Source organism: Streptobacillus ratti, from assembly GCF_001891165.1.
GTDB lineage: Bacteria > Fusobacteriota > Fusobacteriia > Fusobacteriales > Leptotrichiaceae > Streptobacillus > Streptobacillus ratti.
Genome location: NZ_LKKW01000001.1, coordinates 57672 through 115342 on the forward strand (window position 1 = coordinate 57672; position 57671 = coordinate 115342).

A 57671-nucleotide genomic window follows, 5' to 3' on the forward strand; every position below is an offset into this window, starting at 1 on the left:
AATATCAAATATAATAGTAATACTACTGTTTTATTTAATAATACCTGTAATATTAATATTATTATTTATTAGATCATATAATGAAATATATAATCTTTCAAATTGGTTGATAAAAAATTCTAGTACTTTTAGAAATATTGGGTTTGAATTATCAGAAAGATATGGGTTTCTTGAAAGAGTATTGCCGTCAGTTGCGGTAATACCAATTAAGAATTTAATAGCAATGTTACTTAGTAAATTAACTAATTTAGGATTTATAATTGCTAACTATGTTTTATCTTTAACGTTAAAATTACCGGCATTGTTTATACATGTTATAATAACTGTTACAGCAACATTTTTAATGGCTGGAGATATAAAAATAGTTCATAATTTTTTTGAACAACAGTTTCCAAAAAGTTGGTTAGAAAAAGTTAAGCAAATTAAAGTTAATGTAGTTGAAGTAGCTTATCAATATTTAAAAGCACAATTAATATTAATATCATTATGTTTTACAGAACTAATAGTTGGATTAAGTATAATAAATATATTTGTTAGTTCTATAAATTATGTTTTTTTAATATCAACACTTATAGCGTTATTTGATGCTTTACCAATATTTGGTGCTGGAGGAATTTTAGTGCCATGGACAGTTTATTGTCTTGTAACTGGTAATTATTTCTTAGGTTTATCAATTCTATTTTTATATCTATTTATTGCTGGAATGCGTATGACATTAGAACCACGTATTTTAAGTAAAAACTTAAGTATAAATCCACTTTTATCATTGATTTCATTATTTATTGGTTTTAAAATGTTTGGAGTAGTTGGATTCTTATTTGGTCCGATAATTTTAACTATTGTTATAATATTATTTAAAGAAGAAATTAATAAAGGATTTTTTAAGATACTTGCTGGAGAATATGTTGAATAATTATATATAAATATACATATCAAATGATATGTATATTTTAATAAAGGAGAAAAATGAAAAAGAAAATTATAATACCATTAGTATTTTTATTACCTTTAACTTATTCTATTGTAGATTTGAAATTTAATAAAAAAGAAGTTAAAGAAAAAGTAATAACTATAGATAAAGGTGATACAATAAAAAAAATATATGCTAAATTTAATTTCAGATATAATATATTTGATAGAATTTATTTGAAATTTAATCCCAATTTATCTAACATTAAAGAAGGGAAATATAAATTTGAAGATAAAAATATATCTAAATATATGTTATTAAAAGTACTACAAAATCCATATGTAGATAATGTTGTTTTGACTATACCAGAGGGCTTTACTCAAGAAAAAGTTCTTGCTAGAATTGAAAAATTAGGTCTTGCAACAAGACAAGAAATGATAGAAGCTTTTAATAATGTTGATTTTCCATACTATCATGAAAAAGATAATTTTGATGGATATCTATATCCAGAAACATATTTAATTCAGAAAGGTACAAAACCATTAGAGATAGCAAAAACTATATTAGGTGAGTTTAAAAAACATTTTCCGTCAAAAAATTATCCAGATAAAAAGAAATTTTATGATGATATTAAATTAGCTTCTATAGTGGAATTTGAAACAGGAGAGTTTGAACACAAGGCAAAAGTTGCAGGTGTTTTCAAAAAAAGGTTAAGGATAAATATGTTACTTCAATCTGATGCTACATTAAAATATGAATTAGGTAGAATGGCATATAGAAAAGAATTGATGGAAAGTAAATCATTATACAATACATACAAACATAAAGGATTGCCACCTACACCAATATGTAATCCATCAAAAGAAACAATAATAGAAACAATTAATGCAAAAGAAGATAAATATTTATTTTTCTTTATGAATGGAAAAGATACTTATTATTCAGAAACTCATGAAGAACATTTAAGAAAGAGAAGATCATTAAAATGAAAAAATTAAGATTAATATTTTTACTTTTACTTATATTTTCATGTTCAAATATAGAAAAAGTAGATTATAAAATAATAAAAGACAATGATGTTGTAGTTACTAAAGAAAAAACATTAAGTGATGATATAAGAGTAAAATTAACTAATTTAGAAACTAAAACCCTATATTTTGAATTAGATGATAATATGTTAATAAATGAAGAATATCCACAAGATTTAAAGTTTACTTTAGAAGCAATAGATAATAAAATATATATGAATGGAAAAATATATGATGAAATTAAAATTACAAATAAGAATGGTATAATGAAAATTGATAAATATGCTTTTTATGGAGATATGTATATTAAGGCTATTGATTCTAAGTTGGTATTAATAAATACTTTAAATATGGAAAAGTACTTAATAGGTGTAATTCCTTATGAAATGCCAGCTTCTTTTCCATTAGAAGCTTTGAAAGCTCAAACTGTAATTGCAAGAAGTTATGCTTCCAGAAATATTTTGAGAAATAGAAAAGAATTTGATGTTTATGATAGTGTTTCATCACAGGTTTATAAAGGTATATCAAATAAAAATATTGAAAATGTAAAAAAAGCTATTGAAGAAACAAACGGAGAAGTAATAGTCCATAATAATAAAATAATAGATGCAGTTTTTCATTCATATAGTGGAGGATATACTGCAAGTGGTAAAGAAGTATGGGGAAATGATGTTCCTTATTTACAAGCTATTGAAGATAATTATTCTAAAGATGTACATTCATCTGTACTTACATGGGAATATATGATAGATAATAAGACTATTATGGATAAAATAGGATTTAAAATATTTGATTTTGATATTTATTATACTGATAGTAATAGAGTTTCAAAATTAATATTATATAATGAAGATAAAAGTAAGGAAATGTCTTATACGGGTAATAATTTTAGAAAAGAATTTTCACTTTCTAAAATAAAATCTACTTCATTTACATTAGATATTAGAGATGATGGAATAAATATTATCGGTTCAGGATATGGACATGGTGTAGGGTTTTCGCAGTGGAGTTCAAGATCCATGGCTGTAGATTATAAAATGTCATATATAGATATTATTAAATTTTTCTATAAGGATGTGGAAGTAGTAAAGAAAGGAAAATAAAATGTTTAGAAATTTTATTGAGGAAAATAATTTAATTAACAAAAATGATAAAATTTTAATAGCTTTTTCTGCTGGACCAGATTCAGTATTCCTTTTAGAAAAATTATTAGAAATAAAAGAAGAATACAATTTAGAATTACATTTAGGATATGTAAATCATAATTTTAGAGATGATGTGCATAAGGATATAGAGTTAGTAAAAAATATTGCAAATAAATACAATTTAAAATATTCTATTTTAGATATTAAATTAGAAAAATTTAGTGAAGAAAAAGCAAGGGAATTAAGATATTCAGTTTTAAAAGATTTAAAAGAAAAAATAAAATTTACAAAAATTGCAACAGGTCATAATAAAACCGATAATGCTGAAACCATTATTTTTAGAATAATAAGAGGGACAGGACTAAACGGTCTATCAGGAATAAAAGTTAAAAGAGATGATATTATTAGACCAATATTATATATTTCAAAAAATGATATACTTAAACAAGTATATAATGAATATATAATAGATAAAACAAATCTTGAAAATAACTATAGTAGAAATAAAATTAGAAATTTAGTTTTTCCTGTATTAGAAGAAATTAATTCTAAATATGTAGATAATATAGTTAAAATTCATAAGAATGTTATAAATACAAATGATGAGAAATATGAATATATTTTGAATAGTTTAAATGAGAAAAATATAAGTTTAAATACAAAAAAAATTGAACAAATATATAGTATTTTAGACAAAAAAGAAACTAAAATTATAGATTTAGGAAATGAATATATTTGGTATAAGTCATATGATAATAATAAAATATTAAAAAAAATTGATTTAGAAAAAAAGTCTGAAAATACTATACTTACCTTAAATAATGAAATCGAATTTAATGGATTTAAAGTAGGTTATGTCGATGCAACTAGGCTTGAAAAAATATCAAATAAAATGTATAATGTACTTAGTTTAGATACTTTTGATGAATATTCTACATTTGTTGTTAGAACAAGAATAAATGGAGATAAATTAGACAATAAAAAGTTGAAAAAATTATTTATAGATAATAAAATTGATAAAATAGAAAGAGATAAAATGCCCATAGTCGTATATGAAAATATAGTAGTATTGGCAGGTGATTTTTTTAAAACAAGAGAAAAAGGATCTATAAATAAATATTACGTATATATTAGGAGAAATGATGGAAGATAAAAATATTAAAGATGATGATGTTCTTGATGACAAAAAAGAAAATCAAGAAGATGTTCAAAATAAAGAAGAAAATAATGAAGAAGAAACACCTAAAAAAATAAAGAAAAAGGTGTATATTTCTGATGATGAAAATGCAGAAGAAATTAAAAAAAGAATAGAAAGTTTAAAAAGTAAAAATAATAATATTACTTTTAGAGTTAAACCACCTATATTCTTTTTATTAATACTAGTAATAATTTCTACAGTTTTTTATTTTTATGGGAATAAAACTCCTTTATTTGAAGAAAGACGTGAAATTAGTTATACACAATTTGTAACTAAAGTTAAACAGGGAGATATTACTGAAATTAGAGAAAGCCAAGAAAAATTAACTGGTATAAAAAAAGTTGCTGGAAAGGTAGAAGTTTTTGAAACTAATAAACTGACTGATAGATTGGGTCAAGATACTTACCTTATGGAAATTTCAAAAGAAAAGAATGTTAATATTGTTGTATTAGGGACACCAGTATCTACGATAATAATACGTGCTATCTTTAGTTTTGCTCCATTATTTATACTACTATTACTTTTCTACTTTATTAATAAGAGAATGATGGGTTCTTCTGGTGGAGGAATAGGTAATCCGTTTAATATTGGAAAAGGTAAAGGGAAGATAAGCGAAAGACCAAATGTTAAATTTTCTGATGTTGCAGGATTAACAGAAGAAAAAGAAGAGTTAAAGGAAATAGTAGAATTTTTAAAAAATCCAGCAAGATTTGAGAAAGCTGGAGCAAGAGTTCCTAAAGGTGTTTTATTATTAGGTGAACCAGGTACAGGTAAAACATTACTTGCAAAAGCTGTTGCTGGTGAATCTGAAGCAGCCTTTTTCCCTATTTCAGGTTCTGAATTTATAGAACTTTATGTTGGTGTTGGAGCTTCACGTGTTAGAGAATTATTTAAAGATGCTAAAAAAGAATCTCCTGCTATCATATTTATAGATGAAATAGATGCTGTTGGTAGAAGAAGAGGACAAAATAAAAATGGTGGTGGAGGTAATGAAGAAAGAGAACAAACTCTAAACCAATTATTAGTTGAAATGGATGGATTTGATACAGACCAAAGAATTATTGTAATGGCAGCTACAAATAGATCAGATGTTTTAGATCCAGCTCTATTAAGAGGTGGAAGATTTGATAGAAGAATTGAGGTTTCAAGACCTGATGTTAAAGGGAGAACTGAAATACTTAAAGTTCATAGTAGAAATAAGAAATTAGCATCTGATGTAAAATTAGAAGATATAGCTAAAATTACTCCAGGATTTGTAGGGGCTGATTTAGAAAATCTATTAAATGAAGCAGCTATTCTTGCAGCAAGAAGAAATAGTGATGAAGTTACTATGGAAGACTTAGATGAAGCAGTAGATAAAGTAGGAATGGGATTAGGACAGAAAAGTAAAATAATCTCAAAAAGAGATAAGGATATGTTAGCATATCATGAAGGTGGACATGCCTTAGCTGCGACTTTAATACCGGGTGCAAATAAAGTACATAAGGTTACAATAATACCACGTGGAGATGCTGGAGGATATATGATGCCTTTACCTGAAGAAACTTTAGGTAAAACTAGAAAACAAATACTTGCTGAAATAAATGTATTATTTGCTGGAAGAGCTGGAGAAGAATTAATGATGGATGATATTGCAACTGGTGCATATTCAGACATTAAAAGAGCGACTGAACTTGCAAAATTACTAATTTCTAGTGTTGGTATGAGTGAACTTGGACCAATAAATTACGAACATTCAGATAATGGATTTGTATTAAGCTCAGATTTAAGTAATGAAACAGCTAGAGAAATAGATTTAGAAGTTAGAAAATTATTGAAATTTAAATATGAAGAAACATTAAATTTATTGAAAGCTAATAAAGATACATTAGAAAATATAGCTACATTGTTAAAAGAAAAAGAAACTGTTACTGGTTCTGAAATTAGAGCATTGGTTTCAGGTTTATCAGTAAATGAAGTATTAGAACTTGATGATGAACAGTTAGAAAAATATTATTAATATATAATGTAATGCCTTGACAAAGTTATAAAAATTTTGTAAAATGGATTGTATTAATACAAAATTACATGTAATGACATAATTACAATTAAATTATGTAGAAAGGAGCTCAAAATGGCAGTACCTAAGAAAAGAACATCAAAAGCAAAAAGAAATATGAGAAGAGCACATGATTCAATAAATGCTCCACAATTTGTTGTTGAAGCAAATGGTAGTGTAAGAAGACCTCACAGATTAAATCTTGAAACAGGTGAATATAGAGGAAGAAGAGTACTAAAAGCGTCAGCAGAAGAAATAGTTGAATAGATAAAAATTAATAAAAAAAGTTATTTTTAAACTATATAAGAACAACAGTCTAATTTTAAAGGACTGTTTTTTTATTTTCTTAAAAAATATAATTTAAAATATTGCAATTTTTGTTGTATTTTCAAATATTTTAGCCATTTTCTATATATTCACAAAACATGTAAAATGTGATATAATTTAAAATTATAGAGTATGATGAGGGGTAATGTTATGAATAAGAAATATGAAGTATTAGAGTATCATAAAATACTTAATAATTTAATAGATAAATCAAAATTAGAATCAACTAAAGAAAAATTTATAGATTTAAAAATGTTTAAAGAAAAAAGTGAATTAGATAAAGAATTTTCCATATTACAAGATTTGATTGATTTTTATAAATTCGATGATGGGTTTGATTTAAGTCAATTATCAAATATAGGCAGATTTTTAAAATTAATATCAATATTTGGTAATTATTTAGAGGCTGATGAATTACATGAATTAAGAAAAAATTTAATAGTTTATAGAATATCTAAATCAAGAGCTAAAAATGTGAGAGATAAATATAAGCAAATATGGAATATATTTAAAGATTTAAATGATTTAAAGGATATTGAGAATTTTATAAACGAAGTAGTAGATGATAACGGTAATATAAAAGATGATGCTAGTTTAACTTTAATTGATATTAGAAAACAAAAAAATATTATTTTCAACAATATAAAAGAAAAATTTGAAACATTAATAAATAATAAAGATACGCAAAGAGCAGTGCAAGATAAAATTATTACTAAAAGAAATGAAAGATATGTTATTGCTATAAAAACAGATTTTAAAGGATTAGTAAGAGGTATAGAACATGACAGATCATCAACGGGTTCTACATCATTTATAGAACCTTTAAATGTAGTATCATTAAATAATAAATTAAGGGAATATGAGGCAAGAGAGAAAGAAGAAGTAAGGAAAATACTTTTAAGATTAACAGAGATACTTAGAGGTAGATTAGAAGATTTACAAATTACTCAGAGTGTATTAGAAAGAATTGATTTTTTAAATTCTAAGGTTGAGTATGCTTTAGAAACAAAATCTAATATTCCTAAAATAGTTAATCATACTAAAATATATTTAGAAGATGCAAGGCATCCTTTTATAGATAAGGATAAAGTAATACCATTAACTTTTGATTTAGATGAAAATGATAAAGTTATGTTAATTACTGGTCCAAATACAGGTGGTAAAACAGTAACATTAAAGGTTGCAGGACTGTTTACTTTAATGGCATTATCTGGTTTAGCGATACCAGCGAGTGAAAAATCTATAATAGGTATGTTTGATAATGTTTTATCTGATATAGGAGATGAGCAAAGTATAGAACAGAACCTATCATCTTTTTCTTCTCATGTTAAATCAATTTCAGATATATTAAATGAAGCAACTTCAAAATCTTTAATATTATTAGATGAATTAGGTTCAGGGACAGATCCAAGTGAGGGGTCAGCATTTGCAATGGCGATAATTGATCATATTCTTGAAAGAAAAATAAAAGCACTTATAACAACACATTATAGTGAAGTTAAGGCTCACGCATATACACATGATAAAATAAAATCAGCATCTATGGAGTTTAACCCTGAAACTTTATCTCCAACATACAGATTGTTAGTAGGTATACCTGGTGAATCAAATGCTTTAATAATAGCATCAAAATATGGTATAGCTAAAGAAATTATTGAAAATGCTAAATCATATATTAGTGAAGATAATAGAAAAGTTGAAAAAATGTTAGCTTCAATAAAAGAAAAAAATGATAATCTTGAATTAATGAATCTTGAGGTTGAAAAACTTAAACAAGAACTTGCTGAAGTTAAAAATGATTATGAAAATAAGTTAGCTGAGTTTGAAAAAGAGAAAAATAATATTTTAAAAGATACATATAAAAAAGCTGATAACTATATTAAAGATATGCAAAATAAGGCAAAGGCTTTAGTTGATAAAATTAATTCAGATAATGTAAAAAAAGAAGAGGCTAAAACATTACAAAAAAATATAAATATGATAAGACAATATATAGAAGATAGTAAAAAAGAAAATATTGTTGAAAAGAAACATATAAAATCTAATTTAAAATTTGAAATAAATGAAGAAGTTTTAGTAAAAACATTAAATCAAGTTGGAAAAGTACTTAGAATTATTCCAGAAAAAGAATCTTTACAAGTTCAAGCAGGTATTTTAAAAATAACTGTTGCCTTTGAAGATGTTACTAAGATACCTAAGAAAAAAAATAATCGTTTAACTAATGTAGTTAATGCAAAAGTTACTCATGTTAAAGGTGAAATTGATGTTAGAGGTAAAATGGCAGAAGAAGCAATAGAAGAAATAGAAATATATTTTAATAGAGCTATTTTAAATGGATTTACTACTGTTGCAATTATACATGGAAAAGGGACTATGGTTCTTAGAAAGAAAATACATGAATACCTTAAAAAATCTGTTTATGTTTCAGAATTTAAAGATGGTCATCCTAGTGAGGGTGGACTTGGTATTACTATAGTAACACTGAAATAGAGGAGAAAAAATGAAGATATATAATAGTTTAAATAATAAATTAGAAAAATTTATACCTATTAATAATAGCAAAGTTGGAATATATGTATGTGGACCAACAGTATATAACTATATACATTTTGGAAATTCAAGACCTGTTATAGTTTTTGATACACTTGCAAGACATTTTATAAATCAAGGTTATGAAGTTTCATTTGTTCAAAATTTTACAGATATAGATGATAAAATAATTAATAAAAGTATAGAAGAAAATATTACATTTGAAGAAATTTCAAAAAAATATATAGATGCTTTTATGGAAGATATTTCTAAATTAAATATACTTGATATAGTAAAAAGACCAAAAGTAAGTGAATATATACCTGAAATTATAAAAATGATAGAGGGACTTATTGATAAGGGATATGCGTATATTTCAGATGGTGATGTTTTATTTAGAGTTAATAAATATTCAGAATATGGTAAATTATCTAATCAAAGATTAGAAGATTTATCGGTGGGTGTAAGAATTGATAAAGATGATAAAAAAGAAAATCCTCTTGATTTTGTATTGTGGAAAAAGAAAAAAGAAAATGAGCCTTACTGGGATTCACCTTTTTCTAAGGGTAGACCGGGTTGGCATATTGAATGTTCGGCAATGAGCAGAGAATTTTTAGGAGATAATTTTGATATACATGCTGGAGGAATAGATTTATTATTTCCACATCATGAAAATGAAAGTGCACAAAGTGTTTGCTTCTGTAATGAAAAATCTTCTTTTGCAAACTATTGGATGCACAATGGATTTTTAGAAATAAATGGTGAAAAAATGAGTAAATCTTTAGGAAATTTTATTACATTAAGAGAAGTTTTAAATAATTATTCAGGAGATGTAATTAGATTTTTCATGTTATCAACACATTATAGAAAACCTATAAATTATTCTATAGAAAATTTAGAAATATCTAAAAAGACTTTAAATTCAATAATAGATAGTATTGATAGATATAAGAAAGTAGTAGTTGATAATAATTCAAATGATGAGATAAAAAAAGAAATAATTGAGTTTGAATCAGCTTTTAATTCAGCATTAAATGATGATTTAAATACTCCTTTAGCAATATCTTGTATACATGATTTAATTAAAAAAACTAATAGACATTTAAATTCATCAGTATTTAAAGAAATTACATTAGTAATTGAAGTTTTAGAAAAATATATAATTAATATTTTGGGGATAAAAATGGAAAAAGATAAAAATGATGTGCTAAGTGAAAATTTAATAGAATTATTAAATAAAATTAGAGAAGATGCTAGAATGAATAAAAATTATGAATTATCTGATATGATACGTGATGAACTGTTAAAATTAGGAATTAAAACAGTTGATAGGAAGGTAAAATAAATGTTTAAGAAAAATTTTATAAAAAGAATAATAAGATCTCTTAGAATAAATAAGAGTATATCTATAGATTTAGGTACTGCTAATATTCTAATTTATGATAAACAAGAAGATAAAATAGTTTTAAATGAACCATCAGTTTTGGCAAGAGATAGAAAAACTGGAAAAGTTATTGCAGTTGGTAAAGATGCAAGAGAAATGTTAGGAAAAACACCTGATAGTATAGAAGCTATTAAACCACTTAAAGATGGTGTAATTGCTGATTTAGATGCAACTCGTGAAATGCTTTCTCATTTCATGTATAAAATATATGGAAGTTCAATATTTAAACCAGAAGTAATGATTTGTGTTCCTTTAGAAGTTACCCCTGTAGAAAGAAAAGCTTTATTTGATTCTGTTAGTGGTGCAAAAAAAATATATATAATAGAAGAGGGAAGAGCGGCTATTATTGGTTCTGGAATTGATATATCAAAACCATCTGGTAATATGGTTATAGATATTGGTGGAGGTTCAACTGATGTTGCTATACTTTCATTAGATGAGGTTATAGCTTCAAAATCTATAAGAGTTGCTGGTAATAAGTTTGATGAAGATATAGTAAGATATGTAAGAAATAAATACAACTTATTAATTGGTGATAGAACAGCTGAAAAAATTAAAAAAGAATTAGCGACTGCTATGTATGAAAAAGAACCTAAGTTAATGACTATTAAAGGTAGACAATTAGAAGTTCAAACTCCTGTTTCTTTAGAAATAGATTCTAATGAAGTATATGAGGCAATAAAATCATCGCTTTTTTCAGTAATTAATGCAGTTAAAGAAGTACTAGAAAAATCACCACCTGAATTAGCTGCTGATATTTTAGATAATGGAATTGTAATGACTGGTGGAGGCTCTATGATTAAAAATTTCACAACTTTAGTAGAGCAAGAAGTAAAAGTAAAGGTATATTTATCAGAACATCCATTAGATTCAGTTGTTCTTGGTGGAGGAAAAGCGTTTGATAATAAGAATTTATTAAAAACATTACAAATGAGAGAGAATTAATATGGAAATATTTAAAAATGAAATATTAAATCTAAAAAAAAGTGGAACTTTTATGCTTTTTGCAGATAATAGAATATCTTTAATAGAAAATGCTAAAATATTTACATCTATGTTACTTAATGAGTTTAATACAGATATATTAACTCATCCAGATGTAAGTTATTATTCTGAATTAAAGATTGATGATGTAAGAGAAATAATAATTGGTTCAGTTGAAAGTCCATATATTTCTGATAAAAAAATATATATTATCGATTCAATTGAAATAACAAAAAAAGAACCTTTAAACGCATTGTTGAAAGTAATAGAAGAACCACCACAGAATGTTTTTTTCATATTACTTACTAGGAGATTAGAAATACTTGAAACTGTTAAGTCTAGGTCAATAATATTAAATTTAAACTTAATTTTAGATACTAAAATTATAGAAAAAAATTTAGATATGTTTAACTTTTTAGAAAATAATATTGATTATTTAAATATGTATATCAGTAAAAAAGATTCAATTGATTTAGAAGTATATAAAATTAATAGTTTAGAAGAGATTATACATTCTATTAAGAATTATTTTAATGAAACAAATATATTTACAGTTATATCATATCAATATGCGATAGATTATTTAATAAAAAATATTATATTTATGAAAGAAATTGATGTAATAATTTTAAAAGATGAGATATTGTCTATATTGTTAGTAAGTAACGATAATAAAAAGAGTAGAGATAGAATAAAAATATTTATGAATACTTGTATAAATAAATATTCTAAATTTAAAAGCTTAAATCATCTTGAAGAGCTTTTAGAATATAAGTTAGCGATAAATTCTAATGTAAGTTTAAAAACATTAATGTTTTTATTTATTGATACTTTATCAAAAAATTAAAGAAAATGGAGACAAATATGTCTATAGGAATTTTTGATTCAGGTATGGGTGGAATAACTGTATTAAATGAAATTAGAAAACAATATCCAAATATTGATATTCATTTTTTCGGTGATACAGCTAGATTACCATATGGAGAAAAAAGTAAAGATGAAATAATTAAATACTCAAGTGAAATAGTTGAGTTTTTATTAACAAAAAAAGTTGAATTAATTGTTGTTGCATGTAATACTGCGACTTCACTTGCACTTGATGAAATAAAAGAAAAATACGATATTAATATTATTGGAGTAATTGATGCAGGAGTAGAGGGTGTTATAAATAATAAAAGTAAAAATGTAGGTTTGATTGCAACTACTGCTACAGTAAATTCTAAAAAATATACACAGAGTTTAAATAATATTAATTCAAAAATAAAAGTGATAGATCAACCTTGCCCTTTATTAGTACTAGCTATAGAAAATGGAAATATTAAAGGAAAAGATATTGATAATTTAATAAATAAATATGTTGATGATATGAGTAAAGAAATTGATACCCTTGTATTAGGATGTACACATTATTCTATTTTAAAAGAAAAAATAAAATCTCTTTATTCTAATATTGATATAATTGATCCATCAGTTGAGATTGTAACAATTATTAATAATAGTGATTTAATAAAAAATAAAAATGAAAATTCTCAAACATTTTTTTATGTTTCAGGAAATAAAGAAAAATTTAAGAATAATTTGAGAGATATTTTTTATGTTGAGTCCGATAATATTATTGAAATAAAAGGAGAATAAAATGTACGAATATTTTGAGGGTATATTAAGCGTAAAAAATCTTAATTATGTTGTTATAGATATTAATGGAGTAGGGTATAAAATATATACATCAATAAAAACCTATGATAAACTTAATTCAATTGGAGAAAAAGATAAGCTATATATACACACTATAGTTAAAGAAGACGATATTTCATTTTTTGGATTCAAGAGTGAACTTGAAAGAAGTATTTTTCTTGAATGTATAGCAATAAATGGAATAGGTGCTAAAAAAGCAATTGCAATATTATCTAATTTTGAATTTGATGAATTAGTTGCTATAGCATCTTCAAAGAATTTTAAAGAACTCGCAAAAGTTCCTGGTATAGGAATGAAAAAAGCTGAAAAAATAATGGTAGATCTTTCTGATAAACTTGAAGGATTAAAAATTACAAGTAATGTTTCTAACCAAGATATGCTTGAGTTATATAATAAGAAAGAGAATTTAAGATTAGCTTTAGAATCTTTAGGTTATGAAAAAGTTAATATAAATAACATTATAGAAGATAAGTATGTCAAAGAGTTAAATATGCAGGAATTGATTAAAATGGCATTATTAAATATAAATAAAAAGAAAAAGTAGGTGTAAAAATGAATTTATCATGGCTTCTCATAGTTTTAGGTGCAATAATGTGGGGGATAGATGGTGTATTATTGACACCACGTTATTTTAAATATGGTTTATATAATGTTGTATTAATAGTATTTATAGCACATCTTTTACCATTTTTATTTATTTTAATTACAAATAGAAAAAATATAAAAGAGATAAAAAATATAAATTTATCAGATAAATTATACTTTCTATTAATAGCATTATTTGGTGGAACTATAGGGACTTTATCTATTGTAAAAGCATTACAATTAAGTGAATTTAATCCATATAGTTTAGTTATATTAATACAAAAATCACAACCTATATTTGCTATATTATCAGCTTATTTTATATTAAAAGAAAAAATTACACATAAATTTAAAATAGTGTTTATAATTTCCCTTATTTCACTCTATTTCTTAACTTTTGGACTAAATAGTCCATTTGATATAGAGCTTAAATCAATATATTCTGCAATTTATTCATTAATTGCTGCAATTTCTTTTGGTTTATCAACTACTTTTAGTAGAAAAGTTGCAATTAAGTACAATGCCAATATATCGACATTTATGAGATTTATGTTTACAACGATAATTACTTTTTTACTATTATTATTAAATGTATCTCAAACTAAAACCGATATAATATATCTATTTACAAATAAGCATGTAATGTTACTGGCAATATTTATTGCAATTTGGGGAGTAACAGCTGCTAATTTTTATTATAGAGGTTTACAAAATACAAAAGCAATATATTCTACAGTTTCTGAATTAGCATTTCCTTTAACATCTGTTTTTATAGACATGTTTATTTTAGGAAATATTTTAGATCCTACAAGAATAATAGCTGGTTTAATATTATTATTAAGTATAGTTTATTTAAATATAAATAATGAATGAGGGAGTACAAATGGAATATATTAAGATAAGAGGTGCTAGAGAACACAATCTTAAAAATATTGATATAGATATACCTAAGAATCAATTTGTTGTAATTACAGGAGTAAGTGGTAGTGGTAAATCATCTCTTGCGTTTGAAACAATATATTCTGAGGGACAGAGAAGATATGTTGAGAGTTTATCAGCATATGCAAGACAATTTATAGGTCAAATGAAAAAACCAGAGCTAGATAGTATTGAGGGTTTATCACCAGCAATATCAATAGAGCAAAAATCAGTTTCAAAGAACCCAAGGTCAACAGTTGGTACAATGACAGAAATATATGATTATATGAGACTTTTATGGGGGCATATTGGTAATGCACATTGTCCTATTTGTCAATCTTTAGTTAAAAAACAAAGTATAGAAGAAATTACTAATGAAGTACATTTAAAATGTAGTGATAAAGATAAATTAATATTCTTATCTCCTATAGTAATGGATAAAAAAGGTAGTTTTAAAAATTTATTTATTAATTTATCAAGACAAGGTTATCTAAGAGTAAGAGTAGATGGAACAATACTTGAACTTGATGATATTATTGAATTAGATAAGAATAAAAGACATAATATTGAATTAATTACTGATAGAGTAGTATTTAAAGAAGAAAATATTTCAAGAATAAATGAGGCTATAGTTAATGCGACAAAATTATCTGATGGTAATTTAATTATAAATATAAATGGTGTAGACCATAAATATAGTGAAAATTTTGTATGTAGTAATCATCCTGATGTATCATTCCCAGAAATTAATCCAAGACTATTCTCATTTAATGCACCTTATGGAGCTTGTGAAGAATGTAATGGTTTAGGTTCGTCTTTAGAAGTCAACATGGATGCAATATTATTAAATGAAAATATATCTATTAATGAAGGTGCATTGTCTGTGGTAGGTGGAAGTTCTCCAACATCATGGACTTGGAAATTATTTCAAGCATTTTTAAAAGGGCATAATATTGATGCAGATAAGCCTTTTAAAAAATTATCACAAAAAGAAAAAGATTTAATTTTTTATGGAAGTGATAAAGAATACTATTTTTCAATTCATACTAAAGAATATAACTATGATGGAATGAGAACCTTTGAGGGGATTATAAATCTTGTTAAAAGAAGACATAAAGAGTCAATGAGTGAATCTAATAGAGAAGAAATTCAAAATAGATATATGATAGAGACTAGTTGTTCTAAATGTAGTGGTAAAAGGTTAAATGATATAGTACTTGCTATTACAATTAATGATAAAAGTATTATTGATGTTACAAATATGAGCATAGTTAATGCTTTAAATTTCTTTGAAAATTTAAATTTAACTGAAAAGGAAAAACAAATTGCTGAAGAAATATTAAAGGAAATAAGGAATAGATTATCTTTTTTAATTAATGTTGGACTAGACTATCTTTCACTTGATAGAATGACTAAAACACTTTCTGGTGGAGAATCACAACGTATAAGACTTGCAACACAAATAGGTTCAAGATTAACAGGAGTAATATATGTTTTAGATGAACCAAGTATAGGGCTTCATCAAAGAGATAATGATAAGTTACTTAAAACTTTAAAAGATTTAAAAGATATTGGAAATACACTAATTGTAGTAGAGCATGATGAAGATACTATGCTAGAATCTGATTATTTAATTGATATAGGACCTAGTGCAGGTAAATTTGGTGGAGAGATAATAGCTATTGGAAAACCTAATGATGTTATTAAAGAGGGTAAATCACTTACAGCTAAATATTTAAATAAAGAAATTCAAATTGAAGTACCTAAAAAATTAAGAAAATCAAAGGAATATTTAAAGATTAGTAATTGTTGTGGGAATAATTTAAAAGATGTTAATTTAAAAATCCCACTAGGTATATTTACAGTTGTAACAGGAGTAAGTGGTAGTGGTAAATCTAGTTTAATTAATCAAACACTTTACCCTATATTACATAATTATTTAAATGAAAAAACAATGTTCCCATTAAAACATGGTAAGGTAGATGGATTAGATAAAGTAAAAAAAGTTATTAATATAGATCAAAGTCCTATAGGTAGAACACCTAGATCAAATACGGCAACTTATACTAAAATATTTGATGATATTAGGTCTATATTCGCAGAAACTAATGATTCAAAGGTTAGAGGTTTTGATAAAGGAAGATTTTCATTCAATGTAAAAGGTGGAAGATGTGAAACATGTTCTGGTGCTGGGATTAATAAAATAGAAATGAATTTTTTACCAGATGTATATGTAGAATGTGAAATGTGTAAAGGTAAGAGATATAATAAAGAAACATTAGAAGTGAAGTATAAGGGTAAGAATATTTCGGAAGTACTAGATATGAGCGTTATAGATTCATATGAATTCTTTGAAGCAATACCATCATTAAAAAGAAAACTACAAACATTAATTGATGTAGGTATGGACTATATTACATTAGGACAACCTGCAACAACTCTTTCAGGTGGTGAAGCACAAAGAATAAAACTTGCTTCTGAATTATCAAAAGTTACAAAAGAGGGAACTATGTACATTTTAGATGAGCCTACAACAGGACTACATTTTGAAGATGTAAGAAAACTTTTAATAGTTTTAGATAGATTAGTTTCAAAAGGTAATAGTGTTGTTGTTATTGAACATAATCTTGATGTTATAAAATGTGCAGATCATATTATTGATATAGGACTTGAAGGTGGAGATAAAGGTGGATATATTGTAGTTGAGGGTTCTCCAGATAAAATTATGAAACATAAGGATTCTTATACAGGAAAATTTTTAAAAAGACATTTAAATAAATAGGAGGATACATGTATATTAATGAAGTAGTAAGAAATTTACAAATTTCAATTATAAGACAAATTTCAGCAAGAATGCCAGAATTTAAAAATGGAATTAACATGACTATAGGTGAACCTGGAAATGATTTACCATATGAGTTAAAAAAATATATGTCAGAAGTTACTTTAAATCAAAAAATAGGATATACAAATACTGGTGGTGCTATAGCATATAGAGAAGCTGTTGCTAAATATTATAACAAGCTATATGGTTCAAATTATACTTGGAAAAATGCTTTAGCTAATGCTGGATCTACTGAGGGAATATCTTCTTTTTTAAGAACTGTATTACAACCTGGTGATGAAGTAATTTTACCAACGCCTACATATCCAGGATATGAGCCAAATATATTACTTATGAATGCTAAACCTGTATATATTGATTTGAAACATACTGATTTTGAATTAACAGCTGATATTTTAGAAAAACATATCACACCAAAAACTAAAGTTATAATACTTACTTATCCTAATAATCCTACAGGTACTGTTATGCCTTTAGAAGAAATGGATAAAGTTGTTGAATTATTAAGAAAACATGATATATATTTATTGAGTGATGAAATTTATTCTGTTCTTGCTTTTGATAAATATAATTCTTTTGCTAGATATACAGATTTAATAGATAAGATAGTTGTAATAAATGGATTCTCTAAATCACATTCTATGACAGGATATAGAGTTGCATATACTTTAGCATCAGAGGAAGTTATAAACAATATGAATAAAGTTGGGCAATATACTATGACTGGTGTAAATACAGTAGGGCAATTAGGAGCTATTTATGCTTGTGAACATATTCCTACAAGAGAAGATATAGTAGAGATTAATAAATCTAAATTAACTCGTATGATGAATGGATTAAGAGAAATAGGGTTTAAGGTTATTGAACCAAAAGGAGCATTTTATCTTTTTGTTGATTACACTATGTTTTCTGATAAAAAATCTTTAGACTTTGCATTAGATGTATTAGAAAAAACAGAATTAGGTATAGTTCCTGGTATTTGTTTTAATGTTGAGGGATACTTTAGATTATCTGTTACTCAAAGTGATGAAATAATAGATGAAGCAATAAATAGATTAAAAATTTATGTAGAGAATGAGTGTAAATGAAAAAAAATGATATAGTAAGCCTTGATATTGTTGGTATAGATTTTCCAGCAAAACCATATGGGTATTTAAAAAATGATGATAGAAAATGTTTTGCAAATACAAATGTAGTACCTGGTCAAAAAATTAAGGCAAGAATAGGAAAAATAAAAAATAATAAGATAGAATTAAGAGATATAGTAATAATAGAAAATTCTGAAAATGTTGCTAAACCTTTTTGTGAAAAATTTAATAGTTGTGGTGGATGTTCATTTCAATATCTTAGTTATGAAAAACAAGCTGAACTTAAAGCTAATTTGGTATATAAATTGATTGATAATTCTATAAAAAATAAAAATTATGAAAAATTACCTATAGTTACTATGGGTAATGATAAAGAATATAGAAATAAAATGGAATTTAGTTTTGGAAATGAATATAAGGATGGTCCGATAATTTTAGGATTACATAAAAAAAATTCATTTCATGATATAGTAAATGTAAATGAATGTAGATTGATGGATGAAAATTTTAGAAAAATAGTGAGATTTACAAATGATTTTTTTTCTAAAAAAGATATTAGTTTTTACCATAGATTAACACATATAGGATTTTTACGTAATTTAGTTATTAGAAAAGGTGAAAAAACAAAAGAACTTGGAGTAAACATAGTTACTACATCAAAAATAGAAAATTATGACATTATTGATGAATATAAGGAAAAATTACTTTGTTTAGATCTTAGTATGGAATTAAAATCAATTATTCATACTATTAATGATAATAAATCTGATAGTGTAAGGGCTGATAAGGAAATAATATTATATGGAAAAAGAGATATTACAGAGAGATTATTTGATTTAAGTTTTAATATAAGCCCTTATTCATTTTTTCAAACTAATTCATTTGGTGTTGAAAAACTATATCAAGAAGTAATAAATAATCTTCTATTTATAACTAAAAATGATGAAAAACCTATAGTATTTGATTTATTTAGTGGTACAGGAACTATTGGTCAAATAGTATCTAAATATTCAAAAGAAGTATATGGTATAGAATTAATAGAAGAAGCAGTTATTAAAGCTAATGAGAATGCTATAAAAAATGGAATAACAAATGCTAAATTTATAGCTGGAGATGTATTTGAAAAATTGAGAGAATTTGACAAAGAAAATATAAAACCAGATATATTGATATTAGATCCACCTAGAAGTGGAGTTGGAGAAAAAACAATACTTAAATTATTAGAATATAATGTTAATTATATTATTTATGTTTCATGTAATCCAAAAACTCTTGCTGAAGATTTAAAAATTTTTGAAGATAATTCATATATATTGAAAAGAGTAGTATGTGTAGATATGTTTGCTTACACACCACATGTTGAGAGTGTAGTTTTATTGTCAAGAAAGTATAAATAAAAAGAATAGAAAAGTCTTGGAATCATAATTAAATAAAATGAGAGGTAAGAATATGGAAAAATATTCATATAGAAATATTGATGAAAGAGATAGAACTACGAATATAATAGAAACATTATTGAAATTATGGGAAAACTCTGTAAAAAATACACATTTATTTTTATCTAAAGATGAAATAAATAATATTAAAAAATATATTCCTAATGTATTGAAGTGTATTCCTATTTTGGTAGTTGCAGAAAATAAAAATAGAAATATAGTTGGGTTTATGGGTATTTCAGATAAAAAGCTTGAAATGTTATTTATTTTAAATGAAAATAGAGGACAAGGAATAGGAAAAGAGTTATTACAATATGGAATTAAAAAATATTCAGTAAATGAACTTACTGTAAACGAACAGAATCCTCTTGCAAAAGAATTTTATGAGTATATGGGCTTTCAAGTTTATAAGCGTACTGAATTAGATGAACAAGGTAATCCGTATCCTTTGTTGTACATGAAAAAATAAATAATACTAATGTATATAATCATAATTTAAGATAATCATACTAGAGGGTTAAAGTTTAAACAAAACCCTCTATATTTTTAATTTTGTATAATAATTTATTTATTGGGTAAAATTAATTTTGGCTTTATTATTTTTCTTTTTTTAACTTTCTTTTTATTAATAATATTTAAAATTGATTTATAGCATTTCTTTGATAAAATTTCTGTATTTTGTTCAATAGATGGAAGATGAAACATTTCTGAAAGTTGTAAGTTATCATAACCACATATTAAAAATTTATTTTCAGGTATGTTATATTTTTTTAGATAATAAAAAAATCCATATGCCATCATATCATTAAAGAAAAAAATTCCATCAGGTGAAGATTTTAAAATACTTGGAGCCAAATTCACTCCTGAATCAAAAGTAAAATCTCCCTTAAATATCAATGAATTGTCCAAATTATTTTCTTCTAAAGCTTTTTTATATCCAACTAATCTATCTTTAGAACTTTGTGAGGTAAATGTACCTGTAACACAAGATATATTTTTACACCCATTTTCTATTAAGTATTTAGTAGCTAAATATCCACCCATTTTATTATCATAAGAAATTTGAGTAATATTTGAATTTTTCATAATTCTATCAATGATTATAATAGGAACTGGTAAATTTTCTAAGTATTTTTCATAATCATAATTATCTAACATTTCATTAGAGGGACATAAAAGAATACCATCTACTTGATGATTAATATAAGATTGAATTAATAATTTTTCATGTTCTGTAGAGTTATTGCTATTTGCAATAAGTAAAAGATAACCTTCTTTATAAAGAAATTCTTCTATATATTTAGATAGAGAAGAAAAAAATGGATTATTAATATCAGGTATAATTAATCCTATTGTATAAGTCTTGCTTTGTACTAAAGAACGAGCTATTATATTTGGTTGATAATTTAGTTCGTTTGCAATTTTTTTAATTTCATCTTGCTTTTCTTTTGAAATACGAGTTTTTTTATTGTTTAACACAAGAGATACTGTTGTTTCTGAAACAGAAGCTAATTTTGCTATATCTTTTAATCTAATTTTTACCAAAATATAACCTCCCAATTGTGAATTATATATTTTCTTAAATTATATTATTTTTAATATGAAAAGTCAAACACTTGACTTTAATAAAAATCGTGGTATACTCAACTTGACAGGAGGTAAAACGCTTTATCATGGACAAAGTTATTAAATTTAATGTATTAAATGCAGAAAATTATTTGAATTTACACGAAAAATGTGGATTTAAAGAATATAAAAAGGAAGATGTAGTAATAGCTATTAAAAATCATTTATTTGATGCAGTTTTATTCCATGAAGAAGAAGTCATTGGAATGATTAGAATAGTAGGTGATAATAAAATTGTTTTTTTCATAAAAGATTTAATGATATTGCCTGAATACAGGAATAAAGGATATGGTAGATTATTGATTAATTCTGCACTTGAGTATATATCAAAAAATGCTTGTAAAGGTGCATATCTTGGCTTAATGTCTACTGTTAATTATGAATCATTTTATGAAAAATTTGGATTTATTAGACGTCCTAATGAAAATTATGGTAGTGGGATGGTGAAGTTTAATGAATAATAGACTTTATGTATTAGGTAGTATCAATATTGATTTATCTATAAATTGTAATAGATTTCCTAAAATAGGAGAAACGATTAGAGGAGAAGAATTTGGGAAAACTCTAGGTGGAAAAGGTGCTAATCAAGCAATAGCATCATCAATTTTAGGAATAGATACTTGTTTGATTGGTGCTGTTGGTAGTGAGGATGATAGTGATTGGATTTATAGAAAACTAAGCAATTATGGTGTCAATACATCTTCAATTAGTAAGATAGAAAATGAAGAAACAGGACTAGCATTTATTATAAAAGCTTGTGGAGATAATTCAATTATTTTACATCATGGTGCAAATTTTAAAATGGATAGAAAAGATGTATTAAATGGATTAAAAAATGCAAAAAAAGATGACTATTTTCTTGCTCAATTTGAAGTAGATTTAAATTTAGTTTATTTAGGTATGGAGAGTGCTTCAAAAAAAGGTATGAAAATAATAATTAATCCATCTCCTGCTATGAAAATAGATGAAAAAATGTATTCATTAATTGATTATTTAATAGTTAATCAAACAGAGGCTGAAATTTTATCTAATATTTATCCTAAAAACTTAGAAGATTGTAAAAAAATTTTTGAAATTTTATCTAAATATGGATTAAAAAATTTAGTGGTTACACTTGGAAGTGGAGGAAGTGTTTTAGTTAATGAATTTGATAGTGCTTTTTCAAAAGGAATTGATATTATTCCTGTAGATAGTACAGGAGCAGGTGATGCTTTTACAGGAATGTTTATTAGAAGTTTATCTATGGATATTCCTATTGAAAAAAAACTATATTATTCAAATGTTTCAGGTGCATTAACTTGTTTAAAAAAAGGTGCTAGAATTGGTGTAAAAAATTTAAATGAAATTATAAATTTTAAGAAGGAGGACTAAAATGTCTAAAATACCTATAATTATTGATACAGATCCTGGAATTGATGATGCTGTTGCATTAGCTTTAGCATTACATTCTAATAAATTAGATGTAAAATTAATAACTACAGTAGCAGGAAATGTTAGTATTGAAAAAGTTACTAAAAATACATTACAATTATTAGATTTTTATGGCAAATCAATTCCAGTTGCAAAAGGTGCTGAAAAACCTTTATTTAGAAATGCTATTGATGCTTCAGGAGTTCATGGAGATAGTGGTATGGGAGTTTATACTTTCCATGAAACTGATGGTAAAAATTTACTTGAAATTAATGCAGTAGAGGCTATGAAAGAAGTATTAATGAAGTCAGAAGAAAAAATAACATTAGTACCTATAGGTCCTTTAACAAATATTGCTTTATTACTTCTTATTTATCCACAAGTTAAAAATAAAATTAAAGAAATTGTTCTTATGGGTGGAGCTATAGGTCGTGGTAATTCAGGGATTTATTCTGAATTTAATATGGATGTAGATCCTGAAGCAGCTAAAATTGTATTTACTTCAGGTATTCCTATAACTATGGCTACATTAGATGTTGGATTAAAAGCATTAATTTATCCAGAAGATTCAGAAAAAATAAAAGAAATGCACAAAATAGGAGATATGTTCTACACTTTATTTAAAACATATAGAGGGGGAAGCTTTAATACAGGATTAAAGATGTATGATAGTTGTGCTATAGCTTATTTATTAGAACCTAGTATGTTTACTGTTCAAAAATTATTTGTAGGAATAGAAACAAAGGGTGAATTTACATCTGGAGCAACTATAGTAGATCTTAGAAATAAATTGGGTAAAGAAGCTAATGCAACTGTTACGGTTGATATTGATGCTGATATGTTTAAAAAATGGTTTATGAGTGAAATTTATAATTGTAGATAAGGAGTTTAATTATGTTCGTAGTTATTATAGGATTTTTATCAGTCTTATTTGTTGGATACATGTTATTAAAAAAACATGATATTAAAATAACTTTATTTGGGATAGGATTATTGTTGTTATATATTGCACAGATATTAAAAGGAGAGTATACTAATTTTTTATTAAATCCTATTGATGTAATTATAAAACAATTTGGTACAACACTTGGTGGTGCAGGTTTAGTAATCTTTATTTTAGGTGGATACTCAGCGTATATGAGTGCAATTGGTGCAAATGATATGACAGTTAGATTATTAACTAAACCACTTAAAAAAGTTAAATCTGTTTATATTTTAATACCTATTGTTTTCTTGTTAGGAAATCTTTTATCATTAGTTATTCCTAGTGCATCAAATTTAGCAATTATTTTAATTGCTACATTATTTCCAGTTTTAAGAAAATCAGGAATGAGTAATTTAACAGCAGCAGCTATTATAGCGACTACTGCAACAATTATGCCAACACCATTAGGGTCAGATAATGTAGCTGTAGCTTCTGAATTAGGAATATCTGTTGAAAGTTATGTTTTTGGTTCACATGCAATTGTATCTATACCAACTTTATTTTTCATGTCTATTGTACATATGATATGGCAAAAATATTGTGATAAAAAACAATTCTCAAATGATAATTTTGAAGAAGATAAGATTGAAATAAAAGAAGAAAAACCTTTTAGTTTAGTATATTCATTATTACCTTTATTACCAATATTAATATTACTTATCAGTTTTGTTTTAGAAAGTATAACAAAAACAAAATTATCTTTAAGTGTTTTATCTGTAACTATTATTTCAGTAATAATTACTATATTAATAGAAATTATTAAAAATAGAAATGTTAATAGTTCTTTAATGGTAGTAGAACAATTTTTCAAAGGTATGGGAAATTCAATGGGAATAGTTGTACTATTAGTAGCAGCATCAACTTATGTAAATGGATTAAAAGGTATTGGATTAATAAATATATTACAAGAAGTAATGACTAAAACTAGTGCCTCAGGTATTTTATTACCTATTATTTTAGTTATATTCACAGCTATAATAGTTTTATTAAGTGGAAGTGGAACAGCTTTATTCTTTGCATTAATACCACTTTTAGTACCTTTAGCAAAAGCAGCAAATATTTCGCCTATAGCCATTTCTATACCTTTAGGTTTATCAGGTAATTTATTACGTGCTGTTTCTCCAGTTTCAGCTGTTATTATGATTGTTTCTGGGGCAGTTAAGGAAGATCCTATTAATCTTGTTAAAAGAACTTCTATACCTATGATATTAGGTGTATTATTTATGCTTATTTTATCACTTATATTATTTTAAATAATTTATGATTTAATAAAAGAGCAATAAAAGATATTTTAATTAAAGAATTAATTTAAAAATTTGTTTAAGACGATAGCCAAAAACTATCGTTTTTTCTTTTATTTATAAGAAAGTTTGAATATCAAAATATTTTTTATAAAAAGTACTTGCTAATATAGTAAAAAAGGTATATAATAATTTATCGACACATGTGTCGGTAAGAGGAGGTGTGAATGTGAGTCCTGCAAAAAGATTAAGTGAAGCTGAAAGAAAAAGAGAAATTATGGAAGCAGCTACCAAAATAATTACAATTAAAGGATTAGAAAATACTACAATGGAAGATATTATATCTGAAACCACATTATCTAGGGGTGGAGTATATCATTATTATAAAAGTGTTATAGATATTTTTAAGGATATTATGATTTTTGGAATTGAATATAGAAGTGAAATAATAAAAAGTCATTTAAATGAACGTAATAATTTATCAAATAATCAGTTTATAGCAAAACAAATTGTTGATAAAATTATAGATGAAAATCCGTATATGCCTCTTTATGTTGAATTTTTAGTTTCTAAGAAAAGAATTCCAGAATTAAATAATATTATGATTGAACTTCAAGAGAGAACAAAAGAGAGTTTAAAAACTATTTTTGATGATGATTCTGATATGTTATTTGAACCCAATAGTTTTTTGTTTGTTAATGATTTTATTAATGCCTTAATAGTTGCTTCTGATATTTTAGAAGCAAGAGAAAATTTTAAGAAAAATAGAGATTTATTAGAAAAAATGTTTATTTATATATTAGAAAGGGATGATTATAATGGAAGTTTATAAGAAATTGTTTCGATATGTACCAGATTGTAAATTAATGGGTTATATAAGTATTATAATATCGGGAATTTCAGCTTTTTTAATGGTATATGGATACTACTACATATATCAATTTTTAAAAGAAGTTATTGTGAGTAATAATTTTGAAAATGCAAGTTATCATTCAATAAGAATTGTATGTTATTTAACTTTAAGTTTTTTAATGTATATTTTATCTTTAACTATTTCTCACAAATTAGCATTTAGATTGGAAACAAATTTAAGAAAGAGGGGAATAGATGGACTAACAGATTCAAGTTTCAGATTTTTTGATTTGCATTCATCTGGTTATATTAGAAAAACTATAGATGATAATGCAGTTAAGACACATATGGCGGTAGCTCATATGATTCCAGATAATTCACAGGCTTTTTTAGTTCCTATTTTTGCTCTTACATTATCATTTCTGATTAGTTTCCGTGTGGGAGCAGTTATTATTACTTTATCGATAGTAACAGCTTTTATATTAAAGAAAATGATGGGTAATGGAGAATTTATGAAACTATATCAAGCTTCACTTGATAAATTAAGTTCAGAAACAGTAGAGTATATTAGAGGTATTCAAGTAGTTAAAATTTTTGGTATAAAATTAAAATCTTTTAAAGCCCTTCATGATGCCATTATTGACTATTCAAAATATGCTTATGAATATTCTATTTCATGTAAAAAACCTTATGTTTTGTATCAGTTAATATTTCTAGGATTAATTGCTATTATTACTATACCACTTAGTTTTTTTCTAACAGAAATAAATGAGCCTAAGGTAATAGCTGTAGAGCTTATTATGATTTTCTTTTTAAGTGGAGTAATGATGGTGTCATTTATGAAAATCATGTGGGCAAGCATGAATATTTTTAATGCAAATTATGCAATGGATAACTTAGAAAATTTATATAATAAAATGCAAGAAGATAAGTTAAGTTATGGTAAAAGAGAAAATTTTGATAATTATAATATTGAATTTGATAATGTTAGTTTTTCATATGGAGAAAATAAAGTATTAGAAAATTTATCTTTTTCTTTAGATGAAAAGAAAACTTATGCTTTAGTAGGACATTCTGGTTCAGGTAAATCAACAGTTGCTAAACTTATATCAGGATTCTACAAAGTAGATGGTGGTTTTATTAAAATAGGTGGATATCCACTTGAAGAATATACAAAAGAAGCAATTATAAATAATATTTCATTTGTATTTCAAGATAGTAAATTATTTAAAAAATCTATATATGATAATGTTGCTTTAGCTGATGAAAATGCTAGTAGAGAAGAAGTGATGAAAGCTATTAATCTTGCTGGTTGTGATGAAATTATTTCTAAATTTAAAGAAAAAGAAAATACTATTATAGGTTCAAAAGGTATATATCTTTCTGGTGGAGAAAAACAAAGAATTGCTATTGCAAGAGCAATTTTAAAGAAATCTCCTATAGTTATTATGGATGAAGCTAGTGCTTCTATTGATGCTGATAATGAATATGAATTACAAAAAGCTTTCAAAAATTTAATGAAAGATAAAACAGTAATCATGATTGCACATAGAATGAGTAGTATAAAAAATGTTGATGAAATACTTGTATTAGAAAATGGTAAATTAGTTGAAAGAGGAAATAATGAAACATTACTAAGAAAAGATGGATTATACAGTAGATTGCTTAATTTATATGAAACTGCAAATGATTGGAGGGTTTCAAATGAAGAATTATTATAAAAAGATTTACGCTTTATCAGAACAGGGTGCAAAGAATTTAACTAAAGCTACTTTTTTTTGTTTTTTAACATATTTCATTAATTTAGCTATAATATTTATTTTAATGACACTGCTTAATCAATTGATTTTAGGAAATGTAGTTAGCCCATTGAAATATATACTTATCGCTGTATTAACCTTAACATTAATGTATATATTATTATCAAAAGAATATGTTAGTTTATATAATGCAACATATAAAGAATCAGCAAATTTAAGAAAGGAAATTTCTAAAACTTTAGCAGATATTCCTATTGCCTATTTCTCAAAGCATGATTTATCGGATTTATCTCAAACTATTATGTCAGATGTACAGGCAATTGAGCATGCTATGAGTCATGCTATTCCAAAAGTTGTTGGTATATGGTTATTCTTTCCTGTTATGGGATTAATGATGTTAATCGGAAATTGGGAATTGGGACTAGCTGTTATTATTCCAACTCTTTTAAGCTTTATAATATTACCATTAAATAAGAAAAGAATAAATTCAGGAGATAGTAAATATTTTAAGGTGCTTAGAGATAATTCTGAATTATTTCAAGAAACTATTGAATTACAACAAGAAATTAGTAGTTTTAATAAATCGGAAAAAATAAAAAAAGAATTATATAAAAAAATGGAAGAAAGCGAAAAAATTCATTTTAGAGTTGAATTGGGATTAATTTCAGTTATTAGTTTATCATCACTTTTTTCATATATAAGTGTTGCTGTGGTAATAGCAGTTGGAATCTATCTTTTAATTAATAATCAAATTAGTCTTTTATACTTAATAGGATATATTATATCATCTATAAAAATAAAAGAATTACTTGATATTTCTAAAGAGGGATTAATGGAAATGTTTTATATAGAACCTGCAATTAAAAGGATTAAACAAATTAAAAATGAAATTATTCAAGAGGTAAATCACACAAAATTTTCTAATTATGATATAGAATTTAAGAATGTATCATTTTCTTATGATTCAAATACTCAAATATTGAAGGATATAAGTTTTATAGCAAAGCAGGGAGAAGTTACGGCTATTGTTGGTGCATCAGGATCAGGTAAAACATCTATATTAAGATTAGTATCAAGACTTTATGATTATGATGATGGGCATATTTTAATTGATGGTAAAGATATTAAAAATGTCTCAACAGATTCTTTATTTAAAAATATATCTATAGTTTTCCAGGATGTAACTTTATTTAATACAAGCATATTAGAAAACATTCGTTTAGGTAAGGAATCAGCTACAGATGAAGAAGTTAAAAGGGCAGCAGAACTTGCAAATTGTATGGATTTTATTGATAAATTACCAAATGGATTTAATACTTTTATTGGTGAAAATGGTGCAGAGTTATCAGGTGGAGAAAGACAAAGACTTTCTATTGCTAGAGCTTTCTTAAAGAATGCACCAATATTGATATTAGATGAAATATCATCGAGTCTTGATGTAGATAATGAAAAGAAAATTCAAGATAGTTTAAATAAATTAATAAAAGATAAAACTGTCATAATTATTTCACATAGATTGAAATCAATTGAGAATGTAAATAAAATAGTTGTTATTGACAATGGATATGTTGAAAATGTAGGAAATCATGAAGAACTTATAGAAACTTCAAAAGTTTATAAAAATTTGATTCAAAAAACAAAATTAGCAGATGAATTTAATTATTAGGAGAATTAATATGAAAAAAAATAATTTAAAAATTAAAGATTTAGTAACAATAGGAGTATTTATTGTTATTTATACCGTTATTATGTTTTCGGTTGGAATGATTGGACTAGTACCAATTTTATTTCTAATTTACCCAACTATACTTGGTATTGTATCAGGTACAATAATTATGTTGTTTATGGCAAAAGTCCAAAAACCTTGGTCATTATTTATACTTGGAGTATTTTCTCCATTTCTTATGTTTGCATTAGGGCATACTTACGTAATTGCAGTACATGCACTTATTGTAATGCTTATAGCTGAAGGTGTAAGAAGAATAGGGAATTACAGCTCATTTAAATATAATATGTTTGCTTTTGCTATTTTTAATACATGGATTTGTGGTTCACTTATGCAAATGCTTTTGGCAAAAGAAAAATATATTGAACTTTCTATGATGATGGGTAAAGAATATGTTGATAACTTAGAAAGATTAATTACATATCCACATATGTTATTAGTTTATTTAGGAGCAATTATTGGAGGAATAATAGGTGCATATATTGGAAAGGTATTCCTTAAAAGACATTTTGAAAAAGCAGGTATTATTTAATGTATTTTATTAAGGCTAACAGATTAAATCCAAATCCTATAACGAAGTTTTTCGTTGTAGGATTATTAGGTATTATAATTTTAAATTCAATAAATCATTATTTTGAATGGGCAATTATATTTGTTATTTCATTTATGTATTTAATAAATGGATTAAAAAGAGATGCAATGAAAAATATAATTGTATTTGGTATTTTATTTTTTGCACCTAGCTTTGAAATTTTGGCTAAATTACCATTTATAGTAAAGCTTATATTTTCATTATTATTTGTACTTCGTATGTTTTATATCCCATTTTCTGCTGGTAAATTTTTAATTAAAACATCTGATGTAGGGAGTATTATTTCTTCTATGGATTGTTTAAAAATTCCAAATACAATATCTATACCAGTAGCAGTAATGTTTAGATTTTTTCCATCATTTGTTGAAGAAAGAAATAATATAAAAATGGCTATGAGAATAAGAGGAATAAAAATTAAAAATCCAATTAAATATTTGGAGTATGTGGCTGTCCCTTTACTTATTATTTCATCAAATATAGCAGATGATATATCAAAATCTGCTGAAACAAAATGTATTGCTAATCCTATTAAAAAGACAAGATATATTAGTATAAGTGTAAATCCAATTGATTTCATTTATGTAATTACAATAATACTTTTAGTGATTGGAGGATTATTATGGTAAAATTAGAAAATTTATCTTTGTTATATGGAGAAGAAAATAAAGTATTAAATGATATTTCAATTAATATAGCTAGCGGAGAATGTGTTTTATTAACTGGAGAAAGTGGTAGTGGGAAATCATCTATTATTAATTCTATTAATGGATTGGCTTTTGAATATGAAAATGCTCATATTAATGGAAGTATAAAAATAAATGGACAGGAAATAAAAAATATAGAGCTTTATAAAATCTCATTATTGATATCTAGTGTTTTTCAAAATCCTAAAACACATTTTTTCAATATTAATACAACATTAGAATTATTATTTTATCTTGAAAATATAGGTCTTGATAGGGAAGAAATGGAAATCCGTATGAAAAATATGTTAGAAATTTTCCCTATAGAACATTTATTAGGACGAAATATTTTTGAATTATCTGGTGGAGAAAAACAAGTTTTATGTATTGCATCTTGCTATATTTCAGGATGTAAAATAATAGTTCTTGACGAACCATCATCTAATTTAGATTATAAATATATTAATGTATTAAAAGAAATGTTAAAAATTTTGAAAAATAAAGGGATAACTCTTATTATTGCAGAGCATAGAATTTATTATTTAATGGATATAGTAGACAGTGTAATTTTTATTAAAGATGGAAGAGTAGAAAAAGTTTTTACTAAAAATGAATTTTTATCATTATCAAATGAACAATTGATAAAATGGGGAATTAGAGCAATTAATAAACCTATTTTGAAAAAAGTTGAAAAATATGGTAATAATGATTTAGTAATTAAAAAGCTTATGGTTAATTTTAAAGATAAAAGTGTATTAAAAATTGAAGATATTTCTTTTAGTTTAGGAAATATTTATGGAATTATAGGTAAGAATGGAAGTGGAAAATCTACATTTTTACGTGTTATAACAGGTCTTGAAGATAAAGAAAAAAGCGATATATTATTTCAAAACATTCCTTTAAGTAAAAAAGATAGATTGAAAGATTCAGCACTTGTTATGCAGGATGTTAATCATCAACTTTTTACAGATTCTGTTGAAGAAGAGATGAGGTTAGGTGTTAAAAATTTAAGTCAGGATAAAATTAATCAAGTATTGTCAGAACTTGGAATTATAGAATTAAAAGATAGACATCCTATGAGCCTATCAGGAGGTCAAAAGCAAAGAGTAGCAATAGCTTCTGTTTTATGTAAAAATTCTAAATTTATATTTTTTGATGAACCTACAAGTGGAATGGATTACAAAAATATGTTAAAAATTTCAAAATTAATAAAAAAAATGAAAACAGAAAATAATATAATATTTATTGTTTCACATGATATAGAATTTTTAAATGAAACAACAGATCAAATTATCTGCATAGAAGATTTTAAAATTTATAATGAGTAAATAAAAATGGAGAGATATTATCTCTCCGTTTCTATTCTACAGTAACTGATTTTGCAAGATTTCTAGGTTTATCTACATCATATCCATTTTCAAAAGAAGTGTAATATGCCAAATATTGTAAACTTATAGCTGCAAGAAATGGTGTTAATAATGTTCCTGTTGAATTTATTTGTATAACATCATCTACTACATCTGATATTAAGCTATTTTTATTACAAACACCTATTACATAAGCACCTCTAGCTTTAACCTCTTTAATATTAGAAATAACTTTTTCGTCCATATCTAAATTTGTTGAAATTGCAACAACTAAAACTCCGTTTTCAATAAGAGCAATACTTCCGTGTTTTAGTTCTCCAGAAGGAATAGCTTCTGTATGAATATAGTTAATTTCTTTCATTTTTAAACTACCTTCTCTAGCAACTTTCTCATCTATTCCTCTTCCTATGTAAAATCCATTTTTCATGTCTTTTATTTTTATAGAAATATTATGAATCTTATGTTTGTCTTTAATTAATGTTAATATATTTTCTTTAAGTAATAAAATATCAGAAATATATTGTAAATATTTATTTTCTTCTAATTTATTTATTGCTTTCCCTATAAATAACGATAGTAGATATAGTATTAATACTTGTGAACTATATGCTTTTGTAGATGCAACTGATATTTCAGGTCCTGCAAGAGTGTATATAACATTTTCTGATTCTCTTGTTATTGTTGAACCTAAAACATTTGATATTGCTAATATTTTAGCACCTTTTTCTTTAGCATATTTCATAGACATTAAAGTATCTATTGTTTCCCCTGACTGACTTATAAATATAGCTAATGTTTTATCTGTTATTTTAGGATTATTATATCTAAACTCAGAAGCTATATCAGTAAATACATCTATATCTAATATTTCTTTCATAAAATATTGTCCTTGTAATCCTGCATAGTATGCAGTTCCACAACCAATTATATATATTTTATCTATATTGTTAAAGTTTATAGTTTGCAACTTTTCAGTAAAGTTTATATTTTTTCTTTATCTACATAAACATTTAAGATTTTATCTATTATTTCAGGCTGTTCTTCAATTTCTTTTATCATAAAATGGTCATAACCACCTTTTGTAGCTTGTTCAAATGACCAATCTATTTTTTTAATTTCTCTTTCAATAATATTTTCATCTTTATCATATATAGTTACATTATCTTTAGATAGTATCACTATATCTTGATCTTCAAGATAAATAACCTTATTTGTATATTTTAAAATAGCAGAAACATCAGATGCTACAAAATTTTGATTTTCACCTATACCAACTATTAATGGACTATGATTTCTACAACATATCATTTTATCTGGAAAATCTTTATGAATTAATGCAAAAGCATATGTTCCTCTTATTTTACTTAATACTTTTTTTAGAGTAGAGTATAAATCACCATCAAATAATTTTGAAAATAATTGAACTACCACCTCTGAGTCTGTATCTGAACTAAATTTTACACCATCTTTTATTAGTTCTTTTTTTAATTCATCATAATTTTCTATAATACCATTATGAATAAGTGCTGCATCTCTTTTTTCACTGTAGTGAGGATGAGCATTATTATCAGTTGGAATACCATGCGTTGCCCATCTAGTATGTCCAATACCTAAGGAAGAGAGTACATTTAAGTTTTTCATATGATTTTTTAAATTATCAAGCTTTCCTTCTTTTTTTTCTATTTGAATCCCATTTTCAGTTATGAAAGCAATTCCCGTTGAATCATAACCTCTGTATTCAACTTTTTCAAGTCCTTCTAGCAGTATATCTACTGCATTTGATTTACTTCCAGAATATCCAATTATTCCACACATAAAAACCTCCTATGAATTATAAAATTGGAGATTGTTACTATTACTTATTTGTTCCACAAATCACTTTGTGTTTTTGTTAGTAATGGTTGTAACCACCTTTGGAATATCCGCCGAAATTTCGATAATTCCAATCCTCGTCAACTTAAAAAAGTTCTGGCGCTTTTTAAATATTAATCTCCTTGGATATGATTATATTATAATTTAATTTATTTATCAAGTGTTAAATCAAGTTAAATAATTAGCTATATACATAATATAAAACATGTAGTAAATACAGTATTTACGTGTAATTAAAAGTAAAAGGTATGTTTCCTAAATTAACTAGGAAACACACCTTTTATAATCTTGAATTTAATTTTTCTTGTGTGTAGAATAGATAAGTATTATTTCTAATCTCATCTAATGTATATTCTTTTATTATCTCTCCATTTTCATATACAATATTTAAAATAGAGTTTTGATGATAATTATTTTCATCTAAATATGAAATTTTTATAGTTTGTAATTCTCCGTTTTCTTTTTTTATTAAATCTAATCTACCTTTTTTACTTACTTTTCCTTTATCAGTAATAGGATCTTTATAAACATCAACTAATTTATTATTTATTTTTACACAACTACATTTCATTGCAAATTTGTGAGTATCTCTATTTATACTTGATTGTTTGTTCCCTTGAAGAAGAGAACCACCACAACCAAAAGATATATTTTCAGCAGAATATCCATTTTCTTTTATTGCCTTTAAGATATCCCAAACATTATCTTCATATATTCCGTCACCTTGTATTATTCTAATATTATTTAGTACTTTATAACCTTTTGAATTAATTGTAACACCAAAATTTTCTTCAACAATTTTTAAAGTGAATAAAATATTTGTAATAGGGTCACCACTATCAGGTCTTATTACTATTGTTCCATTTCTTTTTAATATTTCATCTTTTAATTCTTTAGAAAAAATATTTTCTATAGCATTGTAGTAATTATAGCTATCACTTACAATAGAAACTAGTCCTGTAGGAAATTTATCTAACATATTTTTATATGCTTCTTTTTCATTATTTCTTGTCCAAGATGTCATAGTACTATGTTCAGAAGCTGGAATAGAGTAGCCTGGCATATTACAATCATAGTATTTTCTAGCGAAAATAATTGATTTAAGCGTATCTGTGCCTTTGAAATTAGTAAGATGAGCTAATCCTCCAAGACCAGCACTTTCTTCGCTTGAAACACCTCTATATCCAAAATCATGTAATTTAAAATCAATTTCTTCATCATGTTTATCAGATGTTAATTCTAAATAGTATGATATTATCTGTCTAATCTTATATGAATAAGTTGCTACAGTAATTGGATACCAAATTTTAAGAAGTAATGTTTCAAACCAACTTACTATCCAAGGAACTTTACTATCAGTAGATTCAACCGTAACTAAAACATTGTGGTTTTTAATTATTGCTCCCTCAGGTACAGCTCTAATTCTTAGTGGTAATTTACCGTCTAATTCTTTTACAATATATTCCCAACCCTCTCTATTGAAAGGTAAACCATGAAGAGTAATAATTTCATTAGCTTCTTCTACCATTTCCATTGTAATTCTTTGGCTTAAATATTTTTTTAAGTAGTATTGAAGTCCAAAAAATTTTGTATATCCATATAATCCACCACGACTTTCAATATAATCGTGTATATAAGTTGTGTTTTCTGGGTATTGCAAAAAATGTGATGACTTGTATGAATCAGTCATTAATATAATATTTTCCATTGTTTTCTCCTTTTAAATATTGTAAATATCAATATTTTCAGTAGATAACTCAGATAGTTTATTCATATATTTTTTTGAAGTATTTTCATCTGTTAATAGAATAAGTATATCTGAATCTTTTAGTATAGTATCTCCTTTTGGAATAAATTGAGGACTACCGGATCTCTCAATTCCAATAATTAATAAATTTGGAGGCCACTTAATATCTTTAATCATTTTATTTGATAATTTAGAATCTGAAATAACTGGTATTTTTATTGTAACTATTTTCTCATTTTTTTCAATAGATTGAGATTTTTTATCATCTCCTTTAAACATATGTTCAAATAGTTCTTCATAAACTGAATTATGTTTAAGTAATTCAGAAAAAGCATATGTAAGAGTAGAAGTAATAACTAATGAAAACAGATTAGAAAAGTTTCCTGTCATTTCAAGTATTAATATTATTCCTGTTATAGGAGTTCTTACAACCGCTGTAAAGTATGAAGTCATAGCAATTAATACAAATAATGTTATATATTCTTCTGAAAAATTAAATGTGTGGACTAAAAATAATCCGTAAATTTTACCAACTAATGCTCCAATTACTAATAAGGGTAAAAATATCCCACCAGGAGCTCCAGTAGAGTATGAAATCATAGTAAATAAGAACTTACCTACTAAAATAAGACCAAGAAGTCTAATTGTTGAATTGTAATCTAATAAATGTTCTATTAAATGATGTCCACCACCCGTAATATCAGGTAAAAAATATATCATTAATAGAGAAAATATAGCGATAATTGATATCTTAGTATATTTACTTAATTTAATATTTGAATATATATCTTTAAATTTAATAATAGAATAGTTAAATGTAGATGCAAGTAAAACCATTATAAAGCATAAAATAGAAATTAGAATTAAATGTAATAATATTTCCTTTAATTCAAAATTTACAGGTGATATAAAACTAAAAGACTCAAACGCAAGTTGAGGACCTAATAAAAATTTTGAAATTAAATTTGCAAATAATGATGCAATTAAAACACATATTAATAATATTGGTGAAAAAAATTTATGTAATTCCTCTATTGCAAAAATAGAACCTGCAAGTGGAGCATTAAAAGCTGCAGCTAAACCTGCACTTGCACCACATGTAATTAAATATTTTTCTTCAACCTCAGTTCTTTTACTTATTTCATTTACACCTTGCCCTACTAAAGATCCTAGATGTATTGATGGACCTTCTCTTCCAAGTGAAAAACCTATGAATATAGTTAATAGACCAGAAAAAAACTTTGTAATTAATTCTGGCAACCAATTAAATTTTACTTTTTTTTGTATTAATCCCATAACTTGAGGAATACCACTTCCAGAAATAAGTGGATATTTACTTAAGGTATATTGAATAATTATTGCTGTTAATATAAATACAATAATTATTAAAGGTAATAAAGGATTAATATTTTTTTCTATTAAATCATTTCTAAATATTGTAATTTTACTAAGTAAAAGAGTATATAAAGATACTATGATACCAGTAATTAAACCAGTTATTATTGAATAAAATATTAGTTTTAATCGTATTTTTCTGGAATGAAAATTAACAAATGATTTGATTGTTTCAAATATTCCTTCTTTTTTCATAAAATACCTTTCTGATAAAAATGGTGGAAGTGACGAGAATCGAACTCGTGTCCAAAATAAAAGCTAAGCATAAAATTCTACAAGTTTATTTCATTTAAGTTTTTAACAAATAAATATTAAATGAACAAAATTTTATTTGCGAGATTATATAATTTCCTAATTAAACATAATCATATTAATTAGTAAGCCATTAAAAATGACGTTACTAGTTGTATAATGGCACTACAAATAATAACGTTAGCTGAACTAAGCAGCTAAAGCAAAATTGTTTTTTCCAATTATTTTTAATGGTGTTTTAAGAGTAGACCATCTCTACTTGCTAATTACGCCCTTTTTATCCTGTCAAAACCAAAACACTCCCACATTAATGTAATTATATCACATTTTTTTATTTTTTTTCAATTATTAATTAAATTTGAATTGAATAAGATCTATGGTATTAAATATTTTTACTGTTTCTGTGTTAGAAAGTCCTAAAATAAGTATTGAAGAATTTATATCTTCTATAAATTTAGTTTTATCAATAGTTGTAAAGATAGAAGAGTATTTTTTTATATATCTCTTTTTATCTAGTATAATTGATAAGATATAAGCATCTAGTTGATAGTTATATTTCTTTGTTTTTTCAGATAAATCCTCAATTATTTCAAAAGCCTTAGAATAATTTTTAGTAAGCATATTTAAAATAAATTCATTTTTTAATATTAATTCGTTTTTTATATCAAAAAACTTATCAACCTCTTTATGTAAAAGCTTCATCATACTTATGTTATTTAAATGATAATTAGAAAAAATTCTGTTATATAACGCATTTAAATATATTGAATTATTTTTTTCAACCTTTATTTTACTAGCATAAAAATCAGCAAGTTCAAATATTTTATTTTTAAAAAATATATTTGAAACTTCAATAAAGAATAAGTCTTCTTTATTTTGAGATTTAATAATTTCAAATATTTTATTTAAATCTTCCTGATGCTTAGGTTTATAAGTATCTAAAGCAAAGAAAAGTTGAATTATATATGAAAAATTATTATTAACAATATCATTATATGTCAGAAATTTTAATAATTTAATTTTTTTATCATGCAAATCATTTTTATCATATAAATTAAGTAATTCTGTTATGATAAATCTTTTAATGTCATCTTGTTCAATTTCTATACTTTTGTCTATCAAATCTAGGGAAATTTCTTCTATAGTTTGATCATAAATAATTAATTCTAAAGTTTTAATAAATTCTTTTAGTTCTTTTTTCATATATACACCTCAGTAAAAGTATACATAGAAGAGGTAATATTGTCAATACATGGAAAAAAAAGAAATATTATGTTAAAATACTTGTAAGACTATAATATAAAGGAGAAACATGTTAGTAAAATATTTTTATATTTTAATTATTTCTGCAATTCCCTTTATTGAATTAAGGGGAGCTATTCCAGTATCTCAAATATTGGGATTGCCTTTATTATCATCTATAGTTGTATCTATAATAGGAAATATTTTGCCAATTCCTTTTGTATATTTTTTTGCTCAAAAAGTACTTGAATTAGGAAAAGAGAATAAATATATTGGTAAATTATTTAAGACTATTTTAGATAAAGGGCATAAAGCTGGAGAAAAAATAACCTCTAAAAGTAAAAATGGATTTTTTTTAGCATTACTTTTATTTGTTGCAATTCCTTTACCAGGAACAGGAGCATATAGTGGTATGTTGGCAGCTTCATTACTTGATATAGATTTTAAAAAAAGTTTTTTTTCAATTTTTTTAGGGATAATTATTGCAGGTTTTATCGTAACAATAATAACATATTTTTTTAGTGCTACGATATAGTAAATACTCTATTAAATCATAGATTTAGTGGAGTATTTTTTATTAAAATAAAAAAAATAAAAAATGAATAAATATTAATTTAAAACTTGACATATTTATAAAATGAGGGTATATTACTCTTAAAGAAATGAGGTGAAAATGAGGGGGATATTTAAAGGAAGTAATAAATCATTAATTCAAAGTAATGATGAAAAGGAAATTGAGGAAAAATTTAAAATAAAAACCGATATAATAAATAAAATTTTTGATGAATTTAATAAAAAAAATGAAATTTTTGAAAAAGAAACTTTAGAAGATTATAATAAAATTTTTAGTTTAAAAGATGAAATAAAAATAAAATTTTTAATAACAAATAAAAAAGAAAAAAATTTTGAATCAATGATAAAAAGGTATAAGTTTGAAGAAGATGTTCAAGTTATTGCAACAGCATATTTAAAATTAGATAAAAATGAAAGAGAGGAAATTGAAAAAAGATTTTTTATTCTTGAATACTCAAAAGACAGTTTAATAAACAAGGTAAAAGTAAAATTTGTTAAAGATGAAAGATATAAAAAGGAAATTGAAATACTTAAAAATTACGCTTATTTAAATAATTTATATATAAATTATTTACCTTTACACATTTTTGATAGTATGTATCTTATAAAAATAGTTTCAATTTACGATAATATTGATTTATATGATTTACATAATGATAAAGATATAGATTTAAATTTTGATTTTAAAGAATATAACGAAAAGGTAAAAATCAATTATGAAATTTTTTGGAATATAGAAAAAATAAATTATTTTTCTAATAAAAAAATAAGACCAACTGAAAAAAATATATATTTTGAATATATATTTAATTTAGATAAAGATTCAAAATATTTAGTTGCTGATACTGAGAAAAATATTTATGGCGTTATTAACACAGGTTATATATTAAAAATTTGGACAACTAGTTCAGAATATAAATTATGGAATTTAATTAAAATAAATTCTGTGGAAAGGGAGGTATTGTTTTCAAATAATATTAATTATGGTTATTTAAAAGTTTTAAACAGGAATTGTATTGAAAATATTATTTTTTCAAATACATTTCTTAGAGAGAGTATTGATGGTTTTAATTTTAAAGATAATATTTTAGGAAAGGAGGAATTTTTTTTGGAAATAATATTTAGTAATAAATGTTTTGCTAAAATTGATACAATTAATTATGTAAAACAAATATTTAAAGAATTATTTCCTGAAAAAAATATTAATATATGTCAAAGTCAATACTAGAAAGAAAAATACCTTATTTCTATAATTACGTATGGTTTGCTCTTTATGATTGTATAAGAAAATATGGCTTATATGATGGTTATGTTAAGCTTTTAAAAACTTTAAAGACAGATAGCAGTACATTTTTTTCTACAATGCAATTTGTTTCAGCATATATGAATGATTATGATAAGTATGTTGCAAGTTTAAATCCAGATTTTTATGATTTTTTAGACGTAAATGAATTAACAGAAGATGAAAGAAATGTAGTATTTATTTTAGCTGCTTCCATGGATTTAAGAGTTAATAAACCTATATTCGAACAAATTTACGAATATATTATTAATGATTTGAAATTAAAGGGAGAATATAAAGAAATAATTGCAAAATATATTTTGAAATTTAGAATAACAAAAAATTTAGATTATGTATTACCAAATATGATAAATGAAGTTTTTTCAAAAAATATTTTTTATAAAAACATAAATAATCATAAATATGTAATATATGTAACTGATAAATTTAATTTTGAAAAAAGCCAATTTATTTCTATTATAGAAAAGTATTTTTTAGAAGAGGGTGAAAAAATTGAAGTGTACTGGGGAAAACATTTTACAGTACTTGATCATGGGAAAGTTGCAAAAATAGATAAAAATGTATTTTTTTAATTAGGGAGGGGATATTATTTTTAATTTTAGTGTATTAATAGAAAATAAAGATGAAAAAATAGTACTTGAAAAGTCTGAAATATTTGATTTGAAATATAATTTTAAATCACGTAATGACAGTCTTATTGTTGGAGATAAGGGATTATCAATTACTTTAGGAATAAAGTTTTTAAATGATCCAAATGATAGTAAAATTAGAGAAAAAAGTAAAAAAGTTTTAGAAAGTATTTTAGAATGGGTATCTCAAAAACATGATTACAGGAAGTTAATAATAGAAGAAATTTTAACTGAAGATGAAAAAATTATTTACATTTTTAATAATATTTATATTGATGAAATGATAAAAAAATATAATGTAGAAAATATAGGAGAATATACAATATTATTAAAACAAAATTTATTAGAAAAAAATAAAATTGAGATAAAAAAGGAGAAATAATATGGAAACTTTAATTTTAAAATTAGATAATTTAACATTAAGAAATATATTTGTACACGATTTTAAATCATTTAGTAAATATAATGAAAATAGTGAGGATATAATAATATTTTCTTGTGAAAGTAAATATGAAGAAGAGTTATTAAATATTTTAGATAAAAAAGAAATTAAATATAATATTAGTGGTTTTGAAACTAGAGAATTTAGAGGTATAGTTAAAGAAATTTTAGTTGAAACATTAGATGAATCAACTTTAATTGTAAGATTAAGTGGAGTAGATGAAAGTGTAAAACTTAAATTAAATAAAAAACTAGTTAGACTTTATCAAGATACAACATTACCAGTAAAGAAAGTTATTGAGGATATTTTGAAAGATTATGGAATGGACTATCATATATCAAAAAATATAGATATGGAAATAGGAAGAGTATATTATCAGTATAATGAAGATGATTGGGCATTTTTAGTACGAATTTTATCGGATATTAATGAAAGAATTTTTATTAATAAAGATGGCATAATTATAATAGGGGAAGAAAAATTATCGGAGGAAGAAGAGGTTGCGTAAAGTTACTGTTATCAATAGAAATGGAAATAAATTGATAAAATTTATGGATAATAAAATTCATTCATTAGGGAAAATTTTTAAATATAAAGATGAACAATTTATAGTAAATGAATCTAAAATAGAATTAAAAAATAATATGTTTTTTTGTACAGTAGAATGTTCTAAAATAGGAGAATATAAATTAAGAACAATTAAAAATACAAATATAACAGGTAGTTCTTTAATGGGAAAAGTCGTTAAGATATTTTCAAGAGATGAAAAAGCATATATGAATGTTGATTTTAGTGAATTTTTAAAAGAAAAGTATGGAAATGTACAAACTTTTGGAAAAAATTATGTAGATATACCTTATAAAACTTTTTATTCACAATCAAATACAGGGCTTTTCCCTACACCAGAAATAAATGATGTGGTTGATGTGGTATTTATTGATGAAAATGAAAATAATATGAAAGTGTCATGGTGCTTGGAAAATGAAAATAGTTCAAGATTTAATGATGGAGAAAAAAGAAATTATTTGAATAAAGAAATAGATTTTAACATTAATAAAGACAGGGTATATATTAATTTTAAAAATAAAATGGAAATATTGACTACAAATTTTGTTTTAAATTCAAAAGATATAGTGATTTCAGCTAAAGAAAAATTAGGAATAGCTTCAGAATTGGATATTTCAGTTGAAGCAAATGATGATTTACAAATTTTTGGTAATGAATTAGAGTTAAGAAGTAAATCTAAAAATTTAAGTATAGTAAGTGAGGGGAATTTACTTTTAAAAGGGAAACAAATTCATAATGATTAAGTTAAAAGGGGGATAAATGGAATTAAAAAAATTTGAAGATATAGATATTACTCAAGAACTTTCAAATTTTTTTGATAAATTAGCAGAAGTATTTTTGCTTAAGAAATATAATGAAATTGATGATACAAATTTTGGAAGATATAAGTTAAGTAAATTAAAAATTGAAGAAAAATTTCCAAATACTGATTTTGATTTCTTAGTTTATACAAAAGAAGGTTATCTTATGCAAGATGAATTAATAATAATTACCTTTAAAGATTTAATGAAAGAATTAAATACTTTAATAGAAGAATTTGAAAATCAAGAAATATACATAGAAAAAAATATAAAGTATTTAAGTAAATATAATGAAGTTGATTTTAAGGATATTAAATCTAAAAATCCAAATTTAGTAAACATAAATGATTATAGATCTAAAAATATAAAAATTACTTTAGGGGGTATATTATCTACAGCTCATGTTTTTGGAAGTAAGAGGTTGACTGACTTTTTTAAAAATAGAAAATATATCTATCTTGATGAAAATAATGTTCCAATTACAGAATATTTTAAACAATTAGAATTAATTGATGTATCCAAACTTTTTAAGAAAAAAGATGAGGAAATAGAAGTAGTAGTGCCAATAGAAAATAATAAAGATGATAAAATTATCAAAGAATTATCAGAAAAAGATAAAAAAGATTTTTTTGGGCAAGATAGTAAATCTGATATATCATCTATATTAGATAAATTAAAAGATCCTGATATTATTAAGGGCATAATAGAGCTTAAAAAAAATTCTAAAAAGAATAATGAAGTAAAAGGAAATGAAAAAAACAATAATAATAAAAGTAAAAATAGTGGGAGTAATAATAGTAATATCAGTAATAATGTCTCTACTAAATCAAATGAAAATACATCTAAAAAAATTGTTAAAAGTAATGATAAAATAAATAATCTACTTAGAGAAAAATATAATTCTAATAAATACAAGGAAAATGCAAGTAAATATGTTGAAAATACAACAAATAGAACCATTTCAGAAAAAGATGAAGAAGATATAAATAACATACTTAATATGTATGAGGAACAAACTAAAGATAAAAATGGTGTAGGAGATACAATAAAACAAAAAGGATATGATTATTTTAGAGATGTATCCAAGAAAAAAGAAAAACTACATACTGAAGATATGATATATTTAATACTTAAAAATAATAGGGGGAATGAATTAGATATATTGGAAAAAAGTTTAGGGGGTTATAGCTGTAGATACATTAAAGAAAGTTTTGTACATAAAATTAAATCTGTTTCAAAAAATATATTTTTATCCAAGATAAGTAATTTGATAAATATGAATTTAAAAAATATTGGAATTAATTATGAGGTTGATTTATCAGATTACAATTATCTAAATTATGGGAAAAAGGATATTGATGATATTTCTTTAAAAGGGGATAAGAGAATACTAGATTATATTAAATTAAATAATTTAGTTAAATCTAGTTTCTCTGTTGACTCTAAAGGTATTAGGATATATCCTAGAAGTAGAAGATTATTTGATAATATATTGATAAAATATATTAAAAATAGGATAAGGTACAAAAAGAGTAATTTTGATGGTATAGATTTGAAAGATTTAAATCTTTCCAGAAATACCCTTATTTCTTTAGATGAATTAACTTTTGGATTATCAGAAGAAGAATATAATTTAATTGATCAGATAGGAAATGAATTAAATATTACAAAGTTAATTATTTACTTACTTAAGAATAAATTTAGATATAGTAAAAAAATACTTGAAAATATAAATTCTAATATCAATAAGACATATGATGAATATATGAGAGATAATAGTAAAGAATCGGATAAAAATAGTATTAAAGGACTTTTTCCTACAAAAATAAGTTTAGAAAAGCATTGTGAATTGAAAGGGATAAGAGGTATTTATTTTTTCTATAAATCATTTTATGATGAAGAAAATAATAAAATTTTAAATTCAGAAACAATTGCTACAACAAGTGTGATTGTTAAATGTAATCAATGCCCAACACCAAGTAAATTTATTGCAGGGTCAGTAAATACATTTGTTAAGGGCGATATGGTATTAACAGATAAAGATAAATTAATAACTCCATTTGCAACTTGTCCAATTACAAAAGTTTGTAATATTAATATTATAGGAAGTAGTTGGACTCCAGTTTCAAACTTAAAATATGGTTCTAATAATGCTTTATTATTAACTTCCAAAATTAATTGTAGCTTTGGTGGAACTATAAGTTTAGAATCAACGACTATTAAAAATGTTTTAAACTCAAGTATAGAAACTGTTGAAAATAAGGAGAAAACTGATATTAAGATTAATTCCCCTTTTAAAACAAAAGATGAACTTATTGATTTTTTAGATAAAAGAGTAATTTCTTTTAAATTAATAAATGATTTATATGATTTAAAAGATAACAGAATTAAATTTGTTAAAAATTTAAATACATATATTAATGAGATGAAAAAGATATTATCTGTATATTTATCTCCTAAATATGTTGATAAGAAAATTACATATAATCTAGCAATTTATGATAATGAAAAAATTATTGATACATCAGATATTATGGATGTTATAAAAGAGTACTTTAATTCATTTATTAATAGAGGTGTAAACACTAAAGGATATGAAATTTTCAAAAAATATAGAAAAAATATAAATGGTAATAAATTTTTAGAAGAATATTTAAAATCTAAGGATAGTATTAGTGCTACATATGATTATGAAATTAATAAAAGTAAAAATGAACCTATTTGGATAAAATATTTATTAAAGGAATATAATAGATATAAATTTAGAAAAAGAAATATAAGGCTGAATGAAGAATTTAAAAGAAAAGTTGTTATGTATCATAAAATAGGAGGAGGAATAGATGCAAATAGTCAAACTCCTTGGTGTTCTTCTTTTGTAAATTGGATTTTAGATATTTCTGGTATAGGAAGCTTTAAAACAGCATCATCACAAAAAATGATAAATAAACTTAAAAGAATTGATAAGCCTTTGTATGGTTCTATATTAATTTTTACAAAATATAATAAAAATAATGAATCTACAGGACATGGTCATATTACATTTTTAATGGATATTACAGATGATAAAAAACAATATATTTGTTTAGGGGGAAATCAAGAAAGAGAAATAAAATATAGTAAATATTATGTGGATAAGAAAATGGGAATTAAAGGAGGATATTTTAAACTTAATGGAATATTTTGGCCTCCGGATTATCCATATGATAAAATTGAGGAAATAAAATAGGGGGAAAAATGAAAAAAATATTACTATTTTTTATTGCAACAACATTAGTTTTAGCAAATAGTAATTCAACTACTAATACTAGTGAGGAAATAAAAAAATTAAAAGAACAAATAGAGAATTTAAAAGAAGAAATAGAAAATAGAGATAATTTAAAATATGATGGACTAGATGCTAATGTAAAGAAAGAAATAGATGAATACGCATTAAATATGTCTCAAAAAATAGATATTTTAAAAGATAAAATGAAAACTAGGTATAAACTAGGTAATTTCACAACTGCTGGAGAAAGCTTTTTAGAAAGCCTTGAAGATGATGATAGTAAATTTAGATTTGGAATTATCAATAAATCTATTTTAAATAAAACTTCTCATAAAAATAATACAGACTTATTTTTTATTAAAAATATTAATAATGATGGCAATATATTTGGTGTTGGAGTATATGGTGGATATAGTAATAGCAAGTATAAAAAATATACTAATAAAGATTTGCATGGCTTAGATGTTGGAGTTATTTTAGAGGGAGAATTTCCAGAATATGGTTTAAAAGTAATATCTATGAATGAATTTAATAAAGATTTTAAAATAAATGAAGATTATGTGTCTAATTCAATTGTAGGTGGATTGGGTATTACATATAAGAAGCAATTTGGCTCTTTATTTTATGTAGAACCTATGGGATTTATGCTATATGGTAGTAACATAAATACAAATTTAAGATTTAATGACACAAATGTAAATATAAAAAATAATTTTATGTATAATATAGGAACTAATTTAAAATTAGGTTTAGAAAATGAGATTAGAAATAATTTATATAATTTCTATATAGAAACATCTTTTGATAAAAAAATTAAAAAAGATAATAACTTAATTTTTAAATTTAAAGATAAAGAAAGATATTCAACTGTACCTTTAGAAAATGATATTAATCTTGATTTAGGTTTAGGCTTTGACATCTTATTAAATAAAGAACATAGATTTCATATAGAAACAGGAATAGGTTTAATACCATCTGAAAAGGTATATAAGATAGGTGCATCTTATGAACTATTAAAATAACTATATTAAATACTGATTTTTTGAGTCAGTATTTTTTTATATCTTGACATTAACATTAATATAGTGTACTATATAAATATAACGATGATAAGATTAAGTTAATTATATATACAAAAGTGACAAAAAATGCTATAATACATATGATAAAAAGAGGAAGGTAATAGTTAATATAAATGAAAATAAAAAATATCGCAATTATAGCACACGTAGATCACGGAAAAACAACATTAGTTGATTCATTGTTAAGACAATCAGGGACTTTTTCACAACATGAAAAAATACAAGAAAGAGTAATGGATAGTAATGACATAGAAAAGGAAAGAGGAATTACAATATTTTCAAAAAATGCTTCTATCAAATATGATGATTATAAAATTAATATAGTTGATACACCAGGGCATTCTGATTTTGGTGGTGAAGTACAGAGAATATTAAAAATGGTAGATTCTGTTTTACTTTTAGTTGATGCTTTTGAGGGTGTTATGCCACAAACTAAATATGTTTTAAAACAAGCATTAGAACATGGTTTAAATCCAATAGTAGTAATAAATAAAATAGATAGACCAAATTCTGATCCTGAAAATGTTGTAAATATGGTATTTGATTTATTTGTTGAATTAGGTGCTAATGATGCTCAACTTGATTTTCCAGTTGTTTATGCTTCAGCTAAATTAGGAATTGCAAAATTAAGTTTAAATGAAGAAACAGATAATATGAAGTCATTATTTGATTTAATCATTGAAAAAGTACCACAACCTGATGGAGATTTAAATGAAACATTGCAAATGCTTGTTACTAATATAGAGTATGATGAATATGTTGGTAAACTTGCAACAGGGAGAGTGTATAATGGAACAATTTCAAGAAATCAAGAAATAGTATTAATAAAAAGAGATGGAACTCAAGTTAAATCTAAGATTAGTAGAATTTATGGATATGAGGGTCTAAAAAGAGTAGAATTAGAAAAGGCTGGTGCTGGAGAAATAATAACGGTTGCTGGGATTGAGGGAGTGGATATAGGTGAAACTATTTCAGATAAGGATAATATAAGAGCCTTACCACTTATAGATATAGATGAACCTACATTATCAATGAATTTTATAGTCAATGATTCTCCATTTGCTGGAAGAGATGGAAAGTTTATTACTTCAAGAAATATATTAGAAAGATTAACTAAAGAAGTAAATCATAATGTAAGTATGAAACTAGAGCAAACAGACTCTCCAGATGTATTTTTAGTTAAAGGACGTGGAGAACTTCAACTTTCAATATTATTAGAAAATATGAGAAGAGAGGGATATGAAGTTCAAGTTTCTAAACCAAAAGTAATATTTAAATATATAGATGGAGTATTATTTGAGCCTATTGAGTATGCAACTATTGATGTAGCAGATGAATTTGTTGGAGTTGTTATTGAAAAAATAGGTGTTAGAAAAGGAGAAATGGTTAATCTTGTACAAGGTGGAGATGGATATACAAGACTTGAATTTAAAGTACCAGCTAGATGTTTAATAGGATTTAGAAATGAATTTTTAACAGACACAAGAGGTACTGGTATACTTAATCATACTTTCTATGATTATGAAAAATATAAAGGAGATGTTCCAAACTTTAGAAAAGGAGCATTAATATCTATGGAAAATGGAACAACATTTGCATATGCTTTAAATAACTTACAACCAAGAGGTATATTATTTGTTGAACCAGGAGTAGAAGTATATGAGGGAATGATAGTAGGAGAACATACAAGAGATAATGATTTAGTTGTAAATGCTTGTAAAGGAAAGAAATTGACTAATATGAGAGCAGCTGGATCAGATGATAATGTTAAATTAGCTCCTGCAAGAGTATTCACTTTAGAGATGGCTCTTGAATATATTAATGATGATGAATTGGTTGAAATTACCCCTAATCAAATAAGGTTAAGAAAAAAATTATTAACTGAAAATGAAAGAAAAAAAGCTAGAAATAGCATAGAAAGGTGATAAAATGAAATTCTTTTTATTAATGAATATATTTTTAACACCCTTTTTAATGATACTTTTAGGATATTTATGGACAAGAAGATTTCCAGCAAATGTAAACAAGCTGTATGGGTATAGGACTAAGTGGTCTATGTTATCTCAAGAAACATGGACTTTTGCAAATAAAATGTTCTCAAAACTATTTTTTATATTTGGAATAATATCACTTATATGTACAGCTATATATGCTAAAAATAAATTTACATCTTTAGTATTTATTCAAATATTATTACTGTTAGTACCATTTTTTATAACAGAAATTCTTTTAAGAATATTTTTTAATGATAAAGGTGAAAAAAAGTAAGTAAAGGAGAGATTATATGAAGAAATTAACAATATTATTGATGTTTTACTCTTGTATTTCTATTGCAAATAATGTTGAAAATTTAGAAAAAAAATTAGATTCAACTTATGCTTCAAAATACAAAAAGTTGGAAAAAGAAAAAATGAAGAATAATTTAATGGATTTTAATAAGTTAAATATAAGTTCAGGAATAAATTATTCAAAACCAAGCACTGCTAATAGTGGTAGTAGTGGTAATGGTAATGGTCATAGCTTAATACAAAGCAATAATATTCGTTTAGGATTTATTGACTATAATTTATCATTAGATTTATTAAAAAGTGGAGAAATTAGTAGTCATAGTATTAGTGCATCTAAAACTATTAATGAATATTTCTATAATAGAATTGATGAAAATAGAATAAACTATGATATCTCTAAATATAAATTGGAAGAAGAGAAAGAAAAAGAGTTATTTGATAAAATTGATTTAATAAAAAGATATGTATTACAAAATAAGATAGTAGAATTAAATAATAAAGAGAAAGAAAGATTTGAACAAGATAAAAATAAAATTGAAGAAAGCTATAAGCTTGGTATAATTTCTAAATATGATTATGAAGTAGGTAAGAGTAATTTAGAACTTTCTGAATTAAAATTCTCTATAGATAATGATACATTAGAACAAATAAAAGTAAATATGGTAGCACAAGAAATTAATTTAGAAAATTTAGAGTTTGATTATGACTTAGAAAAGATAAGTGATGAAGTAATTAAACAATATGTAAAAAATAAATATACAAGAATAGAAGAATTACAAATTGCTAAAAAAGAATATGATTATACTAAAGATTTAGTAATCAATAAAATACCTTCGATTACACCATCTATAGGATATGATATAAAAGCTAATGCGTTTAATGCAGGTGTAACTGTTTCTAAGAGTTTTAATATAATAACAAATGAATATGATGATATGAGAGAATTAAAAGAAGATATTCAAAAGAAAAAGAATAATTTAAATATCTTTGAGCAAAAGAAATACATAGAAGAAAAGAATTCATATAATAATTTATTATTTAGATATATTAGTAATGAAACAAAAGTTAAAAATTTAGAAAAAGAAGTAGAAATTATTGAAAGAAAATTTGAGCTGGGTTCTGAAAAATATACTAAACTTTTAGAAAAAAGAAATGAATTATTGAAAGCTAAAATTGATTTAGAAGAATCAAAAATTAATTTAAATATACAGAATTTTAAATTTAAAAGAGGTGTTAAATAATGAAAAAAATTAGTAAAACTAAAAAGATCATATTCGGAGTTGTATTATTAGCTTTAATTGGTTTTGGTGTAAAAATGTATTCAAGTTCATCATCAGTAAATTCAAATACAAATGTAACTCAAGTATATGAGGCTAAAAAACAAGACATTGAATTAAATTATGAAGTTACAGGTGAAGTTCATAGTGAAAAAGAAGTATTAATATTTTCAAATATACAAGGAAAAGTTAAAAAAGTTAATTTCAGAAAAGGAGATGTAGTAAAAAAAGGAGATGTATTAGTTGAATTAGATTCATCAAGTTTACAAGAAATTAACTCTAATATTAATAAATTAAAAATTAATTTATCAGCAAAACAAAAAGAATATAGAGATGCCCTTTCTTTATATAAAATAGGGGGTATATCTAAAAATGAAGTTGATAGATTAAGTGATGCAGTAAATCTTGCACAAATGGATTTAAAAAATGCACAAAATAATAGTAGTGAATTTTCAAATAAAATTTTATCAACTGTTTCAGGAGTAATTACTGAATCTTATGTAGATGAAAATTTAAAAATAGATTTAAGTAAATATCTATTTAAAATAGTTGATGTAGAAAATTTAAAAGTACATGCAGAAGTACCAAATGCTAAATTAAAAAGTATTAAAGAGGGTGTTAAAGTTAATATAACATCTGAATCTTTAGAAAATGGTGAAGTTATAGAATCTACAATAACTGAAATTTCTAAAATTTCAAAGAAAAGTAAACAATTTAATGATGCAGTTACAGATGTTGTAGCAAAAATTGATTCAAATTCTAAATTAAAACCAGGAGATACAGTTAAATTAAATATAATACTTGAAAGTATTAAAAATGCAGTAACTGTAAACTTTTTAGATGTATCTTTTGAAGGTGATAAAACTTATGTTTACACAGTAGATGAAAATGGAAGAGTTAAGAAAAATGAAGTAGTTTTAGGTAAAACTAATAACATAGTTTATGAAATTAAGTCAGGTATTAAAGAGGGAGATAAAATATTAAATAATTCAAGTAGAATATATAAAGAGGGAGATAAAGTACAATGATAGAAGTTAAGGATGTTACTAAAGTATATCAAAATGGTAAACTTTCCTTAGAAGTACTTAAAGGCTTAAACTTATCTGTAAGTGAGGGAGAATATGTTGCGTTAATGGGTCCTTCTGGTAGTGGGAAGTCAACTTTTTTAAATATTTTAGGGTGTTTAGATAATTTAACTACAGGTACATATATTTTAAATGGTATTGATGTATCTTTAATGAATGAGACTGAACTTTCAACAGTAAGAAATGAAAATATTGGTTTTGTATTCCAAGCATATAATTTATTACCTAAATTAACTGCTTTAGAGAATGTAGAATTACCTGCTATGTATAAAGGGATTGATAAAGAAACTAGGCTTGAAAAAGCTAAAAAAGCTTTAGAAATGGTTGGTCTAGGAGAAAGAATAAATCATAGACCTGTTGAAATGTCAGGAGGTCAAAAACAAAGGGTTGCTATTGCAAGAGCATTAATTAATGACCCTAAAATCATATTTGCTGATGAGCCAACAGGAAATTTAGATAGTAAATCTGGAGAAGAAATTCTTAAGATTTTCAAAGATTTAAATGATAAAGGCGTTACAATAATTATGGTTACGCATGAAGAAGATGTTGCACAACATACTAAAAGAATAATAAGACTTAGAGATGGTGTAATAAATTCTGATGAAATCGTAAAAGAGAGAAGGGGATAGTATGGAAATATTAGAATTAATAAAATTATCTCTTAAAAGTTTATATGGTTTCAAAATGAGATCTTTTTTAACAACCCTAGGAATTATTGTTGGTATAGGTTCAGTTGTAATGATATCTTCAATTGGTGCTGGATTTGAATCTGGATTATTAAGTGATGTTTCTAAAATTTCTGCAAAACTAATAACAGTATCTATAAATCATCAAAAATTAGGTAAATCTGAAAGAAGTAGAAATCATTATTTTACTGAAAGTGATATGTTATTAATGGAAAAACAAGAAAACATAGATAAAGTATTTGTTGAAAATGGATTATTGGGTATAGATGGAGAGGGTAGATACTATAGAGTAGCTGCCTATGGGAAAAAAGCTTTAGATGTATTAAGTCCAAAAATTTCAACAGGTAGATCTTTCACAGAAGATGAATTTAATTCTAAAAATAATTTAGCAGTGCTTGGAAGAACAAGTGCGATTAATTTATTTGGTAGTGAAAAAGAAGCATTAGGTAAACAATTAACATTTGATACATTTAATTATGATACAAGAGAAACTTTAACAATAATAGGAACTTATATAGAACCACATGAAAAAATAAAAAAGACATTTAATGATAAAACTATTGATGTAATTACAAATGATAAAGATTTTTCAAATGTTGAATTTCATGAAACAGTAACTGTAAAAGTAAAAAATGAAAAAGATATATCTAAAACAGTAAATCAAATAAAAGAGTATTTAAATGCTAAATCTGATTATCAAGATATATATGATGTTAAACTGTATTCAGAAGATGTAAATAAATTATCAGATGTATTGAATAAAATTTCATTATTTATTTCTCTAGTTGCAAGTATTTCACTTGCCGTTGGAGGAATAGGAGTTATGAATATTATGCTAGTTTCAGTTACTGAAAGAATTTCAGAAATTGGACTTAGAAAAGCTATAGGTGCTAAAAATAAGGATATATTAATGCAATTTTTAATAGAGTCTGTTACACTTACTTTATTAGGTGGATTAATAGGTGTCTTATTTGGATTAACATTAGCATTCTTAGTAGGTATTCCATTTGGTATTGTACCTATATTAAAATTAAATATACTAATAGTAGCTTTAGTAGTTTCTATGGGAACAGGATTAATATTTGGAATATATCCAGCTAAAAAAGCATCTAAATTATCACCTATGGAAGCATTAAGAAGTGAATAAATATCTTAAAGGAATAATTTTTATAGTTATTCCTTTATTTTTTAAAACGGCACTATTGATAAAATATTAAAAAAATGATATAATAGATTTACCATACAAGTCGGGGAGGTAGCGGGTCCTTGTACCTGAAGTCCGCTTTAGCAGGGATGATACCAATTTTGAGGGTAATTCTGGTGTTCACGCCATATTGTATTAATGTTGATAAAATTGTCCTATATTGTAAAAATTCAGCGAACCATGTCAGGTCGGGAACGGAGCAGCATTAAGTTGAGATTTTTAGGTTTATGGGGTAGCTATTTTTGAGTTGATACAATATGAAACCAATGTTGGACTTATTCGATTAATTGGTGTATGGTACATAGCTAGTTATCTAGCTTTTTTTATTATTTTAGGAGATTTTATGAGAATAAGTAAAGTTGATTTTGAAGATTTATATGAATTTAAAGATATTAAACATGAAGAAAATAACATATATTATGCTATTTCATTTGAACATAGAATATTTGGTTATTTAATTTTGAAAAAAGAAAATAGCTTAATTATTGATAAAATATATATAAAATATGATTATAGGAATAGTGGATATGGTTCTAAACTTTTAGATTTTGCAATTTATGACTGTATAAATTTAGGTTATGACCAAGTAGTCGTAAAAGAACATAAAAGAATAGATAACTTTTTAGAAAAAAATGATTTTGTGAAAATAAATGATGTTTATACAAGAATGAATTTAAAAGAGGGAATAGAAGATTTAAATTCAACAATTAAAGTTAGTAAAATTTCAATTATTGTAAATATTATACTTGTTATTTTCAAAATGTTTTTAGGATATAGTTTTAGAATAAATTCATTAGTAGCAGATGGTATAAATTCATTGTCAGATTTAATTAATAATGTATTAGTGTTAGTGGGTGCTAATATAGGGAAGAAACCAAGTGATGAAGATCATCCATTTGGTCATGGTAAAGTTGAATCTGTATTTAGTTTAATAATTGGTGTGATAGTAATTTTAACATCATTTGGAGTATTAAAGAATGGTATTTTAATGTTAATAAGAAAAGAATATTTAGAAATAAATGATAAATTTTATTCGATTTTACTGATATCTATTCTATTAGTATTAATTAAAATATTACAATATTTTTATGTCTATTTTATATCAAAAAAATATACAAATCCTTTAATAAAAGCATTGCTATTAGATTACAATGTAGATATTATACTATCAATAACTGTTGTACTAGGACTTTTAACATCTAAGTATATTTCACAGAATATAGATGCAGTGCTTTCCATTGTTATTTCTGGATATTTAATATTTCAAGGATACACTATTGTTAAAGAAAATACTTTAATATTAATGGATTCACAAGATGAAAATCTATTATTAAATGTAAAATTATTAACCTTAGAAGTTAAAGAAATTGAAAATATACATGATATTTATATGACTACAGTAGGAAAAAAAATATATATTATTGCAGATATTAGAGTAAGCCCTAATATTACATTAGAAAAAGCTCATGAAATATCAGTTATAGCAGAGAAAAAAATTAAATTTAGATATTCAAATATTAAAAAAGTAATATATCATATAGAACCAACATATGGTGAGGAGTAAGTATGAGAATAGTTGGACCAGCAGGTAATTTTGAAAAATTAGATGCTGCAATAAAAGCAGGGGCAGATGAAGTCTTTTTAGGTTTAAAAGGTTTTGGTGCAAGAAGAAATAATGATAATTTTGCTATGCAAGAATTACTAGATGGAATAGATTATGCACATAAAAAAGGAGTAAAGGTTTTACTTGCACTTAATACAATAATGAGAGATATGGAAATTAAATCGGTTTATAAGAATTTTAAACCTATATATGAACATGGAGTTGATGCTGTAATTGTACAAGATTTAGGTTTAATTAAATTCTTGAAAACAAATTTTCCAGATTTAGTTTTACATGGAAGTACTCAGATGACAGTAGCTAATTATGTTGAAGCTAATTATCTAAAGGAATTAGGTTTATCAAGAGTTGTACTTGCAAGGGAATTATCTTTTAACGAAATAAAGGAAATTAGAGAAAAAACAGATATTGAACTTGAAGTTTTTGTTTCAGGTTCTATGTGTATTTCTTATTCTGGAAATTGCTATGTATCAAGTTTTATAGGTGGTAGAAGTGGTAATAGAGGTATGTGTGCATATACATGTAGAAAAAAATTTAAAGATGAAGAAGGACAGTTATCATATTTTTTATCACCAAATGATCAATTATTAGAAGAAGTTGAAATAAAAAAATTAAAAGAAATTGGAATAGATGCTATTAAAGTAGAGGGAAGAAAAAAACAACCTGAATATATTTTTGAAACTGTTTCATATTATAAAGATATATTAAATGGGATTAGTAGAAAAAGTGAAAGCTATAAGTTGTTTAATAGAGGATATTCTAAAGGATACTTTTATTTAGATGATAAATTAATGAACCATAAGTATTCATCAAATTTTGGATATCTATTAGGAAAAATAGAAAATAATAATGAAATTAAAATATTAGATGATTTAATTTTAGGTGATGGAATACAATATGTAAATCAATATTTTGAAAAAATAGATGGTGTTTATGTAAATAAAATATATAAGAATGGGTCAAAGGTTTTAAGTGCAGAAAAAGGGGATATGATATATTTGCCAGATATACCTAAAGGCACAAAATATATATATAAAAATTATTCAAAAGAAATAAATGATAGAATAAATCATGATATTAAAGTACGTAAAAGATATAAAAAAATTAATGCAAAAGTAATTGCAAATTTAAATGAAGAAATATATATAGAATTTTCAACTATGAATAATTTTAATAAAGAAATTAAAGTTGGAATTAAAGGTGAAATATTAAATACTTTAGCAAATAAAAAAATTACAGAAAAAGATATAATTAGTAAGCTTTCTGAATTAGGTGATACTGATTTTGAAATAGAGAATATTGAAGTATTTTATGATGGGAAAGTATTTATACCATTTAGTAAAATAAAACAAATAAAAAGAGAATTAGTTGAAAAATTAACATTGAAATTAATATCTTCATATAAGCATGAAAAATTAGAATATATAGAATTTAAGTATCCTAAACTAGAACAATCAACTAATCCATTTTTTTCTGCTCTATGTAGAACAGATGAACAAGAAGCTAAATGTAGAGAACATGGAATAACAAAAATTTATAGAGAAAATTTTGATATTGTAAAACAAAAAAATATTTCTAATAAGTTAATTAATAAAAATACAAATCTTGTTTCAAATTTATATCAATTAATAAAAGGAAGAGAAAATGGTATTAAAAATCAAGCAATAAATTGGAATTTTAATGTTTTTAATAACATTAGTATAGATGTGTATTCAGCATTTGAAAATGTAGATACAATTTTTCTTTCTCCTGAATTAAATTATAAGCAACTTAAATTAATGACAAATACAGCATTAAAAAGAGGGCTTGTTATTTATGGTAGTTTGAAAACAATGTATATAGAACATACTATAAATAATAAGAAATATAAAGAAATACAAGGAGAACATTTTGATAGATATAAGGTTGTTAAAAATGACTTAGATAATA

Annotated in this window: 47 protein-coding genes, 2 other RNA genes and 1 pseudogene (2 of these 50 cut by a window edge); 44 read left to right on the plus strand and 6 right to left on the minus strand. The window is 24.4% G+C overall.

Going from position 1 to position 57671, the window contains the following annotated elements; genetic code table 11:
* The 17 genes from ytvI to BT993_RS00380 all read left to right on the plus strand — a co-directional run.
* Positions 1–913 carry the 3' portion of a sporulation integral membrane protein YtvI gene (ytvI, locus tag BT993_RS00300; protein ID WP_072592683.1) on the plus strand. 191 nt of this gene lie to the left of the window's left edge, so the window shows 913 of its 1104 coding nt (coding positions 192–1104); the start codon falls outside the window, past its left edge; the stop codon is at positions 911–913.
* A gap of 53 nt (positions 914–966) precedes the next feature.
* On the plus strand, positions 967–1899 hold the full coding sequence (gene mltG, locus BT993_RS00305) for an endolytic transglycosylase MltG (RefSeq protein ID WP_072592684.1): 933 nt from the start codon (positions 967–969) through the stop codon (positions 1897–1899).
* Complete coding sequence (locus tag BT993_RS00310) at positions 1896–3041, plus strand: SpoIID/LytB domain-containing protein (RefSeq protein ID WP_072592685.1); 1146 nt, start codon at positions 1896–1898, stop codon at positions 3039–3041. The genes mltG and BT993_RS00310 overlap by 4 nt, the downstream gene beginning before the upstream one ends.
* Before the next feature lies 1 nt (position 3042).
* Positions 3043–4236 carry a tRNA lysidine(34) synthetase TilS gene (gene tilS, locus BT993_RS00315; RefSeq protein ID WP_072592686.1) on the plus strand — a complete coding sequence of 398 codons (1194 nt, stop codon included), beginning with the start codon at positions 3043–3045 and terminating at the stop codon, positions 4234–4236.
* Complete coding sequence (gene ftsH / locus BT993_RS00320) at positions 4226–6280, plus strand: ATP-dependent zinc metalloprotease FtsH (RefSeq protein ID WP_072592687.1); 2055 nt, start codon at positions 4226–4228, stop codon at positions 6278–6280. Before tilS ends, ftsH begins: the two co-directional genes overlap by 11 nt.
* A 114-nt stretch (positions 6281–6394) precedes the next feature.
* Complete coding sequence (gene rpmF / locus BT993_RS00325; protein ID WP_012858663.1) at positions 6395–6586, plus strand: 50S ribosomal protein L32; 192 nt, start codon at positions 6395–6397, stop codon at positions 6584–6586.
* Positions 6587–6796: 210 nt separating this feature from the next.
* The gene (locus tag BT993_RS00330; protein WP_072592688.1) at positions 6797–9136 is read left to right on the plus strand and encodes an endonuclease MutS2; all 2340 of its coding nucleotides are present in this window, start codon (positions 6797–6799) and stop codon (positions 9134–9136) included.
* A gap of 10 nt (positions 9137–9146) precedes the next feature.
* The gene (gene cysS, locus BT993_RS00335; RefSeq protein ID WP_072592689.1) at positions 9147–10520 is read left to right on the plus strand and encodes a cysteine--tRNA ligase; all 1374 of its coding nucleotides are present in this window, start codon (positions 9147–9149) and stop codon (positions 10518–10520) included.
* On the plus strand, positions 10521–11564 hold the full coding sequence (mreB, locus tag BT993_RS00340) for a rod shape-determining protein (RefSeq protein ID WP_072592690.1): 1044 nt from the start codon (positions 10521–10523) through the stop codon (positions 11562–11564).
* A 1-nt stretch (position 11565) separates the two neighbouring features.
* The gene (locus BT993_RS00345; protein WP_072592691.1) at positions 11566–12450 is read left to right on the plus strand and encodes a hypothetical protein; all 885 of its coding nucleotides are present in this window, start codon (positions 11566–11568) and stop codon (positions 12448–12450) included.
* A gap of 17 nt (positions 12451–12467) precedes the next feature.
* A complete protein-coding gene (gene murI, locus BT993_RS00350; protein WP_072592692.1) occupies positions 12468–13238 on the plus strand; it encodes a glutamate racemase in 771 nt (256 codons plus the stop codon).
* Between the two features lies 1 nt (position 13239).
* The gene (gene ruvA / locus BT993_RS00355; protein ID WP_072592693.1) at positions 13240–13842 is read left to right on the plus strand and encodes a Holliday junction branch migration protein RuvA; all 603 of its coding nucleotides are present in this window, start codon (positions 13240–13242) and stop codon (positions 13840–13842) included.
* Between the two features lie 8 nt (positions 13843–13850).
* Positions 13851–14756: a DMT family transporter gene (locus BT993_RS00360; RefSeq protein ID WP_072592694.1), complete on the plus strand. Its 906-nt coding sequence runs from the start codon at positions 13851–13853 to the stop codon at positions 14754–14756.
* Between the two features lie 10 nt (positions 14757–14766).
* The gene (uvrA, locus tag BT993_RS00365) at positions 14767–17583 is read left to right on the plus strand and encodes an excinuclease ABC subunit UvrA (RefSeq protein WP_083557333.1); all 2817 of its coding nucleotides are present in this window, start codon (positions 14767–14769) and stop codon (positions 17581–17583) included.
* A gap of 8 nt (positions 17584–17591) precedes the next feature.
* Positions 17592–18734, plus strand: a complete 1143-nt coding sequence (locus BT993_RS00370; RefSeq protein WP_072592696.1) for a pyridoxal phosphate-dependent aminotransferase — start codon at positions 17592–17594, stop codon at positions 18732–18734.
* Positions 18731–20131, plus strand: coding sequence for a 23S rRNA (uracil(1939)-C(5))-methyltransferase RlmD (rlmD, locus tag BT993_RS00375; RefSeq protein WP_072592697.1), 1401 nt, complete (start codon positions 18731–18733; stop codon positions 20129–20131). Before BT993_RS00370 ends, rlmD begins: the two co-directional genes overlap by 4 nt.
* A gap of 37 nt (positions 20132–20168) precedes the next feature.
* Positions 20169–20639, plus strand: coding sequence for a GNAT family N-acetyltransferase (locus BT993_RS00380; protein ID WP_244147523.1), 471 nt, complete (start codon positions 20169–20171; stop codon positions 20637–20639).
* 95 nt (positions 20640–20734) lie between these two features.
* On the opposite strand, the gene BT993_RS00385 is transcribed toward BT993_RS00380, so the two are convergent.
* Positions 20735–21715: a LacI family DNA-binding transcriptional regulator gene (locus BT993_RS00385; protein WP_143604210.1), complete on the minus strand. Its 981-nt coding sequence runs from the start codon at positions 21713–21715 to the stop codon at positions 20735–20737.
* A 128-nt stretch (positions 21716–21843) separates the two neighbouring features.
* Between BT993_RS00385 and BT993_RS00390 the strand changes: the two genes are divergently transcribed.
* The 10 genes from BT993_RS00390 (at position 21844) to BT993_RS00435 (ending at position 32373) form a co-directional block, all read left to right on the plus strand.
* Positions 21844–22257 (plus strand): GNAT family N-acetyltransferase, encoded by a 414-nt coding sequence (locus tag BT993_RS00390; protein WP_072592698.1) that lies wholly within the window; start codon positions 21844–21846, stop codon positions 22255–22257.
* Positions 22250–23167 (plus strand): ribokinase, encoded by a 918-nt coding sequence (locus BT993_RS00395; protein ID WP_072592699.1) that lies wholly within the window; start codon positions 22250–22252, stop codon positions 23165–23167. Before BT993_RS00390 ends, BT993_RS00395 begins: the two co-directional genes overlap by 8 nt.
* A 1-nt stretch (position 23168) precedes the next feature.
* On the plus strand, positions 23169–24089 hold the full coding sequence (gene rihC / locus BT993_RS00400; RefSeq protein ID WP_072592700.1) for a ribonucleoside hydrolase RihC: 921 nt from the start codon (positions 23169–23171) through the stop codon (positions 24087–24089).
* Between the two features lie 11 nt (positions 24090–24100).
* Positions 24101–25444 carry a C4-dicarboxylate transporter DcuC gene (dcuC, locus tag BT993_RS00405; RefSeq protein ID WP_072592701.1) on the plus strand — a complete coding sequence of 448 codons (1344 nt, stop codon included), beginning with the start codon at positions 24101–24103 and terminating at the stop codon, positions 25442–25444.
* 217 nt (positions 25445–25661) lie between these two features.
* Entirely contained in the window at positions 25662–26264 is a 603-nt protein-coding gene (locus BT993_RS00410) for a TetR/AcrR family transcriptional regulator (protein ID WP_072592702.1), read from the plus strand.
* Complete coding sequence (locus BT993_RS00415) at positions 26251–28005, plus strand: ABC transporter ATP-binding protein (protein ID WP_072592703.1); 1755 nt, start codon at positions 26251–26253, stop codon at positions 28003–28005. The genes BT993_RS00410 and BT993_RS00415 overlap by 14 nt, the downstream gene beginning before the upstream one ends.
* Entirely contained in the window at positions 27989–29710 is a 1722-nt protein-coding gene (locus tag BT993_RS00420; RefSeq protein ID WP_072592704.1) for an ABC transporter ATP-binding protein, read from the plus strand. The genes BT993_RS00415 and BT993_RS00420 overlap by 17 nt, the downstream gene beginning before the upstream one ends.
* Before the next feature lie 10 nt (positions 29711–29720).
* A complete protein-coding gene (locus BT993_RS00425) occupies positions 29721–30302 on the plus strand; it encodes an MptD family putative ECF transporter S component (protein WP_072592705.1) in 582 nt (193 codons plus the stop codon).
* Positions 30302–30988: an energy-coupling factor transporter transmembrane component T family protein gene (locus BT993_RS00430; RefSeq protein ID WP_072592706.1), complete on the plus strand. Its 687-nt coding sequence runs from the start codon at positions 30302–30304 to the stop codon at positions 30986–30988. The genes BT993_RS00425 and BT993_RS00430 overlap by 1 nt, the downstream gene beginning before the upstream one ends.
* Positions 30982–32373: an ABC transporter ATP-binding protein gene (locus BT993_RS00435; protein ID WP_072592707.1), complete on the plus strand. Its 1392-nt coding sequence runs from the start codon at positions 30982–30984 to the stop codon at positions 32371–32373. The genes BT993_RS00430 and BT993_RS00435 overlap by 7 nt, the downstream gene beginning before the upstream one ends.
* Before the next feature lie 31 nt (positions 32374–32404).
* Here BT993_RS00435 and glmS read toward each other — a convergent pair.
* The 5 genes and pseudogenes from glmS to BT993_RS00460 form a co-directional block, all read right to left on the minus strand.
* Positions 32405–34227: pseudogene (glmS, locus tag BT993_RS00440) on the minus strand (glutamine--fructose-6-phosphate transaminase (isomerizing)).
* 337 nt (positions 34228–34564) lie between these two features.
* The gene (locus BT993_RS00445; RefSeq protein ID WP_072592708.1) at positions 34565–35992 is read right to left on the minus strand and encodes a nicotinate phosphoribosyltransferase; all 1428 of its coding nucleotides are present in this window, start codon (positions 35990–35992) and stop codon (positions 34565–34567) included.
* A 12-nt stretch (positions 35993–36004) separates the two neighbouring features.
* Positions 36005–37621, minus strand: coding sequence for a ClC family H(+)/Cl(-) exchange transporter (locus tag BT993_RS00450; protein ID WP_072592730.1), 1617 nt, complete (start codon positions 37619–37621; stop codon positions 36005–36007).
* A 21-nt stretch (positions 37622–37642) separates the two neighbouring features.
* Positions 37643–37982: a transfer-messenger RNA gene (gene ssrA / locus BT993_RS00455) on the minus strand.
* 44 nt (positions 37983–38026) lie between these two features.
* Complete coding sequence (locus BT993_RS00460; RefSeq protein WP_072592709.1) at positions 38027–38881, minus strand: hypothetical protein; 855 nt, start codon at positions 38879–38881, stop codon at positions 38027–38029.
* A gap of 109 nt (positions 38882–38990) precedes the next feature.
* Between BT993_RS00460 and BT993_RS00465 the strand changes: the two genes are divergently transcribed.
* The 17 genes from BT993_RS00465 to BT993_RS00545 all read left to right on the plus strand — a co-directional run.
* Positions 38991–39455, plus strand: a complete 465-nt coding sequence (locus BT993_RS00465) for a COG2426 family protein (protein ID WP_072592710.1) — start codon at positions 38991–38993, stop codon at positions 39453–39455.
* A 138-nt stretch (positions 39456–39593) separates the two neighbouring features.
* On the plus strand, positions 39594–40721 hold the full coding sequence (locus tag BT993_RS00470; protein ID WP_072592711.1) for a hypothetical protein: 1128 nt from the start codon (positions 39594–39596) through the stop codon (positions 40719–40721).
* Positions 40703–41368 (plus strand): hypothetical protein, encoded by a 666-nt coding sequence (locus BT993_RS00475; protein WP_072592712.1) that lies wholly within the window; start codon positions 40703–40705, stop codon positions 41366–41368. Before BT993_RS00470 ends, BT993_RS00475 begins: the two co-directional genes overlap by 19 nt.
* 88 nt (positions 41369–41456) lie before the next feature.
* Positions 41457–41807, plus strand: coding sequence for a hypothetical protein (locus tag BT993_RS00480; RefSeq protein WP_072592713.1), 351 nt, complete (start codon positions 41457–41459; stop codon positions 41805–41807).
* 1 nt (position 41808) lies between these two features.
* On the plus strand, positions 41809–42375 hold the full coding sequence (locus BT993_RS00485; RefSeq protein WP_072592714.1) for a hypothetical protein: 567 nt from the start codon (positions 41809–41811) through the stop codon (positions 42373–42375).
* 31 nt (positions 42376–42406) lie between these two features.
* Positions 42407–43177 carry a hypothetical protein gene (locus BT993_RS00490; protein WP_158007918.1) on the plus strand — a complete coding sequence of 257 codons (771 nt, stop codon included), beginning with the start codon at positions 42407–42409 and terminating at the stop codon, positions 43175–43177.
* Between the two features lie 16 nt (positions 43178–43193).
* Positions 43194–46460: a PAAR-like protein gene (locus BT993_RS00495; RefSeq protein WP_072592716.1), complete on the plus strand. Its 3267-nt coding sequence runs from the start codon at positions 43194–43196 to the stop codon at positions 46458–46460.
* Between the two features lie 8 nt (positions 46461–46468).
* Positions 46469–47521 carry a hypothetical protein gene (locus BT993_RS00500; RefSeq protein WP_072592717.1) on the plus strand — a complete coding sequence of 351 codons (1053 nt, stop codon included), beginning with the start codon at positions 46469–46471 and terminating at the stop codon, positions 47519–47521.
* Positions 47522–47694: 173 nt separating this feature from the next.
* Complete coding sequence (gene typA, locus BT993_RS00505; RefSeq protein ID WP_072592718.1) at positions 47695–49506, plus strand: translational GTPase TypA; 1812 nt, start codon at positions 47695–47697, stop codon at positions 49504–49506.
* A 4-nt stretch (positions 49507–49510) separates the two neighbouring features.
* Entirely contained in the window at positions 49511–49849 is a 339-nt protein-coding gene (locus BT993_RS00510; protein ID WP_072592719.1) for an SdpI family protein, read from the plus strand.
* Positions 49850–49865: 16 nt separating this feature from the next.
* Positions 49866–51110: a TolC family protein gene (locus tag BT993_RS00515; protein ID WP_072592720.1), complete on the plus strand. Its 1245-nt coding sequence runs from the start codon at positions 49866–49868 to the stop codon at positions 51108–51110.
* Positions 51110–52174: an efflux RND transporter periplasmic adaptor subunit gene (locus BT993_RS00520; protein ID WP_072592721.1), complete on the plus strand. Its 1065-nt coding sequence runs from the start codon at positions 51110–51112 to the stop codon at positions 52172–52174. Before BT993_RS00515 ends, BT993_RS00520 begins: the two co-directional genes overlap by 1 nt.
* Entirely contained in the window at positions 52171–52860 is a 690-nt protein-coding gene (locus BT993_RS00525; protein ID WP_072592722.1) for an ABC transporter ATP-binding protein, read from the plus strand. The genes BT993_RS00520 and BT993_RS00525 overlap by 4 nt, the downstream gene beginning before the upstream one ends.
* 1 nt (position 52861) lies before the next feature.
* Entirely contained in the window at positions 52862–54064 is a 1203-nt protein-coding gene (locus tag BT993_RS00530; protein ID WP_072592723.1) for an ABC transporter permease, read from the plus strand.
* Positions 54065–54155: 91 nt separating this feature from the next.
* An RNA gene (gene ffs / locus BT993_RS00535) (signal recognition particle sRNA large type) lies at positions 54156–54419 on the plus strand.
* A 45-nt stretch (positions 54420–54464) separates the two neighbouring features.
* A complete protein-coding gene (locus BT993_RS00540) occupies positions 54465–55685 on the plus strand; it encodes a GNAT family N-acetyltransferase (RefSeq protein ID WP_072592724.1) in 1221 nt (406 codons plus the stop codon).
* A 2-nt stretch (positions 55686–55687) separates the two neighbouring features.
* On the plus strand, positions 55688–57671 hold the 5' portion of the coding sequence (locus BT993_RS00545) for a peptidase U32 family protein (RefSeq protein ID WP_072592725.1). 188 nt of this gene lie beyond the right edge of the window; 1984 of the gene's 2172 nt are visible here — the first part of the coding sequence; the start codon lies at positions 55688–55690; its stop codon lies beyond the right edge, outside the window.

What these genes read in the sequence shown, in the direction of transcription:
- ruvA (WP_072592693.1), top strand. Translation starts at nt 13,240, where the DNA reads ATGTACGAATATTTTGAGGGTATATTAAGCGTAAAAAATCTTAATTAT.
- BT993_RS00420 (WP_072592704.1), top strand. Translation starts at nt 27,989, where the DNA reads ATGAAGAATTATTATAAAAAGATTTACGCTTTATCAGAACAGGGTGCA.
- mltG (WP_072592684.1), top strand. Translation starts at nt 967, where the DNA reads ATGAAAAAGAAAATTATAATACCATTAGTATTTTTATTACCTTTAACT.
- BT993_RS00370 (WP_072592696.1), top strand. Translation starts at nt 17,592, where the DNA reads ATGTATATTAATGAAGTAGTAAGAAATTTACAAATTTCAATTATAAGA.
- rihC (WP_072592700.1), top strand. Translation starts at nt 23,169, where the DNA reads ATGTCTAAAATACCTATAATTATTGATACAGATCCTGGAATTGATGAT.
- BT993_RS00450 (WP_072592730.1), bottom strand. Translation starts at nt 37,621, where the DNA reads ATGAAAAAAGAAGGAATATTTGAAACAATCAAATCATTTGTTAATTTT.
- BT993_RS00495 (WP_072592716.1), top strand. Translation starts at nt 43,194, where the DNA reads ATGGAATTAAAAAAATTTGAAGATATAGATATTACTCAAGAACTTTCA.
- rlmD (WP_072592697.1), top strand. Translation starts at nt 18,731, where the DNA reads ATGAAAAAAAATGATATAGTAAGCCTTGATATTGTTGGTATAGATTTT.
- BT993_RS00510 (WP_072592719.1), top strand. Translation starts at nt 49,511, where the DNA reads ATGAAATTCTTTTTATTAATGAATATATTTTTAACACCCTTTTTAATG.
- BT993_RS00395 (WP_072592699.1), top strand. Translation starts at nt 22,250, where the DNA reads ATGAATAATAGACTTTATGTATTAGGTAGTATCAATATTGATTTATCT.
- BT993_RS00445 (WP_072592708.1), bottom strand. Translation starts at nt 35,992, where the DNA reads ATGGAAAATATTATATTAATGACTGATTCATACAAGTCATCACATTTT.
- BT993_RS00475 (WP_072592712.1), top strand. Translation starts at nt 40,703, where the DNA reads ATGTCAAAGTCAATACTAGAAAGAAAAATACCTTATTTCTATAATTAC.
- ftsH (WP_072592687.1), top strand. Translation starts at nt 4,226, where the DNA reads ATGGAAGATAAAAATATTAAAGATGATGATGTTCTTGATGACAAAAAA.
- BT993_RS00345 (WP_072592691.1), top strand. Translation starts at nt 11,566, where the DNA reads ATGGAAATATTTAAAAATGAAATATTAAATCTAAAAAAAAGTGGAACT.
- rpmF (WP_012858663.1), top strand. Translation starts at nt 6,395, where the DNA reads ATGGCAGTACCTAAGAAAAGAACATCAAAAGCAAAAAGAAATATGAGA.
- BT993_RS00525 (WP_072592722.1), top strand. Translation starts at nt 52,171, where the DNA reads ATGATAGAAGTTAAGGATGTTACTAAAGTATATCAAAATGGTAAACTT.
- BT993_RS00520 (WP_072592721.1), top strand. Translation starts at nt 51,110, where the DNA reads ATGAAAAAAATTAGTAAAACTAAAAAGATCATATTCGGAGTTGTATTA.
- BT993_RS00425 (WP_072592705.1), top strand. Translation starts at nt 29,721, where the DNA reads ATGAAAAAAAATAATTTAAAAATTAAAGATTTAGTAACAATAGGAGTA.
- BT993_RS00380 (WP_244147523.1), top strand. Translation starts at nt 20,169, where the DNA reads ATGAGAGGTAAGAATATGGAAAAATATTCATATAGAAATATTGATGAA.
- tilS (WP_072592686.1), top strand. Translation starts at nt 3,043, where the DNA reads ATGTTTAGAAATTTTATTGAGGAAAATAATTTAATTAACAAAAATGAT.
- BT993_RS00500 (WP_072592717.1), top strand. Translation starts at nt 46,469, where the DNA reads ATGAAAAAAATATTACTATTTTTTATTGCAACAACATTAGTTTTAGCA.
- BT993_RS00540 (WP_072592724.1), top strand. Translation starts at nt 54,465, where the DNA reads ATGAGAATAAGTAAAGTTGATTTTGAAGATTTATATGAATTTAAAGAT.
- BT993_RS00435 (WP_072592707.1), top strand. Translation starts at nt 30,982, where the DNA reads ATGGTAAAATTAGAAAATTTATCTTTGTTATATGGAGAAGAAAATAAA.
- BT993_RS00460 (WP_072592709.1), bottom strand. Translation starts at nt 38,881, where the DNA reads ATGAAAAAAGAACTAAAAGAATTTATTAAAACTTTAGAATTAATTATT.
- uvrA (WP_083557333.1), top strand. Translation starts at nt 14,767, where the DNA reads ATGGAATATATTAAGATAAGAGGTGCTAGAGAACACAATCTTAAAAAT.
- BT993_RS00330 (WP_072592688.1), top strand. Translation starts at nt 6,797, where the DNA reads ATGAATAAGAAATATGAAGTATTAGAGTATCATAAAATACTTAATAAT.
- BT993_RS00360 (WP_072592694.1), top strand. Translation starts at nt 13,851, where the DNA reads ATGAATTTATCATGGCTTCTCATAGTTTTAGGTGCAATAATGTGGGGG.
- BT993_RS00310 (WP_072592685.1), top strand. Translation starts at nt 1,896, where the DNA reads ATGAAAAAATTAAGATTAATATTTTTACTTTTACTTATATTTTCATGT.
- BT993_RS00530 (WP_072592723.1), top strand. Translation starts at nt 52,862, where the DNA reads ATGGAAATATTAGAATTAATAAAATTATCTCTTAAAAGTTTATATGGT.
- BT993_RS00390 (WP_072592698.1), top strand. Translation starts at nt 21,844, where the DNA reads ATGGACAAAGTTATTAAATTTAATGTATTAAATGCAGAAAATTATTTG.
- dcuC (WP_072592701.1), top strand. Translation starts at nt 24,101, where the DNA reads ATGTTCGTAGTTATTATAGGATTTTTATCAGTCTTATTTGTTGGATAC.
- BT993_RS00415 (WP_072592703.1), top strand. Translation starts at nt 26,251, where the DNA reads ATGGAAGTTTATAAGAAATTGTTTCGATATGTACCAGATTGTAAATTA.
- BT993_RS00515 (WP_072592720.1), top strand. Translation starts at nt 49,866, where the DNA reads ATGAAGAAATTAACAATATTATTGATGTTTTACTCTTGTATTTCTATT.
- BT993_RS00430 (WP_072592706.1), top strand. Translation starts at nt 30,302, where the DNA reads ATGTATTTTATTAAGGCTAACAGATTAAATCCAAATCCTATAACGAAG.
- mreB (WP_072592690.1), top strand. Translation starts at nt 10,521, where the DNA reads ATGTTTAAGAAAAATTTTATAAAAAGAATAATAAGATCTCTTAGAATA.
- BT993_RS00485 (WP_072592714.1), top strand. Translation starts at nt 41,809, where the DNA reads ATGGAAACTTTAATTTTAAAATTAGATAATTTAACATTAAGAAATATA.
- BT993_RS00465 (WP_072592710.1), top strand. Translation starts at nt 38,991, where the DNA reads ATGTTAGTAAAATATTTTTATATTTTAATTATTTCTGCAATTCCCTTT.
- typA (WP_072592718.1), top strand. Translation starts at nt 47,695, where the DNA reads ATGAAAATAAAAAATATCGCAATTATAGCACACGTAGATCACGGAAAA.
- cysS (WP_072592689.1), top strand. Translation starts at nt 9,147, where the DNA reads ATGAAGATATATAATAGTTTAAATAATAAATTAGAAAAATTTATACCT.
- murI (WP_072592692.1), top strand. Translation starts at nt 12,468, where the DNA reads ATGTCTATAGGAATTTTTGATTCAGGTATGGGTGGAATAACTGTATTA.
- BT993_RS00470 (WP_072592711.1), top strand. Translation starts at nt 39,594, where the DNA reads ATGAGGGGGATATTTAAAGGAAGTAATAAATCATTAATTCAAAGTAAT.